The organism is Mycobacterium sp. (assembly GCF_002863225.1).
In the GTDB taxonomy this organism is placed as follows: Bacteria; Actinomycetota; Actinomycetes; order Mycobacteriales; family Mycobacteriaceae; genus Mycobacterium.
The window spans coordinates 1-41,676 of the sequence record NZ_PKEK01000106.1; the positions used below are offsets into that span (position 1 = coordinate 1).

The window sequence follows — 41,676 nt, forward strand, 5'->3', positions numbered from 1 at the left end:
GGTGCCGCAGGTCGTCCGCCGGATCAACAACGCGCTGCTGCGCGCCGACCAGATCGCCAAGGTCGAGGGCGACACCTCCATCGAGAACTGGCTCGCGCCGATCGTCGCCGACGGTGAAGCGGGCTTCGGTGGCGCGCTCAACGTCTACGAGCTGCAGAAGGCCATGATCGCCGCCGGTGTCGCCGGTTCGCACTGGGAAGACCAGTTGGCCTCGGAGAAGAAGTGTGGCCACCTCGGTGGCAAGGTTCTGATCCCCACGCAGCAGCACATCCGCACCCTGACCTCGGCCCGTCTCGCGGCCGACGTCGCCGACGTGCCGACTGTGGTCATCGCCCGTACCGACGCCGAGGCCGCCACGCTGATCACCAGCGACGTCGACGACCGCGACAAGCCGTTCGTCACCGGTGAGCGCACCTCCGAGGGCTTCTACCGGGTCAAGAACGGCATCGAGCCGTGTATCGCCCGCGCCAAGGCCTACGCGCCGTACTCCGACCTGATCTGGATGGAGACCGGCACCCCGGACCTCGAGTTGGCGGCGAAGTTCGCCGAAGGCGTCAAGAGCGAGTTCCCGGACCAGCTGCTGGCCTACAACTGCTCGCCGTCGTTCAACTGGAAGCAGCACCTGGACGACTCGACGATCGCGAAGTTCCAGAAGGAGCTCGGCGCGATGGGCTTCAAGTTCCAGTTCATCACGCTGGCCGGCTTCCACGCCCTCAACTACTCGATGTTCGATCTGGCCTACGGTTACGCCCGCAACCAGATGAGCGCCTACGTCGAGCTGCAGGAGCGCGAGTTCGCTGCCGAGGAGCGCGGTTACACCGCGACCAAGCACCAGCGCGAGGTCGGCGCCGGTTACTTCGACCGGATCGCCACCACCGTGGACCCGACCTCGTCGACCACCGCGCTCGCGGGCTCGACCGAAGAGGGGCAGTTCCACTGACGATGCGCGGCCTTCAGCCGCGAGGAGGAAGTGGAACCGAAGGATCGGCCACTAACCACTAGACCAGGCCGTAGCCACAAGCGAACGGCTTGACAGCGCAGGCCCCGCCCGGAAACCCTGGGCGGGGCCTGACGCATATCGAGAGGACATTCCTGCAGTGAGCAACGCGATTGAGCGGGTTGGCGTCATCGGCGCCGGACAGATGGGCGCGGGCATCGCCGAAGTAGCGGCCAAGGCCGGCGCCGACGTGGTGGTCTACGAGCCCACCGACGAGCTGGCCGCCGCGGGCAAGGCCCGGATCGAGTCGTCACTGGAGCGGGCCGTCAGCAAGGGCAAGCTGGCCGCCGATGACCGCGACGCCACCCACAACCGGCTGCGCTACACCAGCGCGCTGTCCGACCTCGCCGACCGTCAGCTGACCATCGAGGCGATCGTCGAGAACGAGGCGGTCAAGGCGAAGCTCTTCGCCGAACTCGACGAGATCATCACCGATCCCGCTGCGGTGCTCGCGTCCAACACCTCGAGCATTCCGATCATGAAAATCGCTGCGGCAACCCAGAACCCGAGCCGCGTGCTCGGTCTGCACTTCTTCAACCCGGTACCGGTGTTGCCGCTCGTCGAATTGATCAGCACGCTGGTCACCTCCGACGACGCGGTGGAGCGCGTCGGGCATTTCGCCGGCGAGGTGCTCGGCAAGAAGGTGGTCCGCTGCGGCGACCGCTCCGGCTTCGTCGTCAACGCGCTGTTGGTGCCGTACCTACTGTCGGCCATCCGAATGGTGGAGGCGGGTGTCGCATCCATCGAGGACGTCGACACCGCGGTCGTCGCCGGGCTCTCGCACCCGATGGGTCCGTTGCGGCTCTCCGACCTGATCGGGCTCGACACCATGAAGCTGATCGCCGACGCAATGTACGACGAGCTCAAGGACGCGCACTACGCGCCGCCGCCACTGCTGCAGCGCATGGTCGAGGCCGGTCAGCTCGGTAAGAAATCCGGCAAGGGTTTCTACACGTACTGACGGTCGCCGGCGTTGCTGCGCAGACCACGACGTGCGCGGGCGGGGTTTAAATTGGTAGCTACCGGGTCACCGTAGAGGTGTTGCCCTCAGTTGCCGACACGAGGAATGCAGCCACCGCCATGGCTCAGCTGTCGACCGGTAATGGTCTCCCCGACGTGGTAGTCACCGCGGTCGAAATGACGACTGCACTGGCCACCGACGCGGACAACACCTGGAAACAATTGCTGGACGGCCAGAGTGGCATTCGCCCGCTCGACGACGATTTCGTCGACCAGTTCGACTTGCCGGTGCGCATCGGTGGTCATCTACTGGAGGATCTCGACCAATACCTGACCCGTATCGAGCTGCGCCGATTCCTGTTCCTGCAGAAGATCTCCACGCAGGTCGCACGACGGCTATGGGAGCAGGCCGGCTCGCCGGAGGTCGACACCGAGCGACTGATGGTGTCCATCGGTACCGGCCTGGGAGCGACGCAGGAGTTCATCGCCTTCAGTGACGATTTCCGGGCGCGCGGCCCCAGAGCGATCTCGCCCGTGGGCGTGCAGCAGGCGATGCCGAACGCGGCGGCCGCGGCGGTCGGGCTGGAACGCAAAGCCAAAGCCGGGATCCTGACGCCGGTATCTGCCTGCGCCTCCGGTGCCGAAGCGATTGCCCTGGCGTGGCGCAACATCGTGTTGGGCGAGGCCGACATCGCGATCTGCGGTGGCGTCGAGACCAAGATCGAAGCGGTGCCGATGGCGGCGTTCGCCAACCAGGGACTGCTGTCGACCAACAACAACGACCCCGCAGGCGCTTGTCGGCCGTTCGACAAAAACCGGGACGGCTTCGTCTTCGGTGAAGCCGGAGCGATGATGCTCATCGAGGCCGAAGAACACGCGAAAGCCCGCGGCGCCAACATCATTGGACGCGTAATGGGCGCCGGCATCACCTCCGATGGGTATCAGCCCGTACAGGCCGAACCCTCCGGTGAACGCGCCGCGCAAGCGATGACGCGGGCGATTCAGCTGGCTGGGCTCACCCCCGGCGATATCGACCACGTCAACGCGCACGCCACCGGGACGGTCACCGGAGACCTCGCCGAGGCGAACGCCATCAAGCAGGCGCTGGGAGCGCACGTGCCCGCCGTCTACGCCCCCAAAGCCGCACTAGGTCATTCGATTGGAGCGGTGGGAGCCGTGGAGGCGATTCTGACCGTGCTGGCTCTACACGACGGTGTGATCCCGCCGACTCTCAACCTGACTGATCCTGACCCGCAGATCGCACTCGACGTGGTGGCGCGCGAACCCCGCGCCGGCGACTACAGCTATGCGGTGAGCAATTCGTTCGCGTTCGGTGGCTACAACGTCGCACTCGCCTTTGGGAAGCGCTGATGCGCCCATTAGACTCGCGCCAACGGTTAGCCTCGCCCACCGGGGGTGGGGCGTAACCTCAACCCTGTGTCGAACAAGCGGCACGATTTCCCTTGGCAAAATTCATCCCCGAATTCAGGACAAACGGTGTCAGATACCTCAAACGCAACGTCCACTGCTCAGTCCGCGTGGTTGTCGAAGTCGGCGTCCCAGACCCGTGGGTCGGACAAGAAGGAAGTCCAGTTCCACTACGACATCTCCAACGACTTCTTCAAGCTGTGGCAGGACCCGTCGCAGACCTATAGCTGCGCGTACTTCGAGAAGGACGACTACACGCTCGAGCAGGCACAGCTCGCCAAAGTGGACCTGTCGCTGGGCAAGCTGGGGTTGAAGCCCGGCATGACGCTGCTGGACATCGGCTGCGGTTGGGGCTCCACCATCCAGCGCGCCGTGGAGAAGTACGACGTCAACGTCATCGGTCTAACGCTGTCGGAGAACCAGAAGCAGCACATCGAGCAGAACCGGTTCCCCAACATCGACACCAACCGCAGCATGGAAGTACGTCTTCAGCCGTGGGAAGACTTCGACGAGCCGATCGATCGCGTGGTCTCAATCGGCGCTTTCGAGCACTTCGGCTTCAACAAGTACGACGACTACTTCAAGAAGACCTTCAACTTGATGCCCGACGACGGCGTGATGATGCTGCACACGATCATCATTCCGAGCGACGAAGAGATCAAAGAACGCAAGTTGCCGCTGACCATGTCCAAGGTGCGGTTCATCAAATTCATCATGGACGAGATTTATCCCGGTGGTCGTCTGCCCCTGAGTGCTCAAGTCGAGGACGCCGCAACGAAAGCCGGCTACACCGTGACCCGCAAACAGCCGCTTCGGCCGCACTACGCCCGCACCCTGGACACTTGGGCCAGCAACCTGAAGTCGAAGAAAGACGAAGCGATCGAAATCACGTCCGAGGAAATCTACGAGCGCTTCCTGAAGTACCTCGAAGGGTGTGCTGACCTGTTCCGCGAGGGCTACACCGACGTTTGCCAGTACACCTGCGAAAAAGCGCCCGCGTAGCCGAGTTGAGAAATGTGCGTTATACAGATCGTTCGAAACAGCAGAACGTAACGAGCTGAACGAGATTCACTGTGAAAGGCCTATCTCAGATGACCGAGCGCGGGTCGGAGGATTCGTCGAATTTGCGGCCGGCATACGAAGACGTCCAAGCCCACTACGACACCTCCAACGAATTCTTCGGCCTGTTTCAGGATCCGACACGCACCTATAGCTGCGCGTATTACGAGCGCGACGACATGACGCTGGAAGAGGCGCAAATCGCCAAGCTCGACCTGTCGCTGGGCAAGCTCGGCCTTGAGCCTGGAATGACATTGCTCGACGTCGGCTGCGGCTGGGGCGCGATGATGAAGCGCGCGGTCGAGAAATACGACGTCAACGTCGTCGGGCTGACTCTGAGCAAGAACCAGCACTCGCTGGGGCAGCAGATTCTCGACCAGGTCGACACCGGTCGTTCGCGACGGGTGTTGCTGCGCGGCTGGGAAGAGTTCGACGAGCCGGTCGACCGGATCGTCAGCATCGAGGCCTTTGAGGCGTTCCCGAAGTCTCGCTACAAGGCGTTCTTCGACCTCTGCTTCCGGATCATGCCGGCAGATGGCCGGATGGTGCTGCAGACGATCATGGGGCACCCGCTCAAGCGCTGGCCTGAGATGGGCATCCCGATCACGATGAGCGATCTACGGTTCATGCGATTCATCGCGGCGGAGATCTTCCCCGGCGGCGCGGTTCCGGCTGATGACGACGTTGTCGAATACTCCGCCAACGCCGGGTTCTCCGTCGAACGACTGCAGAAGATGACGCCGCACTACGTGCGGACGCTCGACACCTGGACCACCAAGCTGGAAGAGTCCCGCGAGGAGGCCATCGCGGCCACCTCCGAAGAGGTCTACAACCGTTACATGCGCTACCTGATCGGGTGCTCGGACTTCTTCCAACGCAACATCTCTGAGGTCGGCCAATTCACTCTGGTGAAGAGCTAACGACCCGGTAGTCCCGGCACGAAAGCGCCGATCGCCAAACCGACGACCAGCAACGCGCCGGCTTGGCGCACGTGCAGCCAAGCCAGTGCCGCGTACCACAGCGGCCACACCGGGAAGTCGGCCGGCGGCTCGTCGGGCGGTGGGCGGCGGAAGTACGGCCACACCTTGACCAGCCGCGGCAGCGCCAGCACCACGAGCAGCGCCGGCCACGGCATCGCTCTGGCCAGCACCGCGGCCGCCACCAGCAGGTAGAACCCGGCCATCATGGCCAGCGTGACTGCCCGGGCCCGCGTCTCGCCGATGAGCACCGGCAGCGTGTGGATGCCGAGCGGCTTGTCGTAGGGAATTTTGTCGGTGTGCTTGCCCATCAACACCGTCGTGCAGAGCAGCCCGTAGGGCAGCGAAGCCAGCAGAACCGGCCAACCGACGTGGCCGACCGCCGAGTAGTAGGTGCCGCAGATCATCATCGGACCCCAGACCACCAACACGTCCGGTTCGCCCAGGCCGCGCTTCTTCAATCGCAGCGGCGGCGCGGTGTAGGCGAAGCTGAGCACGAATCCGGACAGCGCGAACGCCACCACCGGCCAGCCGCGAGCCCAGGTGAGCACGATCAGGATGGCCAGGTCGGCCAGGTTCACCAACCCGATCGCCACGAGCAGCGTGCGACGGCTGACCAACCCGGACAGCACCGGGTGCGGCGCGTAGAGCGCCCGCGGATAGGTGTCGCTGTCCAGGCCGGTCTGGGTGTCGTACAGATCGTTCATCAGGTTGTTGGCGGTGTGTGCCAGCAAGATCCCGATCACCGCCAAAGTCAGCCAGCGCCAATCCAATCCGGGTTGGCCGACCGCCAGCAGCGCTGCGACCAACCCGGCGAACAGGGTCATCGGCAGCACAGCAGCCCGGGTCACGACCAGCCATCGGGTGACCGCGTCGACCGGGCCGTCCGGCGGTGGATTGGTGGTGCGGATGGCGTAGGCCCAGGAGCTCAAGCGGGAACGTGGCGCGGTGTTCGTCATGCGCCGATCCTCATCGCCGCGGCCTGCATCGTCGTCGACGCGTCGCTCATGGCGCCAAGGTAGTCCCGCTAGTCGGTCAGCGGCGGCACAATCGGCGTTGGATGCTGCTGGGCGCGGAACTTGTCCAGCGAACCGCCCGCTTCGACGATGCCGCAGAGCGCGCTCCAGCTCAGCATCGTGAGGTAGTCGATCAGCTCGTCGGAGCTGGTCCGTGGATCCAGCAGCCACGAGTGCGTGGCCAGTTGCACGCCGCCGACGATGTGATAGGCCCACGGCTCGACGCCACCGACGTCCATGCCCGCGGCGCGCATCCGGCGGCGCAGCATCACCGCGAGCATGCGGGCGATGATCCGCTCGGAGTCGGCGACCACCTTGTTCTTGCCGGCCGAGTTGTTGGCCATCACGAATCGGTAGGGCTCCGGCTCGGATGCCACCGTGTCGACGTAGACGTGAATGATCTCCCGGGTCAGGTCGAAGCCGTCGAGGTTCGACGACAGTGCCTTGGCCATGTTGGGGATCAGCGTGGCCTGCGTGAAGCGCATCATCACCGCGGTGGTGAGGTCGTTCTTGTCGACGAAGTAGCGGTACAGCACGGTCTTGGACACGCCGATCTCACCGGCGATCTCGTCCATGCTGACGAACTGGCCGCGCCGCCGAATCGCCTCGATCGTTCCGTCGATGAGTTCGTTGCGACGCTCCACCTTGTGCTGGTGCCAACGTCGCTTCCGGCCGTCGGTTTTGACCGTTCCGATTGTCGCTTGCTGTCCCACTGTCGCGAATTCCCAATCCGAGATGTCTCTGCGTAATTTCAATAGTAAGGGTTATCGGCGCGGATTTCTCGCCTGGACCTCAGACAACGGTGTTAGGCCCGTTCAGCGGTAACAGTTACCTCGCGAAACGGCGGAACGCCGTCGCCCGAACAGCCGCGCCGATAGCGGATGATGGTGGGGTGGCAGTCGGACTGAACGGCAGACCCGCTTCGGAACCGAAGCACCGAGCGGAATCGTCGCCGCGTCCGTCGCTGCCCGCCGACGACCCCGCCCGGCCCGGGTCGATCGCCGAGTCGTTCGCCGGCGCCGACCCCCAGGCCGACGCCGAGCGGCAGCGGGCGCTGCGGCGGATGAAGGTCGTGGCGCTGAGCTTCCTGGTCGGCGCGACGGCGATATTTCTGGGTTGCCGATGGGCGCAGGCCGGGGGAGGCGCGGCCACCTGGGTCGGTTATCTGGGCGCCGCGGGAGAAGCCGGCATGGTCGGCGCGCTTGCGGATTGGTTCGCCGTCACCGCGTTGTTCAAACACCCGCTGGGCATCCCGATCCCGCACACCGCGATCATCAAGCGGAAGAAGGACCAACTCGGCGAGGGCCTGGGCAACTTCGTGCGGGAGAACTTTCTTTCCCCCGAAGTCGTCAGCACCAAGATCCGAGACGCACAGGTGCCCAGCCGGTTGGGCAAGTGGCTCTCGGACGTCTCGCACGCCGAGCGGGTGGCCGCCGAGTCGGCGACTGTGCTGCGGGTCCTGGTCGAACTGCTCCGCGACGACGACGTCCAGCAGGTTATCGACCGAATGATCGTGCGGCGCATCGCCGAACCGCAGTGGGGACCGCCGGTCGGGCGGGTGCTGTCCACGTTGCTGGCGGAAAACCGGCAGGACGCCCTGATCCAACTGCTCGCCGATCGGGCCTTCCAATGGTCGCTGAATGCCGGCGAGGTGATCCAGCGGGTGATCGAGCGCGATTCACCCACCTGGTCGCCGCGCTTCATCGACCAACTCGTCGGCGACCGGATCCACCGCGAGCTGATGGACTTCACCGACAAGGTGCGCCGCAATCCCGAGCACGAACTACGCCGCTCGGCGACCCGGTTCCTGTTCGAATTCGCCGACGACCTGCAAAACGACGAGGCGACGATCGCCCGGGCCGAGGCGGTCAAGGATCAGCTGATGTCCCGCGACGAGGTGACCAACGCGGCCGCGACAGCGTGGAAGACGCTCAAGCGGCTGGTGCTCGAGGGTGTCGACGACCCGTCCAGCGCGCTGCGCACCCGCGTCACCGACGCGGTGGTCCAAATCGGCGAATCGCTACGCGACGACGCGGAATTACGCGACAAAGTCGATAACTGGATCACGCGGGCGGCCGAGCATCTGGTCGCTCAGTATGGGGTCGAGATCACAGCGATTATTACCGACACCATCGAGCGCTGGGACGCCGAAGAGGCCAGCCGGCGAATCGAGCTGCATGTGGGCCGTGACCTGCAGTTCATCCGGATCAACGGCACGGTCGTCGGCTCTCTGGCCGGCCTGGTGATCTACGCCGTCGCGCAGCTGCTGTTCTGAGACCCGCTAACAGTGCTTGCAAAAGCTAGCACCCGTTAGCTACCGTGGGCCGGGTTCGCATCGACACGCCGACGCGAGGACCCGAGGGAGCATCCATGCCGCAGGAAGAGAACCTTGCTGCCGTGGTGACGACCGCTGCGTCTGACATCGGCAGCTTCATCAAAGCGCAGCGTGAAGCGGCGCAGGTTTCGGTGCGGCAGCTGGCGGAAAAAGCCGGCGTCAGCAATCCATACCTCAGCCAGATCGAGCGAGGATTGCGCAAACCTTCGGCAGGCGTGCTCAACCAACTCGCCAAAGCGTTACGGGTTTCCGCCGAGGTGCTTTACGTCCAGGCCGGGATGCTCGAACCCGGCCCGACGAGCGAGGTTCGCGACGCCATCGTTGCCGACGTGACGATCACCGAAGGGCAGAAGCAGGTCCTGCTCGACATCTACACGTCCTTCGTTCAACAAAACGAGGCGGCCCGGGAGGAGACACCCCCTGCATAAACCCGGACACCCCCCGAATCCCCCTGACGCACAGAAAGAATGACGAGAGGAAACATCATGGCAGAGAACAACCCGTCGATAGACGACCTGAAGGCTCCGCTGCTTGCCGCGCTGGGCGCCGCCGACCTGGCCCTGGCCACGGTCAACGATCTGCTCGCCGAGCTGCGCGACCGCGCCGAGGAGACCCGCACCGACACCCGCAGCCGGGTCGAGGAGAGCCGCAACCGCCTGACCAAGCTGCAGGAAGAGCTGCCCGAGCAGCTGCGCGACCTGCGCGACCGGTTTACCGCCGACGAGCTGCGTAGCGCCGCCGAGGGCTACGTGGAGGCCGCGACCTCGCGCTACAACGAGCTGGTCGAGCGCGGCGAGGCCGCCCTGGAGCGCCTGCGCAGTCAGTCCGGTCTGGAAGACGCGTCCGAGCGTGCCGAGGGCTACGTCGAGCAGGCCGTCGAGCTGACCCAGGAAGCTCTGGGCACCGTCGCCTCGCAGACCCGCGCGGTCGGCGAGCGCGCCGCCAAGCTGGTCGGCATCGAGCTGCCGAAGAAGACCGACGAAGCCGCCAAGAAGGCCCAGAAGGCCGTGGCCAAGAAGGCTCCGGCCAAGAAGGCGCCCGCCAAGGCTCCGGCCAAGAAGGCTCCGGCCAAGAAGGCTCCGGCCAAGAAGGTCACCCAGAAGTAATTTCGTCTCACCACTCGACTCCGAGTCGCCCGCTTGGGTGACTCGGAGTCGACGTGTCTGGCGGCACCCATTTACCCTTAACGGGTGAGCCTGGTGAATAGCGTCGTTTTGATCCTGCAGGTCGCTGTGGCGATGACTGCGCTCTACGCCTTCGTACACGCGGCGATGCAGCGGCCCGACGCCTACACGGCGGCCGACAAGATGACCAAGCCGGTCTGGCTGCTGATCCTGGGCGCATCGGTTCCGCTGACCATGATGCTGAGCGCCCTGGGCGCGACCATCGGTGCCTGCGCGGCCGGGGTCTACCTGGTCGATGTGCGGCCCAAACTCCTGGAGATCCAAGGTAAGTCGCGATAAAACCCATGCGACCTCTGATCCTTGCGGTCCTCGGCGCGCTGATGTCCGCAGCGCCGGCGTCAGCGGATCCCGGTTCGAACGTGCTGCCGTATGCGCCACCGTTCGTCGACCACGTCCGGTGGGCCCAGTGGTCGCAGGGCAGCCGACTGACGAGTCTGCGCGTCTACCCGACCGCGTCCGGCCGCGCGACCTCCAAGCAACTCGGATCTCCGAGTCCGGAGGCCGATGAAGCGTGGGCCGAGGTGCTTACCCTTGCGCCGCAGGCCGACACCCCGGGCATGCGCGAGCAGTTCCGCTGTCACTGGGATTTCGCCGAGACGGCACAGCCCGGCAAGATCAGCTGGAACCTGGAGCCCTGGCGTCCAGTCGTCGACGACGCGACGATGGTGTCCACCGGCTGCAATCCCGGCGGCGCGCAGGAACCGTTCTGATGACGTGGACCCGCGCCCGGGTCGCCGCGCTGGTCGACCACACGCTGCTCAAGCCGGAGGCCACCGCCGCTGAGGTGGCCGCGGTTGCCGACGAGGCCGCCGCGCTGGGCGCCTACGCCGTCTGCGTGTCACCGTCGATGGTCGCCCACGCCGTTCACGCCGGTGTGCCGGTCGCCGCGGTCGCCGGATTCCCTTCCGGCAAGCACCTTTCCGAGCTCAAAGCTCGCGAAGCCGCGCTGGCGGTCGCCGCGGGCGCGGTCGAAGTCGACATGGTGATCGACGTCGGCGCCGCCGTCGCCGGCGACATCGAGGCCGTGCGGGCCGACATCGCCGCGGTGCGCGCCGCGATCCCTGACGCCGTGCTCAAGGTCATCGTCGAGTCGGCCGCACTCTTGGCGCTCGCCGACGAGCGCATCCTGGCCGCTGTCTGTCGCGCCAGCGAAGAAGCCGGCGCCGACTTCGTCAAGACCTCAACGGGTTTCCATCCCGCCGGAGGCGCATCGCCGGCTGCCGTCTCGCTGATGGCCGAGGCGGTCGGCGGGCGGCTGGGCGTCAAAGCCAGCGGCGGGATCCGGACGGCGGAGGCCGCCGTGACGATGCTCGACGCGGGCGCCACCCGGCTCGGGCTGTCTGGCACCCGCGCGGTGCTCGACGCGCTGGACTAACTAGCCCGCTGAACGGCCCGTCCTAGAGGTCGGCCAGGCAGGGGTCCTGGTTGCCGCCGGCCGGAATGGTCGCGTTGGTGCTGGAGAACGTCGCCTCCACACCGCTGTCGGTGACCTTGATGCTGTCGGCGTGCAGTCCCAGCGGATAGTTGCGCGTGGCCTTGGCCATCAGGTCGTCGATGTATTTCTGAGCGGTGTCCGACGAGATCTTCGAGCCCAGCGCCGACACGCTGACCACCTGCAGCGACAGTCCGTTGTTGACGATCTGCGGCTTGAGCTTGGCGCTGTTCAACAACCCCTTGAGCTCGATCGTCCCGTCGCCCGGGTCGGTGGTGACCCCGCTGGTGACGAACGCGCCCAGCACCGGCACGGCGTCCTGGATCGACTGCTTGATGCCGTCGGACGACCAGGTGACTGTGCCGTTCACCGATCCGATGGTGCCTCGAGAGTTGCTGGTGTCGTTCAGCTTGATGTCGCGGATGTCGAAACTGACCTTCATCCCCTTGGCCTTGCGGACCTGGTTGCCACCGGTCTGCACGGAGATGTCGCTGTAGTTCTTGGTGAGGTACTGCCACAGCACGGGCGGCGCCGGCGAGAACGACACCGAGGCGCTGTCCTGCACCTCGCACTGCACCGCGTTGGCCACTTTGGTGCTCGCGGTGTGACGGGCGTACAGCTCGCCGCCGATCGGGATCGCGACGAACACCAGCGCGACGATCAGCACGATCAGCCACAGCGACGTCCGGTTGGCGAAGAAGCGGCGTGCGCCCTTGGCCCCCGCGTCCGGCCCCGCCGGCGGGGGAGGTGTCGGTATGGAGATCCGGGTGGTCGCGCCCTCGTGGGCCTGCGGGGGCGGGCCGGGCTGCTGTGCGCGCGGGTTGGGCGGCGGAGCCACTTGCGGCGGTGGCTGATTCGGTTGCTGCGGCGGACGATTCGGCGGCGGAACCGGCTGCTGGGGCGGACGCCCGGGTGGGCGGCCCGCCTGCTGCGGACGCGGCACGTCACGCGCCGACGGCTGCGGCGGGCGGCCGGGCTGCGGGATGTTGCGCGTCGGCGACTCCGACGGCGGCAAAGGCCTACGGCGCGGCGGAAAGCCACGGTTGGGTGGCCCCGCGGGCCGCGGTGGCCGGCCGCGCTCGGGCGGCTCGTTGCCCGGCGGGCCTGGGGGGTTAGACATGAGCGAAGCAGGGGTCTTCCCCGCCAGGGGGGATCGACGCGTTCTGCGTCGAGAAGTGAGCTGCCACACCGTCACTGGTGACCTGCACGCTGTCGGCCTTGATGCCCAGCGGGTACTGCTTGAGCAGCGCCGCGGTGAAGGTGTTCAACGCCGTCTGGGCGGTCTCGTGCGGGATCATCACGCCCAGCGCGTTGACCTTGTACACCTGCAGCGTCAGCTTGCCGTCGGCGACCTGAGGCTTGACCGAGATGCCACCCAGTCCCATCGCGCCGGCGAGTTCGATGGTGCCGGCGTTGGGGTCGGTCGTCACGCTGTCGACCAGTCCGCCGATGAAGGGGACGGAGTTCTGAATGGTCTCCTGGATGCCCGTCGACGTCCAGGTGATGTTGGCGTCCAGCTTGCCGATGGTGCCTTTGGAGTCGGCGTTGCCGTGCAGGTCGACGTCGTCGATTTCGATATCGGCCTTCATGCCTTTGGCGTTGCGGATGTTGTTTCCCGCGGTGTGGATGGTGATGTCCTTGTAGTGACCTGTCACGTGCTGCAACAGAAACGGGCTCGATCCGAAGGACGCCGTGGCGCCGTCCTGGATCACGCAGGATGTCGCAGCGGCAACGACGCTGTTGGCCCGGTTGCGGGCATACAGTTCGCCGCCGACCAGACCGGCGATCGCCAGGGCGCCGACGATCACCAGCACCAGGATGATCGACACGGGGTCGCCGCGAAAACGGAAGCGGCGCTTGGGTTTGCCGGGCTCAGCGGGATCCTGCGGCGGTGGCTGTCCGAAAGTCGCCGTCTCCGGATATTCCTGGGCGGGTGGCGCGAAGGTCGGAGTGGTCGGCGGTTGGTACGCCTGACCACCCGCCGGCGCCGGTGCGACAGGCGAATTCTGGTCGCCGGGACGACCCCATGTCGACGACGGGTCCTGGTGTGGGGGCCCCTGCGGATTCGTCATCTGCGCGATTCTGCCTTATCCGGATGAGCGAGCGCTGTGGAGTTGCGCAGGACGGCGATCGTCTCGCGGGCCTTGGTCACCTGCTCGATGTCGATGTCGGCGACCAGTAGCTGCGGGTCGGCGCCGGCTGATGCGACGACTTGGCCGAACGGCGAGACCACCAAGCTGCCGCCCACTCCGGTCGGTGCGCTGGAGGCCAGCGGCTCCCCGGGGTCGGCCTGCCCGGCAGCGACGATGTAGCTGGTGGAATCCAGTGCCCGGGCGCGGGCCAGCAGAGTCCACTGCTCGAGCTTTCCCGGGCCGGCGGCCCACGATGCGCTGACCACCGTCACCTGCGCCCCGCCCCGGGCCAGCGTGGTGAACAGCGCAGGAAATCGGAGGTCGTAGCAGGTGCTCAGGCCCACCCCGACATCGCCGACGGTGACGACGACCGGGGCGCTGCCCGGCGCGACCGTCTGCGACTCGGTGAACCCGAACGCGTCGTAGAGGTGGATCTTGTCGTAGTGGGTGTCGACGCCCGAGCCGACAGCGAGCAGGGTGTTGCGGACCCGCCCGTCGTCGGCCGGGGTGAACATGCCGGCCACCACCGTGATGCCGGCGTCAGCGGCGATCCGGCGGACACCGTCGGCCCACGGCCCGTCGACCGGTTCGGCGACCGGCGCCAGGGGCGCCCCGAACCGGCACATCGTCGCTTCCGGAAAGACCACCAGCGACGCATCCTCAGCCGCGGCGCGGTCGGCGTAGTCCCGGACGATGTTGAGGTTGTCGGCCGGGTCGGTGCCGCTGAGGATCTGGGCCACCGCGATACGCATGATCGCCAGCCTAAAGGTGAGCGAGTTTGCCCGGATGCCAGAATCAGCTCAGCAAAACCGTAGAAAGGAACACCTGATGGTCGAGTTCACCCTGACGCGGTCGACGACGGCGCCGATCGAGGCGGTCTTCGACTCGCTCACCGACCACCGTGGCATCTCCAACTACAGCAAGGCCGCCCGCCGCAGCACGCTGGACCGCGAAGGGACACCCGCCCCCAACGGAGTCGGCGCGCGCCGGCGTATCGAGGCGGTCGGACCCGCGATCGTCGAGGAGATCATCGAGTACGAGCGGCCCCACCGCTATGCGTACAAGCTGATCTCCGGCGCGCCGGTCCGGGATCACGTCGGCACGGTCACGCTGCGTCCGACCGGGAGCGGCACCGAGGTGAGCTGGCACTTGACGTCCACACCGAAGCTCCCCGGCCTCGGGCTGCTGCTGACACCGGTGCTGAAGCGGGCGATCGGCGAACTGCTCAACGGCGCCGTGGACGCCGCGGAAGGCCGCGCCTAGGCGCCCTGGCCGATCCACCCCGTGGTGAAGCGCTGTTCGCGGATCAGCAGCTCCACCAGCTGGCTTCCGATGAAGTTCTCCAGCTTCCCGCCGACCAGCGGAATCTTCACCTCGACGGTGGCCCGGAATGTCAACCGCGCGCCGTCCGTCTCGGGCAGCGGCTCCAGCGTCGCCGTGCCGGTCAACGACGCCGGCGAGTCCAGAATCGAGCCGGTGACCGTCGCGGTCGCCGCGCCGTCGCCGTTGGGCTCCCAGCGTTCTTCGCGGCGGATGTACAGATCGCCGCGATGGAACTGGGTGACCACGGCCGGCATCCGGTCCGCGCGCAGCACCTGGGTGGTGACCACGTCGATCACGCCGTCGCCGACCTCCATCGAGTCCAGCGTCGCTTCATCGGCGCCCGAATCGTCCAACCGGGCCAGCCAGTACTGCTCTTCGCCGAACGCGCGCAGAACCGCTTCGACGGCCTCCGCGTAGTCGGTGGACATGTCGAACGAACGCGGCATAGCAGGTCAGGCTACCGTCAAGAGTTATGGAACCCGGTCTGAAGGGGTAGGTGTGGGAACGGTTTTCGCCGGTGCGCACGTCGAGCAGAACGTGCCGCTGGCGCCGTTGACCACGCTGCGAGTGGGCCCGGTCGCGTCGCGGGTGATCACCTGCGCCAGCACCGAACAGGTGGTCGCGACGTTGCGGGAACTCGACGCCGCCGATTCGGGGCCGTTGCTGGTGCTGGCGGGTGGATCGAACGTGGTGATCGCCGACTCATTGACCGATCTCACCGTGATTCGATTGGCCAACAACAATATTCACATCGACGGCAATCTCGTGCGGGCCGAGGCCGGTGCCGTCTGGGACGACGTGGTGGTCGCCGCGCTCGCAGCCGGGCTCGGTGGGCTGGAAGCTCTGTCGGGCATTCCCGGCTCGACCGGTGCCACGCCGGTGCAGAACGTCGGCGCCTACGGGGTCGAGGTGGCCGACACCATCACCCGGGTCCGTCTGCTGGACCGAACCAGCGGGGAGGTCCGCTGGGCGGCCGCCGGCGAACTGGGTTTCGGCTATCGGACCAGCGTGCTCAAACACTCCGACGCGGCCACCGTGCTGGAGGTGGAATTCGCGTTGGACGCCTCGGGCCGCAGCGCCCCACTGCGCTACGGCGAGCTGGTCTCGAAGCTGGGGGCCACAGCGGGGGAGCGCGCCGACCCGGTGGCGGTCCGCGAGGCGGTGCTCGCGCTGCGGGCCGGCAAGGGCATGGTGCTCGACGAAGCTGACCACGACACCTGGAGTGTGGGTTCCTTTTTCACCAATCCCGTTGTGACACCACAGTTTTACCAAGAGTTGGCCGACACAGCCGACCGGCCGGTGCCGCACTATCCGGCGCCGGACGGCGTCAAACTGGCGGCGGGTTGGCTGGTCGAACAAGCCGGCTTCGGCAAGGGGTATCCGTCGCGCCCGGCCGGGGCGCGCTGTCGGCTCTCGACCAAGCACGCGCTGGCGCTGACCAACCGTGGCGGCGCCGGCACCGCCGACGTCATCGCGGTGGCCCGCGCCGTGCGCGACGGCGTCCAGGCTGTGTTTGACGTCACACTGGTGCCCGAACCGGTGCTGGTCGGCTGCTCCTTGTAATTCGCGTGGGAATTGCGGACGGTATCCGCCGGTATCTTTAGGTCGTGAGCACAGAGCGCGGCGTCTCGCCGGTCAACCGGCGCCGGGCCTTGACGACCCTGATGCTCGGTGCCCTCGCCCCCGGCGTGCTGGCCGCTTGCTCCGGCGGGGCCGCGAAGCAGGCCGAGAAGGCCAAACCGGCAGCTCAGGCCTCGCTGACCTTTCGGCCGGCCGACAAAGCCACCAAGGTCGTGCCGAACGCGCCGGTCAGCGTGGAAGTCCGTGACGGCTGGTTCCAGCACGTCGCGTTGACCAATCCGGACGGCAAGGTGGTGGCCGGCGCCCTCAATCGAGACCGGACGCTCTACACCCTCACCGAGCCGCTGGGCTACGACGTGACCTACACCTGGAGCGGCGCAGCTGTCGGCCACGACGGCAAGACCGTTCCGGTGAAAGGTGAGATCACCACCGTCGCACCCACCAAGGTGGTCGACGGTGGCTTCCAGCTCGCCGACGGCCAGACCGTGGGCGTCGCGGCGCCGATCATCATCCAATTCGATGCGCCGATCGCCGACAAGGCCGCCGTCGAGCGGGCGCTGAAGATCACCACCGAGCCGCCCGTGGAGGGCAGCTGGGCCTGGCTGCCCGACGAGTCGGAGGGCGCCCGGGTGCACTGGCGCAGCCGCGAGTACTACCCGGCCGGCACCAAGGTCAGCGTGGAGGCCAAGCTCTACGGTCTGGCGTTCGGTGACGATGCCTACGGCAAGCAGGACATGAGCCTCAAATTCGAAGTCGGCCGCCGTCAGGTTGTGAAGGCCGAGATCTCGTCGCACCGCATCCAGGTGGTCCGCGACGAGGGCGTCATCATGGACTTTCCCTGCAGCTACGGCGAAGGTGACAAAGCCCGCAACGTCACCCGCAACGGAATTCACGTGGTCAGCGAGAAGTACTCCGACTTCTACATGTCCAACCCGGCCGCCGGATACAGCCACGTTCACGAACGCTGGGCGGTGCGGATCTCCAACAACGGCGAGTTCATCCACGCCAATCCGAGCAGCGCCGGCGCGCAGGGCAACAGCAACGTCACCAACGGCTGCGTCAACCTCTCGACGTCGGACGCAGAGCAGTACTTCAGCAGCGCCATCTACGGCGACCCCGTCGAGGTGACCGGCAGCCGGATCGAGTTGTCCTACGCCGACGGCGACATCTGGGACTGGGCGGTGGACTGGAACACCTGGGTGGGCATGTCAGCGCTGCCGCCGCCGAAGGACGCCAAGCCGGCGCCAGTGTCGATCCCGCGCAGCGCCCCGGCCACCCCGCGCGATGCCCCGACGCTGTCGGGCACCCCGACCACCACGACCACTAGTCCTGCGGAGCCCGGCGGTTGAACCGGCCGTTCGGCGCCTGGTCTCGGGGCCGGATGACGATCTGGTCGAGGTCGACGTGGGGTGGGCGCGACGCCACGAAGCCGATCACCTCGGCGACATCGGTCGCGGTCAGCGGCGTTATCCCGGCGTAGACGGCGTCGGCGCGATCTTTGTCGCCGTCGAAGCGCACCAGCGAGAACTCGGTCTCCACCGCGCCAGGCGCAATCTCGGTGAGCCGCACCGGTTTTCCGAGTAGCTCGCCGCGCAGCGTGCGGTGCAGCGCCCCCTGAGCATGCTTGGCCGCGGTGTAACCGGAGCCGCCGTCGTAGGTCTCCAGCGCCGCGATCGAGGTGACGGTGACGATCAGGCCGTCGCCGGAGTCGATCAGCCTGGGCAGCAGTGCGCGGGTGACCCGCAGTGTCCCGAGCACATTGGTTTCCCACATCCAACGCCAATGCTCGAGGTCGGCGTCGGCCAGCGGTGCCAGACCTTTGGCGCCGCCGGCGTTGTTGATCAGCACGTCAACCCGGTTCAGCCGGTCGGCCAAAGCGTCCACCGCAGCATCGTCAGTGACGTCGGCCACAATTGCCGTTCCGCCGATCTCGGCGGCCAGCGCATCTATCCGGTCGGCCCGGCGTGCCACGGCGACGACGTGAAAGCCTTGTGCGGCAAGGATTCTGGCGGTTGCCTCGCCGATTCCGGCGCTGGCGCCGGTGACGACCGCGACGGGTTTCCCGTCGCGGGAACGGTCGGATGTCGTCGACTGCCGATCAGCGGGACTCATCTGAACAACTGTAGTAACCGTGCTAAATTCCTCCTGTGTACTCGAGCACCTTGTTCGGCTGTCTACCCGCGTGTTGTTGCGCGGGCTGCGCGTGTTGTCGCCGCGCAGCCAGCCGCTCCTGAGCTCAGCGCCAAGCGCTAGCGACGGTGTGCGGCACAGCCCGCCATCGGAACTCGGACAAGGACACTCCAATGCGCTCCACGACATTCACCTCTCATCAGCACAACCCCCTCGCGGCCGCCCGTCGTCGAGGTCCGGGACGCCACCGCGTGGTGGCTCCCTCCCTTCAGCTCTCTGATGCCGCCGCCTCCTCGGTATTCCGGGCCGTGCGGCTCCGCGGCCCGATCGGTCGCGATGTCATCGCCCAGGTGACGTCACTGTCCATCGCGACGGTGAACCGCCAGGTCATCGCTCTGCTGGACGCCGGAATCCTGCGGGAACGTGCCGACCTGGCCGTCTCCGGCGCGATCGGGCGCCCCCGGGTGCCGGTCGAGGTCAACCACGAGCCGTTCCTGACTTTGGGAATCCACGTCGGCGCCCGGACCACCAGCATCGTGGCCACCGACTTGTTCGGCCGCACGCTGGACGCCGTCGAGACCCCGACCCCGCGCACCGCCCAGGGTCCCGCGCTGGCCGCTCTGGCCGACGGTGCGCGTCGCTACCTGCGGCGCTGGCACCGCCGGCGGGCACTGTGGGTCGGCGTCGCGATCGGTGGAACGGTCGACGCCGCCAGCGGTCACGTCGACCACGCCCGGCTGGGCTGGCGCGACGCTCCGGTGGGCCCGGCGCTCGCCGAAGCGCTGGAACTGCCGGTGTCGGTGGCCTCGCACGTCGACGCGATGGCCGCCGCCGAACTCCTGCTCGGCATGCGTCGGTTCGGCCCGAACTCATCGACCAGCCTCTACGTGTACGCCCGTGAGACCGTCGGCTATGCGCTGATGATCGGCGGCCGGGTGCACAGCCCGGCCAGTGGCCCGGGAACGATCACCAACCTGCCCGCGCAGTCCGAGTTGCTCGGCGGCACAGGGTTACTGGAGTCGACCGTCAGCGACGAGGCCGTGCTGGCCGCGGCACGCCGGCTACGCATCCTGCCGGCGCACCCCGGCGCCTCGGGCGGCAGCGTGACCGAGGTCTTGAAGATCGCCCGCAGCGGCAACAAGCAGGCCCAGGAACTGCTCAACGAGCGGGCCCGCGTGCTCGGCGAATCCGTCGCGCTGCTGCGCGATCTGCTCAACCCCGATGACCTCGTGGTCGGGGGGCAGGCATTCACCGAGTACCCCGAAGGCATGGCGCGGGTCGAGGAGGCCTACAAGGCCAGGCTCGTGCTGCCCGCCCGCGACATTCGGGTGACCGCGTTCGGCAACCGGGTGCAGGAGTCCGGCGCCGGGGTCGTCTCGCTGGCCGGGTTGTACTCCGACCCGCTCGGTGCCATGCGTCGAGCAGCGCCGCCGGTGCCCGTCTACGAAGTTGACGTCGAGACACCCGCCTGACCTGCGGCTCCACCCCGTCCTGCAAAGATGGCGGGGTGGGTGCTTCTGATCTGACCAATCCGCGTCGAGTCGCGGTGCTCGCGGTGCACACGTCGCCGCTGGCGCAACCCGGCGTGGGTGATGCCGGCGGAATGAACGTCTACGTGCTGCAGAGCGCGTTGCACTTGGCCCGCCGTGGCGTCGAGGTGGAGATCTTCACCAGGGCGACGGCGTCGACGGATCCGCCCGTCGCGCGCGTGGCGCCCGGTGTGTTGGTGCGCAATGTCGTGGCCGGGCCCTTCGAGGGGCTGGACAAATACGACCTGCCGACACAACTGTGTGCGTTCACGGCCGGCGTGCTGCGCGCCGAGGCCGCCCACGAACCGGGTTACTACGACATCGTGCACTCGCACTACTGGCTCTCCGGTCAGGTCGGATGGTTGGCCCGCGACCGGTGGTCGGTGCCGCTGGTGCACACCGCGCACACGCTGGCCGCGGTCAAGAACGCGGCGCTGGCCGAGGGCGACACCCCCGAGCCGCCGCTGCGGACAGTGGGCGAGCAGCAGGTGGTCGACGAGGCCGACCGGCTGATCGCGAACACCGATGACGAAGCTGCGCAACTGGTTTCGCTGCACCACGCCGACCCGTCCCGGATCGACATCGCGCACCCGGGCGTCGACCTGGACGTGTTCCGTCCCGGCGACCGGCGTGCGGCGCGGGCCGAGCTCGGGTTGCCCGCCGACCGTGAGGTGGTCGCGTTCGTCGGGCGCATCCAGCCGCTCAAGGGGCCCGACGTGCTGCTGCGCGCGGTGGCTAAATTGCCGCGGGTGCACGTACTGGTGGCCGGGGGACCGTCGGGCAGCGGGCTGGCCGTGCCGGACGGACTGGTTCGGCTTGCCGCGCAATTGGGTATCTCTGATCGGGTGAAGTTCTTACCCCCGCAGTCGCGGGAAAACCTGGCCACCGTGTTCCGCGCCGTCGACCTGGTGGCGGTGCCGAGCTATTCGGAATCCTTCGGACTGGTGGCGCTCGAGGCTCAAGCCTGCGGCACACCGGTGGCTGCGGCCGCGGTCGGCGGGTTGCCGGTCGCCGTGCGCGACGGGGTGACCGGCACGCTGGTCGAAGGTCATGACTCCGACCGGTGGGCGCACGCCATCGATGAGACGTTGCGGCGTGACACCACCACGATGGGCCGTGCTGCGGTCGAGCACGCGACAGCGTTCTCGTGGGACAGCACCGTCGACTCGCTGCTGGCCAGCTACCGACGTGCGATCGACGACTTCGGCGCGCGGCGGACGGTTCGCGGTATGGCCCCGCCCCGTCGCTCCGCGCAGGCTGGATGGCGGCCGTCGCGGCGCAAGGCGCTGGCATGAGCACCAACGGAGACAGCGGCGCCCCAATCACGCACGTGCAGCGGCTGATTGAGGACACCCTCGAGACCAACGATCTCGAGTACAGCCGTCACGAGGGCGCGCACGGCGGTCTGCCCGGTCTGATCGTCGCCCTGCCCGGCGAGCGTCGGCTCAAGACCAACACGATTCTGAGCATCGGTGAGCACTCGGTGCGCATCGAAGCGTTTGTGTGTCGCAAGCCCGACGAAAACCACGAGGGCGTGTACAAGTTCATGCTCAAGCGCAACCGCCGGCTCTACGGTGTCGCGTACACCCTCGACAACGTCGGCGACATTTACCTCGTCGGCCGGATGGCGCTGGCCTCGGTGGACGCAGCGGAGATCGATCGGGTGCTCGGCCAGGTTCTCGAAGCGGTGGACAACGACTTCAATACGTTGCTGGAGTTGGGTTTTCGCTCGTCGATTCAGAAGGAATGGGAGTGGCGGGTGTCGCGGGGTGAGTCGCTGAAGAACCTCGAGGCTTTTGCGCACTTGATCGAAGACGACGATGCAGAGCGCGAAGCGCGATGAGGTGGGGGCACCTCCCGCTTGCGGGGGAGAGTCGAGCGTAGGGCTCGAAGACGACGACCAAGACGACTAGATCGCCACGGCCCGTAGGAACGCTTCGGCGAACACCTCGCAGGACTGATCCAGGTCGGGCAGTTCGACCTCCGGAATGCCCGCCGCGGCCGGACGGACCATGGTGTGGATGGCCATTGGTGCGAGCATCTGCTGAATCACCAAGGGCAGCGGTAGGTCTCGGATCCGCCCGGCGGCTATTTCGGTCGCCAGCCAGACGCCCACGCTGCCGAGCATGAGCGGCACGTGGTGCTGCAGCAGGGCCTGCACAGCGGGGTCGGTCGGACGGGCGAACGCTTCGGCGAGCATCGCCGGGGCCACCCGCGGTTCGCGACTCAGCGCCTCGGCCAGCGCCCGGTAGATCCGGTGAATGGTCTGGCCCAGTTCGGCATCGGGCTCGGACAGCACCTCGTCGAGATCCAGGATCGGGCTGTAGCGGTCGAACACCGCACGCATCAGCTCGTCTCGCCCGCCGAACACCGCGTACAGGCTGTGCACCGAGCAATCAGCTTGTGCGGCAACAGCTTCCAGAGTCGCCGCGATGAGTCCGCGACGGCTGATCAGCGTCGCCGCCGCCTGCACCGCACGCTCACGCACTGGTGGACGGCCACCGGGTTCGACACCGGCGGCCCGCACCGCGTCGTCCAGCAGCTGCCGGGTGCCGTTGAGGCGACGTATCAACGTGCTGCGCGACATCCCGGCCTCGCGGGCGATCGCGACCAGCGGCACGTCGGCGACATCCCTGCCGAGCGTCTCGGCGGCGCGCAATGCCGCCTCGACCACCTCGGCTGGGACATCGCGGACCGTTGGCGTCGTCATCTAGCTCATTGTCGTCGATGCCGTTTGAGAAGTCCGGCGGGCGAACGCCGGGGCGTGTTCGGGCCGGACGCCGACGCCCATGAACCGCGCCGGGATCGCGGACAGTTGCGGAAAGCGGGCCATGACACGTAGTAGTCCCGTAGGCGCCGGAGTGGTGCCGGCGTCCATCGCGCGCGACATGGCGGCGTGCAGGAAGCGTTGGAACGTCTGCGTCACCGCGGTCGGGAACAAGCGGCGTTGCTGCACAGCGGCCAGGTCCCGCGCCGTGACGCGGCGTTCCCGCAGCGGTGCGGCCAGCAGCCTGGCCGCCGCCACGGCGTCCTGGACGGCCATGTTGATGCCGACACCGCCGGCCGGGGACATCGCGTGGGCGGCGTCGCCGATGCACAACAGGCCGTCGGTGTACCAGCGGGGCAGCCGGTTGAGCCGGATGTCGAGCAGTTTCACGTCGTCCAGTTGCAGATTCCGCACAGCGTCGGACAGTTCGGGGATGGCGTCGACGATGTCGTCGCGCAGCGCCTCGATGCCGCGGGCCCGCAGCTGGGCGTCGGCGCCCTTGCGCAGGAAGTAGCCGGTCTGCAGATAATCCTCACGCGGAATGACACCGATGAACTGGCCGTCTTTGAACCGGGGCAGCAGGGTGTCCCCGACGCCGTCGGCCTTGGGCAGTCGGAACCACCAGATGTCGGCGTTGACCGGGTACTCCCGCGGGACGAGACCGGCCTCGCGACGGCACAACGACCACCGTCCGTCGCAGGCAATCGTCAGGTCGGCGCTCAGTTCGCCGGGCCCGTCAGGGCCGTCGTAGCGCACCCCGGCCACCCGGCCCCGCTCGAACAGCAGCCCCGTGACGTCGTAGTTCATCCGCAACGTGAACGTGGGCTCCTTCTTGCCGGCCTCGGCGAGCAGGTCGAGCAGATCCCACTGCGGGACCATCGCGATGTAGCGATGCGGAAGCCGCAGCCGGGTGAAGTCGATCAGCGGGGCCTTGCGTCCGTCGGGCAGATCAAGCCCCCAACCGGTGATCTTGGTGTGGGGCAGGGCGTCGAACTGCTCGAACAGCCCCAGCTCGTCGAGCAGTCGCAGCGTCGAGGGGTGCACGGTGTCACCCCGGAAATCGCGGAGGAAGTCCGCATGCTTCTCCAGCACGGTCACCTGTACGCCACCGCGGGCCAGCAGCAATCCGGCGATCATCCCGGCGGGGCCTCCGCCGACGATCACGCAGGTCGTCTTCTCGCTCATCGCATCCTCCTCACTTCGCTGTGATACTCGATTACGGCATAACTGTATCTCGGTATCAACTTTCAAGGAAGGGGTGTGAGCCGCCTCACCGCGAGCCGACACCGTGACCGGTGAGACCGGAGGGGGTGAAAGACTGACCGCTATGGGAGACGCTGCTGCGACGCTGGTTCTGCTCCGCCACGGCGAGAGCGAATGGAATGCCAGCAACCAATTCACCGGCTGGGTCGACGTCGATCTGACCGACAAGGGCCGCGGCGAGGCCGTCCGCGGCGGTCAACTGCTCGCCGAGCACGACCTGCTGCCGGATGTGCTCTACACATCGCTGCTGCGTCGCGCGATCACCACTGCGCACATCGCCCTGGACGCCGCCGATCGGTTGTGGATCCCGGTGCACCGCACCTGGCGGCTGAACGAGCGGCACTACGGCGCGCTGCAGGGCCTGGACAAGTCCGAGATCAAAGAGCGCTACGGCGACGAGCAGTTCATGACCTGGCGGCGCAGCTACGACACCCCGCCGCCGCCGATCGAGAAGGGCAGCCAGTACAGCCAGGACGCCGACCCCCGCTACGTCGACATCGGCGGCGGACCGCTGACCGAATGCCTGGCCGACGTGGTGGCCCGCTTCCTGCCCTACTTCACTGACGTCGTCATCCCGGACCTGCGGGTGGGCAAGACGGTGCTGATCGCCGCGCACGGCAACTCGTTGCGCGCCCTGGTGAAGTACCTCGACGGCATGTCCGACGACGAGGTCACCGGTTTGAACATTCCGACCGGAATTCCGTTGCGCTACGACTTGGACGCCGATATGCGTCCGTTGGTCGCCGGCGGCAGCTACCTCGACCCCGATGCGGCGGCGGCCGGTGCGGCCGCGGTGGCCAGCCAAGGCGGGAAGTAAGCGGTAATCCGCAGCAACTGGCAAACGGCGGGTGAACGGGCACCGAACACCTGTCTCGCGGTATGTGACATGACCGATTTTGGCCTTGTGCTGCTGGGTTGGCGTTCACCGGAATCGTAAGCTTTTCACGTGACCGTGTTCTCGGCCCTGTCACTGGCCGGGGTGTTGTTCCTAGCGGCCTTGGCCGCGGGAGTCGCCGTCGGTGCCCGCTGGGCGCCGCGGGCGATCGAGCGACGGCAACGCGTGACGGTCGAAGCCGCCGGAATCACCGTCGCGCAGATGCTGGAACGGATCGTCGCGCTGATGCCGCTGGGCGCCGCCGTCGTCGACCGGCACCGCGACGTCGTCTACCACAATGGACGGGCCAAAGAGCTGGGCCTGGTGCGCGAGCGTCAGCTCGATGACGAAGCCTGGAAGGCCGCCCGCAAGACATTGGCCGACGGTGCCGACGTCGAGTTCGACCTGCTGCCAGGCAAGCGCCAAGTACCGGGCCGGACCGGGTTGTCGGTGCACGGACAGGCGCGGCTGCTCAGCGAGGAAGATCGCCGGTTCGCCGTGGTCTTCGTCTACGACCACTCCGAATATGCCCGGATGGAAGCGACCCGACGCGACTTCGTGGCCAATGTCAGCCATGAGCTCAAGACGCCGGTCGGGGCCATGTCGGTGTTGGCCGAAGCCCTGCTGTCCTCGGCCGACGACCCCGAGACCGTCCGGCGGTTCGGCGAGAAGGTGCTCGTCGAAGCCACCCGGCTGGGCAGCATGGTCACCGAGCTGATCGAGCTGTCCCGCCTGCAGGGCGCCGAGCGGATGCCCGACATGGGTGCCGTCGACGTCGATGACGTTGTCGCCGAGGCGATTTCGCGGCACAAGGTGCCGGCCGACAACGCCGACATCATCGTGCGCACCGACGCCGCCAGCGGCCTGCAGATGCACGGCGAGCAGGCCCTGCTGGTCACCGCACTGGCCAACCTGGTGTCCAACGCGATCGCGTACTCGCCTCGCGGTTCGCTGGTGTCGATCAGCCGGCGCCGCCGCGGCGACAACATCGAGATCGCTGTCACCGACCGCGGCATCGGGATCGACCGCAAAGACCAGGAACGCGTCTTCGAGCGGTTCTTCCGCGCCGACAAGGCCCGTTCGCGCGCCACCGGCGGCACCGGACTCGGCTTGGCGATCGTCAAGCACGTCGCGGCCAACCACAACGGCAGCATCGGGCTGTGGAGCCAGCTGGGCACCGGTTCGACGTTCACGCTCTCGATCCCGGCCTACGCCGGCGAAATCGAGCCCGAAGACCTGCCCGAGCGCGAACCGCGCCCCATAAAGCCCTTACGGGAGCCACAACGAGAGGAAGAACTACACCGATGACCAGTGTGCTGATCGTGGAGGACGAAGAATCCCTGGCCGACCCGTTGGCGTTCTTGCTGCGCAAGGAGGGCTTCGAAGCCACCGTGGTCACCGACGGCCAGACCGCGTTGGCCGAGTTCGACCGTGCCGGTGCCGATATCGTGCTGCTTGACTTGATGCTTCCGGGTATGTCCGGGACCGACGTCTGCAAGCAGCTGCGGTCGCGTTCCAGCGTGCCGGTGATCATGGTGACGGCGCGCGACAGCGAGATCGACAAGGTCGTCGGGCTCGAGCTGGGCGCCGATGACTATGTCACCAAACCGTATTCAGCCCGGGAGCTGATCGCGCGGATCCGGGCGGTGTTGCGTCGCGGCGGCGACGACGATTCGGAAATCGCCGACGGTGTGCTGGAATCCGGCCCGGTGCGCATGGACGTCGAGCGCCACGTCGTGTCCGTCAACGGTGAGTCGATCACGTTGCCGCTCAAGGAGTTCGACCTGCTGGAGTACCTGATGCGCAACAGCGGGCGGGTGCTGACGCGTGGCCAATTGATCGACCGGGTGTGGGGTGCCGACTATGTCGGTGACACCAAGACGCTCGACGTTCACGTCAAGCGGCTGCGGTCCAAGATCGAGTCCGATCCGGCCAACCCGATCCACCTGGTGACGGTCCGCGGGCTGGGCTACAAGCTGGAGGGCTGAGGTCCTGTAGAGCTACGCCGACTGTGTAGCTTGTGACTGTCGTTCAGGCGAATCGCCAGTGAAGTCCTGCACAGTCGGCGTGGCCCGAAGTGCGGCCGCTACTCGGCGGCCCGGGTCGCCGGGTGCACGGCGATGAGGCCTAAACCGCTGCGGCGCTTACACATTGCGGCCAGCTCGGCATAGGCCTTCTCCCCGAGCAGCTCGGTAAGCTCGGGGCCCATGCTCACCCACACCTGGTCGGCTCCGACGTGGGCGGCCGGGTCGCCGGTGCAGTACCAGTGCAGGTCTGCTCCGCCGGCGCCCCAGCCGCGGCGGTCGTATTCGGTGACGGTGGTCTTCAGAATCTCGGTGCCGTCCGGCCGCGTCACCCACTCCTGGCTACGTCGAATCGGCAACTGCCAGCACACATCCGGCTTCATCGTGAGCGGCTGCACGCCGATCTGCAGCGCCTTCGAGTGCAGCGCGCATCCCTGGCCGCCTGCGAAGTCCGGTCGGTTCAAGAAGATGCAGGCGCCCTTGTATTTGCGAGTGCGGAACTGCTCTTCGCCCTCGTGCTCGTCGAGCTCGAGATAACCCTTGCGGCCCAAGCCCTTTTCGCGGAACTGCCAGTCGGCGTCGGTCAGCGTGGTGACCGCATCGTCGAGGCGGGCGCGGTCGTCGTCGTCGGACAGGAAGGCGCCATGGGAACAGCAGCCGTCGTCAGGTCGGTTTTCGACCGTCCCCTGGCAGGCCGGCGTGCCGAACACGCACGTCCACCGCGACAGCAGCCACGTCAGGTCGGCGGCGATCAGATGTTCGGCGTTGTCCGGGTCGTAGAACTCGACCCATTCACGGGCGAAGTCCAATTCGACTTCGCCGGGATGGTCTGGCTGCACAGTTTTAACGGTAGACCAATCTGCGGCCGGGCTGCTCGCACGCTCCGGTGCGTTTTGCCGGTTCCTCCTCGCGTCGCTCGCGGCGCGCATCGTCACCGGGCTGGCCCGATTGCCCGGTTCCTCCTCGCGTCGCTCGCGGCGCGCATCGTCACCGGGCTGGTCCGATTGCCCGGTTCCTCCTCGCGCCGCTCGCGGCGCGCATCGTCACCGGGCTAGCCCGATTGCCCGGTTCCTCCTCGCGTCGCTCGCGGCGCGCATCGTCACCGGGCTAGGTTGTGTCTCGTGCGATTAGGTGTGCTCGACGTCGGCAGCAACACGGTCAACCTGCTCGTGGTGGATGCGCGCCGCGGCGGGCACCCGACGCCGATGAGCTCCACCAAGGCCACGCTGCGGCTGGCCGAGTCAATCGACAACTCCGGCAAGATCACCCGCAAGGGCGCCGACAAGCTGATCGAGACGATCGAGGAGTTCGAGAAGATCGCCGACAGCTCCGGCTGCGCGGAACTCATGGCGTTCGCCACCTCGGCGGTGCGCGACGCGAAGAACTCCGACGACCTGCTTTCCCGCGTCCGCAAGGAGACTGGCGTGCAGCTGCAGGTGCTGCGCGGCGTCGACGAGTCGCGGCTGACCTTCCTGGCGGTTCGCCGCTGGTACGGCTGGAGTGCCGGGCGGATCATCAACCTCGACATCGGTGGTGGGTCGCTGGAGCTGTCCAACGGCGTCGACGAAGAACCTGAAGTTGCGATGTCGCTGCCGCTGGGCGCGGGCCGGCTGACCCGCGAGTGGCTCAGCGACGACCCGCCCGGACGCCGGCGGGTCGCCATGCTGCGCGATTGGCTGGACGCCGAACTGGCCGATGCCGCCGCCAAAATGCTGGACGCCGGCAGCCCCGACCTGGCTGTGGCAACCTCGAAAACGTTCCGCTCGCTGGCCCGTCTGACCGGAGCGGCGCCGTCGGCCGCGGGACCGCGGGTCAAGCGCACTCTCACCGCCAATGGCCTCAGACAACTCATATCTTTCATCTCTAGGATGACGACCGCTGACCGTGCAGAACTGGAAGGGGTGAGCGCCGAGCGAGCGCCGCAGATCGTGGCAGGAGCTCTGGTCGCAGAGGCAAGTATGCGAGCGCTGTCGATTGAAACGGTGGACATCTGCCCGTGGGCGCTACGGGAAGGTCTGATTTTGCGCAAACTCGATAGCGAAGCCGACGGAACCGCCTTCGTCGAGACGTCCGTGCGGGATGCTGGTAGCCAGCGAGCCAATCGGAATGGCGGCAAGAAATGACCGGACCCAACGACACCACTCGACCCATCTCGGTCGCCGAACTGCTGGCCAAGAACGGCACCCACGGGGCCCCCGCCCCGGCACGCCGTCGCCGCCGTCGTGGCAACTCCGACGCGGTGACTGTCGCCGAATTGACCGGCGAGATTCCGATCATCACCGACGACACCGATCCCGACGCCGAGCAGCACCAGGTCCCCGAATCGCGCGCGCACCGGGCCAACGGGTCAGCCCGTGTCTCGCCGGCCCCCCTGGTCGAAGACGACGAGGTCGAGGCGCCCGCCGAGGAGCCGGTGGAGAAGGCGTTCTGGTCCGAGCCCGAGCCGCGGTGGCCGGCATCGGCTCCGCCGCGTCCGCGCGAGGCGTCGGCCACGACCCGCGAATCGCGACCGCTGCGCAGCTCCTATCCGCGCCCGCAGCGCAGGCCCGGGCGCGCCGAAGCTAATCGTCCCGAGCCGCGTGAGGACAAGCCGGTCGACCGGTCCGGTGCGGAGGGGATGAACCCCGATCCGATCGAGGACTACGCGGGAATGTCGGTCGACGTGATGGACACCGACGTTCGCGACGCCGATTCGTCCCTTGAGGACTCGGCCTACGTTCGCTCATACCTGGGGTCGTCGGCCGGCAAAGGCGATGCCGAATCGTCCTCTGGAACCGGATTTTCCGATATCGACGATGCCGCCGAGGACGAGCACTACCTGGACGACGGCGAATTCGGCGACGGCCACACCTGGTCGCGGTCGGACAGCATGCGGTTCACCGGAGCGGTTGTGCTGCAGTCGTTTTTGGCGGTCGCGTTGGGGGCCGGCCTGTTCATCGCATTCGACCAGCTGTGGCTTTGGAACAACATCGTCGCGCTGGTGCTCTCGGTGCTCGTCATCCTCGGCCTGGTGGTCGGCGTGCGGGTGGTGCGAAAGACCGAGGACATCGCTAGCACGCTGATCGCAGTCGCGGTGGGGGCGCTGGTCACGCTGGGGCCCCTAGCGTTGTTGCAATCCGGCTAGCGCCCAACAGAATCCACGTGCGCCCCGCTATCAAGGTCGGCTTGTCGACGGCCTCGGTCTATCCGATGAAGACCGAGGCGGCATTCGAGTACGCAGCCGACCTCGGCTACGACGGTGTCGAGCTGATGGTGTGGGGCGAGTCGATCAGCCAGGACATCGATGCGGTGGCCAAGCTTTCCCGCAAATACCGGGTACCGGTCCTGTCGGTGCATGCGCCGTGCCTGCTGATCTCGCAACGCGTCTGGGGCGCCAATCCGATCGCCAAGCTCGACCGCAGCGTGCAGGCGGCGGAGAAGCTGGGCGCGCAGACCGTCGTCGTGCATCCGCCGTTTCGCTGGCAGCGCCGCTACGTGGAGGGCTTCACCGAGCAGGTCGCCGAATTGGAGTCCTCCAGCGATGTGCTGGTCGCCGTCGAGAACATGTTCCCGTTCCGGACCGACCGGTTCTTCCCGGGCCAGACCATCGAGCGAATGCGCCGCCGCGGCGGTGGGCCCGGACCGGGCATCTCGGCGTTCGCGCCGTCCTATGACCCGCTGGACGGCAACCACGCGCACTACACACTGGACCTGTCGCATTCCGCCACAGCGGGCACCGACGCGCTGGACATGGCCGAGCGGATGGGTTCGGGCCTGGTGCACCTGCACCTTTGCGACGGCACCGGCCTGCCGGCCGACGAGCACCTGGCGCCGGGTCGCGGTACCCAGCCGACCGTCGAAGTGTGCCAGTTGCTGGCCGCCGGCGACTTCGCCGGCCACGTCGTGCTGGAGGTGTCCACGTCGTCGGCGCGGTCGGTGCACGAGCGTGAAGCCATTCTGACCGAGTCACTGCAATTCGCCCGCACGCACCTGTTGCGTTGAAAGACACGTTGACAGACACACAGACAGGAGCGGCGGATTTGACCGCCGGTGACGATGCAGAGCGATAGCGATGAGGAGGAGCGGCGGATTTGATTGCCCCATTCACCGAGGCGATGCAACTTCGCGAAGTCGAAACCGACGGCGTACGCAGCGTCTACGAGGCCGAGCTGAACAAGATCTGGACCATCGGGCCCAAAGTGCACGGCGGAGTGATGGTCGCGCTATGCGCCAACGCCGCTCGCAGCGCCCACGGCGGACCCGTTGAGCCGGTTGCGGTGTCGGCGAGCTTTCTGTCCGCGCCCGACCCGGGCCCCATGCGGCTGGTCACCTCGATGCGCAAGCGCGGACGCCGGATCAGCGTGTTCGATGTCGAGCTGATCCAGGGTGACCGCGCCGCGGTGCACGCCGTGGTCACGCTGGGGGAGCCCGAGCACCTGGCGCCGCCGCTGCTGTCGGGCAATCCGGTCGTCGGCCTGATGGACCCGGACCCGCCCGACGACCTGCAGCCGGTAGCGCCCGGGCACCGGCTGTCCGGGCTGGCGCACCTGGCCGAGGGCTGCGAGGTTCGGACGCTGCCGTCGACGCTGGGCATCTCCACCGACGGCCGGCCGCCGGTGATCCAGAACTGGGTGCGGCCGCTCGACGTCGCGCCCGACGTGCTGTTCGCGTTGATGTGCGGCGACATCTCGGCGCCGGTGAGCTTCGCCGTCAACCGCACCGGCTGGGCGCCCACCGTGCAGCTGACGGCCTATCTGCGGGGTCTGCCGGCCGACGGCTGGCTGCGGGTGGCGTGCACGTGTGTGCAGATCGGCCAGGACTGGTTCGACGAGGACCACACCGTCGTCGACTCGACCGGCCGCATCATCGTGCAGAGCCGCCAGCTGGCGATGGTGCCCGCTCCCTAACCGCCCGCGCCCTCACCCCGAAAGTCACACGCGTCTGCCATGCTGAGCGACATGGCCAGAATTGCGCTCGTCGGTGGGGGAAGCATGGGCGAGGCCCTGCTGTCGGGCTTGCTGCGGGCCGGTCGGCAGGTCAAGGACCTGGTGGTAGCCGAGAAGAGCCCCGACCGCGCGCGGTACCTCGCTGACACCTATGGCGTGCTGGTCACGTCGCTGCCCGATGCGGTGGAGAACGCGACGTTCGTCATCATCGCCGTCAAACCCTCCGACGTCGGTTCGGTCGTCGGCGAGATCGGCAAGGTTGCCGCAGCGGCCGCGCACGACAGCCCGGATCAGGTGTTCATCACCGTCGCGGCCGGGGTGACGACGGGTTACCTGGAATCCAAGCTGCTGGCCGGTACCCCGGTGGTGCGGGTGATGCCCAATGCGCCGGCGTTGGTCGGCGCCGGGATCAGCGCCATGGCTGCGGGCCGTTTCGCGACCCCTGAGCAGCTCAAGGAGGTCGCAGCGCTGTTCGACTCGGTGGGGGCGGTGCTGACGGTCGCTGAGGAGCACATGGACGCCGTCACGGCCGTCTCGGGATCGGGGCCGGCGTACTTCTTCTTGATGATCGAGGCGTTGATCGACGCCGGGGTCGGTGTGGGACTGAGCCGCGCGGTGTCGACCGAGCTGGTCGCGCAAACCGTTGCGGGCTCGGCGGCGCTTTTGCTGGACCGTATAGAACAGGACCGTGAGACGGGGGCTGACGCGCGGCGAGACCTGTCGCTGGACACCACCGCCGCGCGGCTGCGCGCCATTGTTACCTCTCCCGGTGGCACTACTGCCGCTGCGCTGCGAGAATTGGAAAAACATGGTTTGCGAGCGGCGGTGGACGAGGCGGTACAGGCGGCAAAAACCCGCTCTGAGCAGCTAAGAATTACATCTGAGTAATTTATAGAATTTTATTTAATTGCCACCACCCGTCGCAATAACCACACTAGTCCCGCTATTCTCCTTGTTGGTATGCACCTGTTGGTGCCAGCGGAGGGGAAGCCGCTGGGACTGCAGGAGCCTGACGATTGGGTTGCGATGACGTCTATGAACGGGCCATCGGCTGGCGGTAAGGCGGGACGAGACTCTGGGTCCGCCGACGGCCAGCAGCCCCGGACGCAATTCCTGACCGTTGCGGAAGTGGCAGCACTGATGCGGGTCAGCAAGATGACGGTCTACCGGCTGGTTCACAACGGTGAACTGCCCGCGGTCCGCGTCGGGCGTTCCTTCCGCGTACACGCCAAGGCCGTGCACGACATGCTGGAGAGCTCCTACTTCGACGCTGGCTAGCGTTTCGGTGCGGCTCATGCAGCGCCCGCACGCCTCGACTCGTCGGGTGCACCCGGGCGCGAGGTGCCGCGTCGGCGTGTGCCGATGACGCTGCGCCGCAATCGGGTGCCGGTACCGGCTTTGGTGTTGGACCTGCCGAGCCGGGTAGAGTGACCGGGTTATTGCATATGCCCGGCCACAGCGGACTCGGGCAGTCCAGCACAGATAGCGGAGTTATGGGTTCAGTAATCAAGAAGCGGCGCAAGCGGATGTCGAAGAAGAAGCACCGTAAGCTGCTCCGCCGCACGCGAGTGCAGCGTAGAAAACTCGGTAAGTAACTTTCGCTTGCGGGCTGTTGTCGTTCGCAGCCTGTGCCGCGCTAGCGCGAGATCGTTAGGCTGATCAGGTGGACTCGTCGGGCGGTCAATCAGGGACCGGCACCGAAGCTGCGGGGTACCCGAAGGTTGTGCTGGTCACCGGCGCATGCCGTTTTCTCGGTGGCTATCTGACGGCGCGGTTGGCGCAGAACACCGCGATCGACCGGGTCATCGCCGTCGACGCCGTCGCACCCAGCAAGGACATGCTCCGGCGGATGGGCCGCGCCGAGTTCGTCCGCGCCGATATCCGCAATCCCTTTGTCGCCAAGGTGATTCGAAACGGCGACGTCGACACCGTCGTTCATGCCGCAGCGGCCTCGTTCGCGCCGCGAACCGGTGGCGGGGCGGCGCTGAAGGAAATCAACGTGCTGGGCGCGATGCAGCTGTTCGCCGCGTGCCAGAAGGCGCCGTCGGTGAAACGCGTCGTGCTCAAGTCCACGTCGGAGGTCTACGGCTCCAACCCGCACGATCCCGTGCTGTTCACCGAGGACAGCAGCAGTCGTCGTCCGTTCCGCGAAGGTTTTCCGAAGGACAGCCTCGACATCGAGGGCTACACCCGCGGGCTCGGCCGTCGCCGACCCGACATCGCGGTGACCATTCTGCGGCTGGCCAACATGATCGGCCCGGCGATGGAGACCACGCTGTCGCGCTACCTGGCCGGGCCGTTGGTCCCGACTGTGCTGGGACGCGACGCGCGGTTGCAGTTGCTGCACGAGCAGGACGCGCTCGGCGCCCTGGAGCGAGCCGTCATGGCCGGCAAGCCCGGGACGTTCAACATCGGCGGCAGCGGCATCATCATGCTGTCCCAGGCGATCCGACGGGCCGGCCGAGTTGCCTTGCCAGTCCCGGGATTTGGTCTCTCGGCGCTGGATTCGCTACGTAAGGCGAACCGGTACCTGGAGATCAATCGCGAGCAACTCGACTATCTGCGCTACGGCCGCGTGATGGACACCACACGGATGGAAAAAGAGCTCGATTACCACCCCAAGTGGTCCACTGCGGACGCTTTTGACGATTACGTTCGCGGCCGAGGTTTGACTCCCATTATCGACCCCGAATGGGTACGCTCCATTGAAGGACGGGCCGTATCCGCAGTGCAGCGCTTTGGCGGCCGAGCCAAAATCAATTGAGGCGAAGGGAGGGTTGGTTCAATGGCGGGCGATTCGAAAGCGAAAGTTATTCCCCTGCACGGCAATTCAGGCCGTGCGGCGGCGCAGCGCCGTGCAGGCCAACGCACCCAGACTTCTCGTCAACATCCATCCCTGCTCTCCGAGCCTGAATCCCGGGCGACCGACGACGAGATCGCTGCCGTCGTACGCGAAATCGATGAGCACCGACGCGGTGCGGGTGCTCGATCGGCCGCCGAGCAGGCTCCCAACGAGCTCGCCCAGAAGGTCAGTTCGGTCGCCGACTTTCTGCGTCAACGGCTCGCCGGCGACTATCGCGTCGACGAGTTCGGCTTCGATCCGCACTTCAACGATGCGATCGTCCGGCCGCTGCTGAGGTTCTTCTTCAAGTCGTGGTTCCGCGTCGAGGTCAGCGGCATCGAGCACCTGCCTGACACCGGCGCAGGCCTGGTGGTGGCCAACCATGCCGGCGTTCTGCCGTTCGACGGACTGATGGCCTCGGTTGCGGTGCACGACAAGCACCCCGCGCATCGGGACCTGCGACTGCTGGCCGCGGACATGGTGTTCGACCTGCCGATGGTGAGCTCTGCGGCGCGCAAGGCCGGTCACACGATGGCGTGCACTGCCGACGCGCACCGGCTGCTGGCCGCCGGCGAGCTGACGGCGGTGTTCCCCGAGGGCTACAAGGGTCTGGGCAAACGCTTCAAGGACCGCTACAAGCTGCAGCGGTTCGGCCGCGGCGGTTTTGTGGCGGCCGCGCTGCGGGCGAAGGCGCCGATCATCCCGTGTTCGATCGTCGGGTCGGAGGAGATCTACCCGATGCTGACCGATGTGCGGATGCTCGCCCGGGTGTTCGGGTTGCCGTACTTCCCGGTCACGCCGCTGTTCCCGCTGGCCGGGCCGGCTGGACTGGTGCCGCTGCCGTCCAAGTGGCACATCGCCTTTGGTGAGCCGATCGACACCGCGCACTACGAGGGCGCGGACGCCGAAGATCCGATGGTCACCTTCGAACTGACCGACCAGGTGCGTGAGACCATCCAGCAGACGCTGTATCAGCTGCTGGCTGGCCGCCGCAATATGTTCCTCGGTTGATTACTCAGCCGGCTTGACCATGGTGAACTGCGCCACGTCGCAGGCGCCCTCACGGAACAGGTTGGCGCACCCCGTCAGGTACTTCATGTAGCGCTCGTAGACCTCTTCGGACTGGATCTTGATGGCCTCGTCCTTGCGGGCCTCCAGCGCCTCGGCCCAGAAGTCCAGTGTCCGCGCGTAGTGCTCCTTCAGCGGCTGGACGCGGGTGATCTCGAAACCGGCCTTGGTGGCGTGGTCTTCGACGATTGCGACGGTCGGCAGGCGGCCGCCGGGGAAGATCTCGTTCATCATGAACAGGGCGAACCGTGCCCGGGTCATGGTCAGCCGGATGCCGCGGTCTGCCAGCTCCTCGTCGCTCGGGACGACGATGGTGTGCAGCATCATCGTGCCGCCGGCGGGCAGCGCGTCCCACGCCATTTTGAAGAAGTCGTCGTAGCGCTCGAAGCCGAAGTGCTCGAAGGCGCCGATCGAAACGATCCGGTCGACCTTGTCGTGGAACTGCTCCCAGCCATTCAGCAGAACTTTCCGGGAGCGGGGGGTGTCCAGCTCGTCGAACGATTTCTGCACGTGCTCGGCCTGGTTTTTGGACAGCGTCAGGCCGATCACGTTGACGTCGTACTTCTCGATGGCGCGGCGCAGCGTGGCCCCCCAGCCACAGCCCACGTCGAGAAGCGTCATTCCGGGCTCCAGGCCGAGTTTGCCGAGAGACAGGTCGACCTTCGCCTGCTGCGCTTCCTCGAGGGTCATGTCGTCGCGCTCGAAGTAGGCACAACTGTAGGTCTGGCTCGGGTCGAGAAAGAGCCGGTAGAAGTCGTCCGAGAGGTCGTAGTGCGACTGGACGTCGTCAAAATGCGGTGTGAGGTCGGTGCTCATGGTTGGGTTCTCCCCCTGAAAGGTTCCGGCTGACCCTAAGCGCCAGCACGAATAGAAGCAATTGCTGCGATTGTCGCCTCGGCGTTCGCGTCCGGGTTTGACGACTCGCCGAGCATCGTGACGATGCTGGTGATGACGGGTCCGCCGTCGGCGTCTGTGACTTCGCTGCGGATCTCGGCGATCACCGTGCCGTGCGACTCGATGACGGAGTCGAGGTAGGTGTCGAAGTAGAGCCGGTCGCCGACCATGATCGGCCGGTGAAAGATGAATTTCTGGTCGCGGTGCAGCACCCGGGCCAGATTGATCGGGATGTCGAACTTGGTGAAGACGTCCAACTGGACGCGGTGCCCGGCGACCGCGAGGAACGTCAGCGGAGCCACCGGGGTGTCGTAGCCGTATTCGGCGGCGGACTCCTCGGAGTGGTGGGCCGGGTGATCGTTGCTGATGGCCTCAGCGAATTCGCGAACCTTCTCGCGACCTACGTCGAAGTAATCGGGGTAGCGATAATGCGTGCCGATCAGGCCTTCGGTGCCTGCGGGCAATGACATGCGCTGCTCTCCACTCGTATCAGTCCTCAGCGGCGCAGCCTATCAGCGTGATTGCCGCCGAGACGCCACCGCAGCCAGTGCGCCGCCCGCCGCGCCCAGAGCCAGAGCCGACGGTACGCCGATCCGGGCGGCCTTGCGGGCGGTCCGGAAATCACGGATCTCCCAGTCGTGCTTGCGTGCATAGTCACGCAAGGCGGCGTCAGGATTGATCGCCACGGCCGTGCCGACGAGGGAGAGCAGCGGCACGTCGTTGTAGCTGTCCGAGTAGGCAGTACAGCGTCTGAGATTGAGTCCCTCGCGGATGGCGAGCGAGCGCACCGCGTGCGCCTTGCCCGGCCCGTGCAGGATGTCGCCGACCAGCCGTCCGGTGAACACGCCGTTCTCGGATTCGGCGACGGTGCCCAGCGCGCCGGTCAATCCGAGCCGGCGGGCGATGGTGATCGCCAGCTCGTAGGGCGTGGCGGTGACGAGCCAGACCTGCTGACCGGCGTCGAGGTGCATCTGCGCCAGATCGCGGGTGCCCTCCCAGATCTTGTCGGCGATGATCTCGTCGTAGACCTCTTCGCCGAGCTGCAACAATTCGGCGGTGGGTCGGCCCTCGATGAATGCCAGCGCCTTGCGACGGCCGGCGGCGACGTCGTCGCTGTTCTCTTTGCCGAGGACCTGAAACTTGGCCTGCGCGTAAATGAATCCGAGCACGTCGCGGTAGGTGAAGTACTTCCGGGAGGCCAGACCGCGGCCGAAGTGCACCAGCGATGAGCCCTGCACCAACGTGTTGTCGACGTCGAAGAAGGCCGCGGCGGTCAGATCGACCGGTGGTAACTCGGGCTTTTCGCCGACGCTGTAGTCGGGCCGTACGTCCGCCAGCGCCCGCTCGGCGCTGGCGTTGGCGGCCAGCGTCTCATATCGCTGCTCAGCGGGGGTGGGTTCTGCGTTAGGGCCGGGTTCTTCGGTGCCCGGGCCGCCGGGAGCGGTCACGGGTTCACACTATCCGGCCCTGGGGTGGCGGGTCGGGGTTGGCGGCTAGGTCTGCTGGTCGGGTCACCGGGGCCGACGATGTCGTCCCAGAACAGCGGTGACAGCTGCTTCACTCAACGGGCGCCGACGAGGTCAATACGTGTGGAAGTCGCATCGACGGAGCTCACGCGCTTCTGTCAATTCCTCGCCAGTCGGCCGCAAAGACCCGGCTTTCCAAGGCGTCGACAGGGTATTTCGACGACTTTCGGGCATTATCTTCCCCTAATGGGGGCGGTCGTAGTTACTGCATCCACCAGCGACGTTTCGTTATCTCGGAGTACCTCGATACCGGCCGGGCCTATGGGTGAGGAGGTCATCGTGCTCTCGTCGCCGGCACGCCTCGGCAAATTGTGCAGCTAGCTCCTCGTTCTCGACAAAGGCGGAGTATTGCTGATCATCGAGCCAATAGGTTTCGATGTAGTCGACCATCGGGTTCGACACGGGTATGCCTAGCACGTGGCGCCTCGACTCGGGGTCCCTACCAAGCCAGTAATCGTTCTGGTCGGAGAAGAAGCTCAGCTCGTATGCCATTCATTCCCCTCCGAAATCGTTGAGATCGATGATCGTCAAGTCGGTCGACGGAACCTCGGAGCCGTCAATCACCGCCTCCGGCAACCCTTCTGGCAGAAGGCCACCGGGGATCCAGTACTCGTTAGCCCCTGCCTCGTTGCCAGATGGGATCCTTATATTGTAATTCTCGAGTTCGCCTATATCGATTCGGATCACTTCGAAGTCTCTGAAATAGCCTTCCGGCAACCCAAGCACCTGTTCGATGTCGCCGAGGCTGCCCGCCTTCGCAAGTTCTTCGACCTCACTCGTGGGAAATACGAAGGAGGTCCCATCGCGCTGCCCAATGCCAAACCGGTCGAAGTTCTCCTGCAACATGAATCGCGTTCCACCACCGTCGAATTTCTGCAGGTGCCGTTCGATGTATTCCTGCGACAAATAGTCGGACGGATCGGGACGACTGCCTTTCGGTAAGGCAAGGATCTCGTCGCGCTTTTCGTCGGAAAGTCCCGACGAGTGGGAATCGTTCCCGCCACTACTGTTTTCTGTGGGTGGCGGCGGGTGGTGTGTCGTCGGGGGCGCGACAGCTGAGGACGTCGACGGCGAGCTTGCTACCCCTGGCGGTCCGTCACCCGGCCTGTCCGGCTGCGTGACCGCCGAAGGCTGATGGAGTGCCGGCTCGTGACCAGCGCCAGGTTGAGCCACTCCGTCTCCGGGCCTGGGAATTGGAGTGGCCGTCGGCTTTTGAACAGCCGGGGTCTTGGACTCGGTGTCACCGTAAGGCGGCAGGGTGGTGCCGGCTTTCGGTGCGGGCGCCGGCTGTCCACCCCTCGGTGGCTCGTTCTTCGGTGGCGGGTTGTCGTGCGGCGCAGGGTTGGGCAGCCGCGCTGGGTTGGGCAGGTGCAATCCTTTGGGTGCTTCGACGAGGTCGCCGGCGAGACCGCCCATCTTGCTGAGCTTCGACAGGGGACCGCCGGGCAGCAGCAGCGTTCCGAGGTCGAACAGAGATTCGCCCGTTGCCTTCAAGGGGTTGGTAGCCCAGTCGTCCCAATGCACGACGTCTTTGCCGAGCCCCTTCCACGCCTCTTCGGCCTTTTGCTCGCCGTCCAGTCCGGTAAGCGTTTCGAGGTTTTCGAGCGCGCCAGATAGCGAGTGCAAGAAGCCCTTTGGATCGATCACTGCCCGCAGCGGGTTGAGCGTCCACATCCCCTTGACTGCGCTCTCCGCTTCGGAGACGACACCGCCACAGATCCGCCCGAACTGGTCGATGGCCCGACCTACATCGGTGGCGTGCAGGAAGTGATCCCATTCTTTCTCGGCGTAATGCGCCATGGTGGTGAGGATCGTGGCCGCTTGGGTGATCGTGCGCGCGATCTGCTGTCGCAGTGCATCGACTTCGGCAGTGAACTGATTGACGATGACGCGAATATCGTTGGCAATCCTCTTGATTTCGTCTTCGTCCTCGTGGGAGAGGATCTCCCAGACTTCCTTGATCCCGGTCCAGGGATTGCAGATTCGAGATAGCAGGTCGATGATCGCCGCGTGGACTGTGTCGATCTTCGATGCATACGTGGTGAGCTGAGCGGCGATGTGCGTGCACTGCTGCAGAATCGCTGACGCGCATCGATGAGTTTCGCCGAATGCCGCAGCGATGGCTGGGCCTTCTGGAATCTGTTGAGCCGCAATGCTACACATCGGTCCGAGCGTGCCGGTTATCTCGTTGACCTCGAAGTTGGTGCCGGCATTGATCCACGCCGCCGCCGCGCCGCGGAGCTTGCCGGAGTTTCCGGTCGGCCAGATCATCCCGATGTATTTGGACACCCAACCCCACCCGGCCGGGACACCGACGCCGCAGCCCACCGACGACGGCGTCGAACCTGTCGAGATGGCACCGGTGGAATGCGGACCGGGAAGGGCGTGCCGGTGGCCCGAGATATTGGAGTTGGCCTCCGCGATCGAATAATTTCGTGCCGATACCCGCACGCCATCGCCCAGGCGGCACAACCCGTTTCGGGTCGTCGTCATCGCTTCCAGCAGTTTGGATGCTGATCTGTCGTAGCTGTGACCGAAAGCCGCGCCGGCGGGATCGTCGCCGGACATCGCGCCGCAGCCGGCAAGCGACGAGGTGAGCGAATTGATCGTCGATCCCATTCCCTGGCCAATCGAAATGACCGAGGAGCCGGCGCTATCGAGTGCCTCAGGGTCGACCGCGAGCGGGGGCATCAGTTCAAAGCCACATGGCCGAATTCGTCGCCATGGCCTGGGTGTAGTTGTGGTGCGCGGTGCTGCCAGCGCTCTGTAGGTGGTTCAACGCCTCCCGCATTGTCGCTTCGCCGTGCGTCCAGTGGCGGTGCGCCTCGGCATGCGCTGCGGCCGCCCGGCCCGACCACGTCAGGTGTAAACGGGTTACCAGCGAGTCGATTTCAGCTACGACACTTTCGGCGTGCTGCAGAAATTCACCCATCCGTTGCGTCGCGTCAGCCAGGGCTTCCGGGTCGACGGAGAACGGGTCAGCCACGGTAGACGCCGTTCACCGTCTGGCTCGACGTGCAATCCAGATTGTCGAATTCGAACCCGGTGACACCGATCCCCTTGGCAAGGGTGGACAACCCCTGCTGCACCTCACCGGCACCGCGATGCCATGAGTTCCATGCCTCGCCGTAGGCGCCACCTGCGCCGCCCTGCCAACCGTCGAGCAGGTCGCGTATGTGACCGTCCAGCTCGGCGAGGCGGGCTCGTAGATCTTTCGCGGCACTCGACAACGACTGGGCCGCAACGCTCATGGCCTCGGGTGCGACCCGTACCGTCTCGTCGTGAGCCATAGCGGTAAAGCTAAGGGCCGCGAACGGTCGGCACAATTCACCCTGAGTCGGGTGAACGGCCTAGGAGTTGTTGCGGGCGCTCTCGTCGTTTTCGTCGTCGCGTTTGTCTTCGGGCGCCAG

Annotated in this window: 44 protein-coding genes and 1 pseudogene; 29 read left to right on the top strand and 16 right to left on the bottom strand. The window is 66.5% G+C overall.

Features of this window, described 5'->3' with window-relative positions; genetic code table 11:
• The 5 genes from aceA to CYU59_RS28030 form a co-directional block, all read left to right on the top strand.
• A partial coding sequence (gene aceA / locus CYU59_RS28010) for an isocitrate lyase (RefSeq protein ID WP_293004547.1) occupies positions 1 to 940 on the top strand: 940 nt, incomplete at its 5' end.
• 157 nt (positions 941 to 1,097) lie between these two features.
• Positions 1,098 to 1,958: a 3-hydroxybutyryl-CoA dehydrogenase gene (locus CYU59_RS28015; RefSeq protein ID WP_293004549.1), complete on the top strand. Its 861-nt coding sequence runs from the start codon at positions 1,098 to 1,100 to the stop codon at positions 1,956 to 1,958.
• A 119-nt stretch (positions 1,959 to 2,077) separates the two neighbouring features.
• Positions 2,078 to 3,328, top strand: a complete 1,251-nt coding sequence (locus tag CYU59_RS28020) for a KasA/KasB family beta-ketoacyl-ACP synthase (RefSeq protein WP_293004550.1) — start codon at positions 2,078 to 2,080, stop codon at positions 3,326 to 3,328.
• 126 nt (positions 3,329 to 3,454) lie between these two features.
• A complete protein-coding gene (locus CYU59_RS28025) occupies positions 3,455 to 4,387 on the top strand; it encodes a cyclopropane mycolic acid synthase family methyltransferase (protein WP_293004551.1) in 933 nt (310 codons plus the stop codon).
• An 89-nt stretch (positions 4,388 to 4,476) separates the two neighbouring features.
• Positions 4,477 to 5,364: a cyclopropane mycolic acid synthase family methyltransferase gene (locus CYU59_RS28030; protein ID WP_293004553.1), complete on the top strand. Its 888-nt coding sequence runs from the start codon at positions 4,477 to 4,479 to the stop codon at positions 5,362 to 5,364.
• Here CYU59_RS28030 and CYU59_RS28035 read toward each other — a convergent pair.
• Positions 5,361 to 6,380 (bottom strand): prenyltransferase, encoded by a 1,020-nt coding sequence (locus CYU59_RS28035; protein ID WP_293004555.1) that lies wholly within the window; start codon positions 6,378 to 6,380, stop codon positions 5,361 to 5,363. The two genes, CYU59_RS28030 and CYU59_RS28035, sit on opposite strands and share 4 nt — an antisense overlap.
• Positions 6,381 to 6,448: 68 nt before the next feature.
• Complete coding sequence (locus CYU59_RS28040) at positions 6,449 to 7,150, bottom strand: TetR/AcrR family transcriptional regulator (RefSeq protein ID WP_293004557.1); 702 nt, start codon at positions 7,148 to 7,150, stop codon at positions 6,449 to 6,451.
• A 251-nt stretch (positions 7,151 to 7,401) separates the two neighbouring features.
• Here CYU59_RS28040 and CYU59_RS28045 point away from each other — a divergent pair, with 251 nt between their 5' ends.
• The 6 genes from CYU59_RS28045 (at position 7,402) to deoC (ending at position 11,331) form a co-directional block, all read left to right on the top strand.
• A complete protein-coding gene (locus CYU59_RS28045) occupies positions 7,402 to 8,712 on the top strand; it encodes a DUF445 domain-containing protein (RefSeq protein WP_293010337.1) in 1,311 nt (436 codons plus the stop codon).
• A gap of 95 nt (positions 8,713 to 8,807) precedes the next feature.
• On the top strand, positions 8,808 to 9,200 hold the full coding sequence (locus tag CYU59_RS28050) for a helix-turn-helix transcriptional regulator (RefSeq protein WP_293004559.1): 393 nt from the start codon (positions 8,808 to 8,810) through the stop codon (positions 9,198 to 9,200).
• A gap of 57 nt (positions 9,201 to 9,257) precedes the next feature.
• Positions 9,258 to 9,878 (top strand): heparin-binding hemagglutinin, encoded by a 621-nt coding sequence (locus CYU59_RS28055; protein ID WP_293004561.1) that lies wholly within the window; start codon positions 9,258 to 9,260, stop codon positions 9,876 to 9,878.
• Between the two features lie 93 nt (positions 9,879 to 9,971).
• Entirely contained in the window at positions 9,972 to 10,235 is a 264-nt protein-coding gene (locus CYU59_RS28060; protein WP_293010339.1) for a DUF2516 family protein, read from the top strand.
• A 5-nt stretch (positions 10,236 to 10,240) separates the two neighbouring features.
• Complete coding sequence (locus CYU59_RS28065; RefSeq protein ID WP_293004563.1) at positions 10,241 to 10,666, top strand: DUF2599 domain-containing protein; 426 nt, start codon at positions 10,241 to 10,243, stop codon at positions 10,664 to 10,666.
• Positions 10,666 to 11,331 (top strand): deoxyribose-phosphate aldolase, encoded by a 666-nt coding sequence (deoC, locus tag CYU59_RS28070; protein ID WP_293004565.1) that lies wholly within the window; start codon positions 10,666 to 10,668, stop codon positions 11,329 to 11,331. The genes CYU59_RS28065 and deoC overlap by 1 nt, the downstream gene beginning before the upstream one ends.
• Before the next feature lie 22 nt (positions 11,332 to 11,353).
• Here the strand turns inward: deoC and CYU59_RS28075 are convergent, their stop codons facing one another.
• The 3 genes from CYU59_RS28075 to CYU59_RS28085 are packed head-to-tail and all read right to left on the bottom strand — an operon-like array spanning position 11,354 to position 14,272.
• A complete protein-coding gene (locus CYU59_RS28075; RefSeq protein ID WP_293004567.1) occupies positions 11,354 to 12,508 on the bottom strand; it encodes a DUF2993 domain-containing protein in 1,155 nt (384 codons plus the stop codon).
• Positions 12,501 to 13,460 (bottom strand): DUF2993 domain-containing protein, encoded by a 960-nt coding sequence (locus tag CYU59_RS28080; protein ID WP_293004569.1) that lies wholly within the window; start codon positions 13,458 to 13,460, stop codon positions 12,501 to 12,503. The genes CYU59_RS28075 and CYU59_RS28080 overlap by 8 nt, the downstream gene beginning before the upstream one ends.
• Positions 13,457 to 14,272, bottom strand: coding sequence for a carbon-nitrogen hydrolase family protein (locus CYU59_RS28085; protein ID WP_293004571.1), 816 nt, complete (start codon positions 14,270 to 14,272; stop codon positions 13,457 to 13,459). The genes CYU59_RS28080 and CYU59_RS28085 overlap by 4 nt, the downstream gene beginning before the upstream one ends.
• 76 nt (positions 14,273 to 14,348) lie before the next feature.
• On the opposite strand from CYU59_RS28085, the gene CYU59_RS28090 reads away from it, so the two are divergent.
• Positions 14,349 to 14,783: an SRPBCC family protein gene (locus tag CYU59_RS28090; RefSeq protein ID WP_293004573.1), complete on the top strand. Its 435-nt coding sequence runs from the start codon at positions 14,349 to 14,351 to the stop codon at positions 14,781 to 14,783.
• On the opposite strand, the gene CYU59_RS28095 is transcribed toward CYU59_RS28090, so the two are convergent.
• The gene (locus CYU59_RS28095) at positions 14,780 to 15,289 is read right to left on the bottom strand and encodes a DUF2505 domain-containing protein (protein ID WP_293004575.1); all 510 of its coding nucleotides are present in this window, start codon (positions 15,287 to 15,289) and stop codon (positions 14,780 to 14,782) included. The genes CYU59_RS28090 and CYU59_RS28095 overlap by 4 nt on opposite strands.
• A 52-nt stretch (positions 15,290 to 15,341) precedes the next feature.
• Between CYU59_RS28095 and CYU59_RS28100 the strand changes: the two genes are divergently transcribed.
• Positions 15,342 to 16,406 carry a UDP-N-acetylmuramate dehydrogenase gene (locus tag CYU59_RS28100; RefSeq protein ID WP_293004576.1) on the top strand — a complete coding sequence of 355 codons (1,065 nt, stop codon included), beginning with the start codon at positions 15,342 to 15,344 and terminating at the stop codon, positions 16,404 to 16,406.
• 101 nt (positions 16,407 to 16,507) lie between these two features.
• The gene (locus CYU59_RS28105; RefSeq protein WP_293010341.1) at positions 16,508 to 17,773 is read left to right on the top strand and encodes an Ig-like domain-containing protein; all 1,266 of its coding nucleotides are present in this window, start codon (positions 16,508 to 16,510) and stop codon (positions 17,771 to 17,773) included.
• On the opposite strand, the gene CYU59_RS28110 is transcribed toward CYU59_RS28105, so the two are convergent.
• Positions 17,748 to 18,536: an SDR family oxidoreductase gene (locus CYU59_RS28110; RefSeq protein ID WP_293004578.1), complete on the bottom strand. Its 789-nt coding sequence runs from the start codon at positions 18,534 to 18,536 to the stop codon at positions 17,748 to 17,750. The genes CYU59_RS28105 and CYU59_RS28110 overlap by 26 nt on opposite strands.
• 191 nt (positions 18,537 to 18,727) lie before the next feature.
• Here CYU59_RS28110 and CYU59_RS28115 point away from each other — a divergent pair, with 191 nt between their 5' ends.
• The 3 genes and pseudogenes from CYU59_RS28115 to CYU59_RS28125 all read left to right on the top strand — a co-directional run bounded on the left by CYU59_RS28115 (position 18,728) and on the right by CYU59_RS28125 (position 21,996).
• A complete protein-coding gene (locus CYU59_RS28115; protein ID WP_293004579.1) occupies positions 18,728 to 20,026 on the top strand; it encodes an ROK family transcriptional regulator in 1,299 nt (432 codons plus the stop codon).
• A 35-nt stretch (positions 20,027 to 20,061) separates the two neighbouring features.
• Entirely contained in the window at positions 20,062 to 21,378 is a 1,317-nt protein-coding gene (mshA, locus tag CYU59_RS28120) for a D-inositol-3-phosphate glycosyltransferase (RefSeq protein ID WP_293004581.1), read from the top strand.
• Positions 21,375 to 21,996 (top strand): annotated as a pseudogene (locus tag CYU59_RS28125) (YbjN domain-containing protein). The gene mshA and the pseudogene CYU59_RS28125 overlap by 4 nt, the downstream one beginning before the upstream one ends.
• Here CYU59_RS28125 and CYU59_RS28130 read toward each other — a convergent pair.
• Together CYU59_RS28130 and CYU59_RS28135 are read right to left on the bottom strand one after the other, a co-directional pair.
• Positions 21,993 to 22,793 (bottom strand): TetR/AcrR family transcriptional regulator, encoded by an 801-nt coding sequence (locus CYU59_RS28130; RefSeq protein WP_293004582.1) that lies wholly within the window; start codon positions 22,791 to 22,793, stop codon positions 21,993 to 21,995. The pseudogene CYU59_RS28125 and the gene CYU59_RS28130 sit on opposite strands and share 4 nt — an antisense overlap.
• Complete coding sequence (locus CYU59_RS28135) at positions 22,794 to 24,035, bottom strand: FAD-dependent oxidoreductase (RefSeq protein WP_293004583.1); 1,242 nt, start codon at positions 24,033 to 24,035, stop codon at positions 22,794 to 22,796.
• Between the two features lie 142 nt (positions 24,036 to 24,177).
• Here CYU59_RS28135 and CYU59_RS28140 point away from each other — a divergent pair, with 142 nt between their 5' ends.
• The 3 genes from CYU59_RS28140 (at position 24,178) to regX (ending at position 26,975) form a co-directional block, all read left to right on the top strand.
• Positions 24,178 to 24,930, top strand: coding sequence for a phosphoglyceromutase (locus CYU59_RS28140; protein ID WP_293004585.1), 753 nt, complete (start codon positions 24,178 to 24,180; stop codon positions 24,928 to 24,930).
• A gap of 129 nt (positions 24,931 to 25,059) precedes the next feature.
• Positions 25,060 to 26,295, top strand: a complete 1,236-nt coding sequence (locus CYU59_RS28145; RefSeq protein WP_293004587.1) for an ATP-binding protein — start codon at positions 25,060 to 25,062, stop codon at positions 26,293 to 26,295.
• Positions 26,292 to 26,975: a two-component sensory transduction protein RegX gene (gene regX / locus CYU59_RS28150; protein ID WP_293004589.1), complete on the top strand. Its 684-nt coding sequence runs from the start codon at positions 26,292 to 26,294 to the stop codon at positions 26,973 to 26,975. The genes CYU59_RS28145 and regX overlap by 4 nt, the downstream gene beginning before the upstream one ends.
• Before the next feature lie 98 nt (positions 26,976 to 27,073).
• Here the strand turns inward: regX and CYU59_RS28155 are convergent, their stop codons facing one another.
• Entirely contained in the window at positions 27,074 to 27,850 is a 777-nt protein-coding gene (locus CYU59_RS28155) for a hypothetical protein (RefSeq protein WP_293004591.1), read from the bottom strand.
• Between the two features lie 282 nt (positions 27,851 to 28,132).
• Between CYU59_RS28155 and CYU59_RS28160 the strand changes: the two genes are divergently transcribed.
• From CYU59_RS28160 to CYU59_RS28200, 9 genes are all read left to right on the top strand, one after another.
• Positions 28,133 to 29,134 (top strand): Ppx/GppA phosphatase family protein, encoded by a 1,002-nt coding sequence (locus CYU59_RS28160; protein ID WP_293004593.1) that lies wholly within the window; start codon positions 28,133 to 28,135, stop codon positions 29,132 to 29,134.
• Complete coding sequence (locus CYU59_RS28165; RefSeq protein WP_293004595.1) at positions 29,131 to 30,135, top strand: hypothetical protein; 1,005 nt, start codon at positions 29,131 to 29,133, stop codon at positions 30,133 to 30,135. The genes CYU59_RS28160 and CYU59_RS28165 overlap by 4 nt, the downstream gene beginning before the upstream one ends.
• 17 nt (positions 30,136 to 30,152) lie before the next feature.
• Positions 30,153 to 30,992: a sugar phosphate isomerase/epimerase gene (locus CYU59_RS28170; protein ID WP_293004596.1), complete on the top strand. Its 840-nt coding sequence runs from the start codon at positions 30,153 to 30,155 to the stop codon at positions 30,990 to 30,992.
• Positions 30,993 to 31,081: 89 nt separating this feature from the next.
• Entirely contained in the window at positions 31,082 to 31,897 is an 816-nt protein-coding gene (locus CYU59_RS28175; RefSeq protein WP_293004598.1) for a thioesterase family protein, read from the top strand.
• Positions 31,898 to 31,948: 51 nt separating this feature from the next.
• Complete coding sequence (proC, locus tag CYU59_RS28180) at positions 31,949 to 32,824, top strand: pyrroline-5-carboxylate reductase (protein ID WP_293004600.1); 876 nt, start codon at positions 31,949 to 31,951, stop codon at positions 32,822 to 32,824.
• A 138-nt stretch (positions 32,825 to 32,962) separates the two neighbouring features.
• Positions 32,963 to 33,214 (top strand): cell division/environmental response transcriptional regulator, encoded by a 252-nt coding sequence (locus CYU59_RS28185; protein WP_293004602.1) that lies wholly within the window; start codon positions 32,963 to 32,965, stop codon positions 33,212 to 33,214.
• Positions 33,215 to 33,429: 215 nt separating this feature from the next.
• Positions 33,430 to 33,531 (top strand): AURKAIP1/COX24 domain-containing protein, encoded by a 102-nt coding sequence (locus CYU59_RS28190; RefSeq protein ID WP_003402602.1) that lies wholly within the window; start codon positions 33,430 to 33,432, stop codon positions 33,529 to 33,531.
• Positions 33,532 to 33,599: 68 nt separating this feature from the next.
• A complete protein-coding gene (locus CYU59_RS28195; RefSeq protein ID WP_293010323.1) occupies positions 33,600 to 34,700 on the top strand; it encodes an SDR family oxidoreductase in 1,101 nt (366 codons plus the stop codon).
• A 21-nt stretch (positions 34,701 to 34,721) separates the two neighbouring features.
• Entirely contained in the window at positions 34,722 to 35,789 is a 1,068-nt protein-coding gene (locus CYU59_RS28200) for a lysophospholipid acyltransferase family protein (RefSeq protein WP_293010325.1), read from the top strand.
• Here CYU59_RS28200 and CYU59_RS28205 read toward each other — a convergent pair whose 3' ends face one another.
• From CYU59_RS28205 to CYU59_RS28230, 6 genes are all read right to left on the bottom strand, one after another.
• Complete coding sequence (locus CYU59_RS28205; RefSeq protein ID WP_293010327.1) at positions 35,790 to 36,662, bottom strand: cyclopropane mycolic acid synthase family methyltransferase; 873 nt, start codon at positions 36,660 to 36,662, stop codon at positions 35,790 to 35,792.
• Between the two features lie 35 nt (positions 36,663 to 36,697).
• Positions 36,698 to 37,210 carry a MaoC family dehydratase N-terminal domain-containing protein gene (locus CYU59_RS28210; RefSeq protein WP_293010329.1) on the bottom strand — a complete coding sequence of 171 codons (513 nt, stop codon included), beginning with the start codon at positions 37,208 to 37,210 and terminating at the stop codon, positions 36,698 to 36,700.
• Between the two features lie 42 nt (positions 37,211 to 37,252).
• The gene (locus tag CYU59_RS28215; protein WP_293010343.1) at positions 37,253 to 38,107 is read right to left on the bottom strand and encodes an HAD-IB family hydrolase; all 855 of its coding nucleotides are present in this window, start codon (positions 38,105 to 38,107) and stop codon (positions 37,253 to 37,255) included.
• A gap of 651 nt (positions 38,108 to 38,758) precedes the next feature.
• Entirely contained in the window at positions 38,759 to 40,555 is a 1,797-nt protein-coding gene (locus CYU59_RS28220; RefSeq protein WP_293010331.1) for a hypothetical protein, read from the bottom strand.
• 406 nt (positions 40,556 to 40,961) lie between these two features.
• Positions 40,962 to 41,252: a WXG100 family type VII secretion target gene (locus CYU59_RS28225; RefSeq protein WP_293010333.1), complete on the bottom strand. Its 291-nt coding sequence runs from the start codon at positions 41,250 to 41,252 to the stop codon at positions 40,962 to 40,964.
• Positions 41,245 to 41,556 (bottom strand): WXG100 family type VII secretion target, encoded by a 312-nt coding sequence (locus tag CYU59_RS28230; protein WP_293010335.1) that lies wholly within the window; start codon positions 41,554 to 41,556, stop codon positions 41,245 to 41,247. Before CYU59_RS28230 ends, CYU59_RS28225 begins: the two co-directional genes overlap by 8 nt.
• Positions 41,557 to 41,676 lie beyond the last annotated feature (120 nt).

Excerpts from the sequence above, each read along its gene's own strand:
- CYU59_RS28020 (WP_293004550.1), top strand. The coding sequence starts at position 2,078 with ATGGCTCAGCTGTCGACCGGTAATGGTCTCCCCGACGTGGTAGTCACC.
- CYU59_RS28030 (WP_293004553.1), top strand. The coding sequence starts at position 4,477 with ATGACCGAGCGCGGGTCGGAGGATTCGTCGAATTTGCGGCCGGCATAC.
- CYU59_RS28035 (WP_293004555.1), bottom strand. The coding sequence starts at position 6,380 with ATGACGAACACCGCGCCACGTTCCCGCTTGAGCTCCTGGGCCTACGCC.
- CYU59_RS28050 (WP_293004559.1), top strand. The coding sequence starts at position 8,808 with ATGCCGCAGGAAGAGAACCTTGCTGCCGTGGTGACGACCGCTGCGTCT.
- CYU59_RS28055 (WP_293004561.1), top strand. The coding sequence starts at position 9,258 with ATGGCAGAGAACAACCCGTCGATAGACGACCTGAAGGCTCCGCTGCTT.
- CYU59_RS28065 (WP_293004563.1), top strand. The coding sequence starts at position 10,241 with ATGCGACCTCTGATCCTTGCGGTCCTCGGCGCGCTGATGTCCGCAGCG.
- deoC (WP_293004565.1), top strand. The coding sequence starts at position 10,666 with ATGACGTGGACCCGCGCCCGGGTCGCCGCGCTGGTCGACCACACGCTG.
- CYU59_RS28075 (WP_293004567.1), bottom strand. The coding sequence starts at position 12,508 with ATGTCTAACCCCCCAGGCCCGCCGGGCAACGAGCCGCCCGAGCGCGGC.
- CYU59_RS28080 (WP_293004569.1), bottom strand. The coding sequence starts at position 13,460 with ATGACGAATCCGCAGGGGCCCCCACACCAGGACCCGTCGTCGACATGG.
- CYU59_RS28085 (WP_293004571.1), bottom strand. The coding sequence starts at position 14,272 with ATGCGTATCGCGGTGGCCCAGATCCTCAGCGGCACCGACCCGGCCGAC.
- CYU59_RS28090 (WP_293004573.1), top strand. The coding sequence starts at position 14,349 with ATGGTCGAGTTCACCCTGACGCGGTCGACGACGGCGCCGATCGAGGCG.
- CYU59_RS28095 (WP_293004575.1), bottom strand. The coding sequence starts at position 15,289 with ATGCCGCGTTCGTTCGACATGTCCACCGACTACGCGGAGGCCGTCGAA.
- CYU59_RS28105 (WP_293010341.1), top strand. The coding sequence starts at position 16,508 with ATGCTCGGTGCCCTCGCCCCCGGCGTGCTGGCCGCTTGCTCCGGCGGG.
- CYU59_RS28110 (WP_293004578.1), bottom strand. The coding sequence starts at position 18,536 with ATGAGTCCCGCTGATCGGCAGTCGACGACATCCGACCGTTCCCGCGAC.
- CYU59_RS28115 (WP_293004579.1), top strand. The coding sequence starts at position 18,728 with ATGCGCTCCACGACATTCACCTCTCATCAGCACAACCCCCTCGCGGCC.
- CYU59_RS28130 (WP_293004582.1), bottom strand. The coding sequence starts at position 22,793 with ATGACGACGCCAACGGTCCGCGATGTCCCAGCCGAGGTGGTCGAGGCG.
- CYU59_RS28135 (WP_293004583.1), bottom strand. The coding sequence starts at position 24,035 with ATGAGCGAGAAGACGACCTGCGTGATCGTCGGCGGAGGCCCCGCCGGG.
- CYU59_RS28140 (WP_293004585.1), top strand. The coding sequence starts at position 24,178 with ATGGGAGACGCTGCTGCGACGCTGGTTCTGCTCCGCCACGGCGAGAGC.
- regX (WP_293004589.1), top strand. The coding sequence starts at position 26,292 with ATGACCAGTGTGCTGATCGTGGAGGACGAAGAATCCCTGGCCGACCCG.
- CYU59_RS28165 (WP_293004595.1), top strand. The coding sequence starts at position 29,131 with ATGACCGGACCCAACGACACCACTCGACCCATCTCGGTCGCCGAACTG.
- proC (WP_293004600.1), top strand. The coding sequence starts at position 31,949 with ATGGCCAGAATTGCGCTCGTCGGTGGGGGAAGCATGGGCGAGGCCCTG.
- CYU59_RS28185 (WP_293004602.1), top strand. The coding sequence starts at position 32,963 with ATGACGTCTATGAACGGGCCATCGGCTGGCGGTAAGGCGGGACGAGAC.
- CYU59_RS28190 (WP_003402602.1), top strand. The coding sequence starts at position 33,430 with ATGGGTTCAGTAATCAAGAAGCGGCGCAAGCGGATGTCGAAGAAGAAG.
- CYU59_RS28200 (WP_293010325.1), top strand. The coding sequence starts at position 34,722 with ATGGCGGGCGATTCGAAAGCGAAAGTTATTCCCCTGCACGGCAATTCA.
- CYU59_RS28205 (WP_293010327.1), bottom strand. The coding sequence starts at position 36,662 with ATGAGCACCGACCTCACACCGCATTTTGACGACGTCCAGTCGCACTAC.
- CYU59_RS28210 (WP_293010329.1), bottom strand. The coding sequence starts at position 37,210 with ATGTCATTGCCCGCAGGCACCGAAGGCCTGATCGGCACGCATTATCGC.
- CYU59_RS28230 (WP_293010335.1), bottom strand. The coding sequence starts at position 41,556 with ATGGCTCACGACGAGACGGTACGGGTCGCACCCGAGGCCATGAGCGTT.